Origin of the sequence: Solibacillus sp. FSL R7-0668, from assembly GCF_038006205.1 — a bacterium.
Taxonomy (GTDB): Bacteria; Bacillota; Bacilli; order Bacillales_A; family Planococcaceae; genus Solibacillus.
Genome location: NZ_JBBOUU010000001.1, coordinates 57,672 through 115,342 on the forward strand (window position 1 = coordinate 57,672; position 57,671 = coordinate 115,342).

At 40.3% G+C, this 57,671-nt stretch carries 56 protein-coding genes, 2 tRNA genes, 3 rRNA genes and 2 riboswitches (2 of these 63 cut by a window edge); of the genes, 56 read left to right on the plus strand and 5 right to left on the minus strand.

Annotated elements, in window-relative coordinates:
• The 18 genes from MKX47_RS00250 to MKX47_RS00335 form a co-directional block, all read left to right on the plus strand.
• Positions 1–942, plus strand: a 16S ribosomal RNA gene (locus tag MKX47_RS00250) (it extends 611 nt beyond the left edge of the window).
• A 215-nt stretch (positions 943–1,157) separates the two neighbouring features.
• Positions 1,158–4,085, plus strand: a 23S ribosomal RNA gene (locus tag MKX47_RS00255).
• A 61-nt stretch (positions 4,086–4,146) separates the two neighbouring features.
• A 5S ribosomal RNA gene (rrf, locus tag MKX47_RS00260) occupies positions 4,147–4,262 on the plus strand.
• The 16S, 23S and 5S rRNA genes sit together here, the layout of an rRNA operon.
• A 770-nt stretch (positions 4,263–5,032) precedes the next feature.
• The gene (locus MKX47_RS00265; protein WP_340769920.1) at positions 5,033–5,332 is read left to right on the plus strand and encodes a cupin domain-containing protein; all 300 of its coding nucleotides are present in this window, start codon (positions 5,033–5,035) and stop codon (positions 5,330–5,332) included.
• A 289-nt stretch (positions 5,333–5,621) separates the two neighbouring features.
• Positions 5,622–7,043, plus strand: coding sequence for an aminotransferase class I/II-fold pyridoxal phosphate-dependent enzyme (locus MKX47_RS00270; protein WP_340769922.1), 1,422 nt, complete (start codon positions 5,622–5,624; stop codon positions 7,041–7,043).
• Positions 7,044–7,063: 20 nt separating this feature from the next.
• Positions 7,064–7,690 (plus strand): dTMP kinase, encoded by a 627-nt coding sequence (gene tmk / locus MKX47_RS00275; RefSeq protein ID WP_340769924.1) that lies wholly within the window; start codon positions 7,064–7,066, stop codon positions 7,688–7,690.
• A gap of 69 nt (positions 7,691–7,759) precedes the next feature.
• Positions 7,760–8,089 (plus strand): cyclic-di-AMP receptor, encoded by a 330-nt coding sequence (locus MKX47_RS00280; RefSeq protein ID WP_340769927.1) that lies wholly within the window; start codon positions 7,760–7,762, stop codon positions 8,087–8,089.
• A gap of 95 nt (positions 8,090–8,184) precedes the next feature.
• On the plus strand, positions 8,185–8,622 hold the full coding sequence (locus tag MKX47_RS00285) for a YaaR family protein (protein ID WP_340769929.1): 438 nt from the start codon (positions 8,185–8,187) through the stop codon (positions 8,620–8,622).
• 128 nt (positions 8,623–8,750) lie between these two features.
• Complete coding sequence (gene holB, locus MKX47_RS00290) at positions 8,751–9,755, plus strand: DNA polymerase III subunit delta' (RefSeq protein ID WP_340769931.1); 1,005 nt, start codon at positions 8,751–8,753, stop codon at positions 9,753–9,755.
• A complete protein-coding gene (locus MKX47_RS00295) occupies positions 9,748–10,563 on the plus strand; it encodes a PSP1 domain-containing protein (protein ID WP_340769933.1) in 816 nt (271 codons plus the stop codon). Before holB ends, MKX47_RS00295 begins: the two co-directional genes overlap by 8 nt.
• 24 nt (positions 10,564–10,587) lie before the next feature.
• Positions 10,588–10,947, plus strand: a complete 360-nt coding sequence (yabA, locus tag MKX47_RS00300; protein WP_340769934.1) for a DNA replication initiation control protein YabA — start codon at positions 10,588–10,590, stop codon at positions 10,945–10,947.
• A 74-nt stretch (positions 10,948–11,021) separates the two neighbouring features.
• Positions 11,022–11,771, plus strand: coding sequence for a tRNA1(Val) (adenine(37)-N6)-methyltransferase (locus MKX47_RS00305; protein WP_340769936.1), 750 nt, complete (start codon positions 11,022–11,024; stop codon positions 11,769–11,771).
• Complete coding sequence (locus MKX47_RS00310) at positions 11,755–12,033, plus strand: GIY-YIG nuclease family protein (RefSeq protein ID WP_340769938.1); 279 nt, start codon at positions 11,755–11,757, stop codon at positions 12,031–12,033. The genes MKX47_RS00305 and MKX47_RS00310 overlap by 17 nt, the downstream gene beginning before the upstream one ends.
• Complete coding sequence (gene rsmI, locus MKX47_RS00315) at positions 12,014–12,886, plus strand: 16S rRNA (cytidine(1402)-2'-O)-methyltransferase (RefSeq protein ID WP_340777669.1); 873 nt, start codon at positions 12,014–12,016, stop codon at positions 12,884–12,886. The genes MKX47_RS00310 and rsmI overlap by 20 nt, the downstream gene beginning before the upstream one ends.
• A gap of 86 nt (positions 12,887–12,972) precedes the next feature.
• Positions 12,973–13,061, plus strand: a riboswitch (TPP riboswitch).
• Between the two features lie 70 nt (positions 13,062–13,131).
• Positions 13,132–13,219: riboswitch (TPP riboswitch) on the plus strand.
• A gap of 92 nt (positions 13,220–13,311) precedes the next feature.
• Positions 13,312–13,998, plus strand: a complete 687-nt coding sequence (tenA, locus tag MKX47_RS00320) for a thiaminase II (protein WP_340769940.1) — start codon at positions 13,312–13,314, stop codon at positions 13,996–13,998.
• A gap of 22 nt (positions 13,999–14,020) precedes the next feature.
• Positions 14,021–14,758: an ABC transporter ATP-binding protein gene (locus MKX47_RS00325; RefSeq protein ID WP_340769942.1), complete on the plus strand. Its 738-nt coding sequence runs from the start codon at positions 14,021–14,023 to the stop codon at positions 14,756–14,758.
• An 82-nt stretch (positions 14,759–14,840) separates the two neighbouring features.
• Positions 14,841–15,515, plus strand: a complete 675-nt coding sequence (locus MKX47_RS00330) for an ABC transporter permease (RefSeq protein WP_340769944.1) — start codon at positions 14,841–14,843, stop codon at positions 15,513–15,515.
• A 14-nt stretch (positions 15,516–15,529) separates the two neighbouring features.
• Positions 15,530–16,534: an ABC transporter substrate-binding protein gene (locus MKX47_RS00335; RefSeq protein WP_340769945.1), complete on the plus strand. Its 1,005-nt coding sequence runs from the start codon at positions 15,530–15,532 to the stop codon at positions 16,532–16,534.
• 204 nt (positions 16,535–16,738) lie between these two features.
• On the opposite strand, the gene MKX47_RS00340 is transcribed toward MKX47_RS00335, so the two are convergent.
• Positions 16,739–17,017, minus strand: a complete 279-nt coding sequence (locus MKX47_RS00340; RefSeq protein ID WP_340769946.1) for an AbrB/MazE/SpoVT family DNA-binding domain-containing protein — start codon at positions 17,015–17,017, stop codon at positions 16,739–16,741.
• 344 nt (positions 17,018–17,361) lie between these two features.
• Between MKX47_RS00340 and metG the strand changes: the two genes are divergently transcribed.
• The 18 genes from metG (at position 17,362) to mfd (ending at position 36,530) form a co-directional block, all read left to right on the plus strand.
• Entirely contained in the window at positions 17,362–19,320 is a 1,959-nt protein-coding gene (gene metG, locus MKX47_RS00345; RefSeq protein ID WP_340769947.1) for a methionine--tRNA ligase, read from the plus strand.
• A 250-nt stretch (positions 19,321–19,570) separates the two neighbouring features.
• Positions 19,571–20,347 (plus strand): TatD family hydrolase, encoded by a 777-nt coding sequence (locus MKX47_RS00350; protein ID WP_340769950.1) that lies wholly within the window; start codon positions 19,571–19,573, stop codon positions 20,345–20,347.
• Positions 20,348–20,591: 244 nt separating this feature from the next.
• On the plus strand, positions 20,592–21,791 hold the full coding sequence (locus MKX47_RS00355; protein ID WP_340769953.1) for a ubiquitin-like domain-containing protein: 1,200 nt from the start codon (positions 20,592–20,594) through the stop codon (positions 21,789–21,791).
• Between the two features lie 254 nt (positions 21,792–22,045).
• Entirely contained in the window at positions 22,046–22,609 is a 564-nt protein-coding gene (rnmV, locus tag MKX47_RS00360) for a ribonuclease M5 (RefSeq protein WP_340769955.1), read from the plus strand.
• Positions 22,602–23,489 carry a 16S rRNA (adenine(1518)-N(6)/adenine(1519)-N(6))-dimethyltransferase RsmA gene (rsmA, locus tag MKX47_RS00365; protein WP_340769957.1) on the plus strand — a complete coding sequence of 296 codons (888 nt, stop codon included), beginning with the start codon at positions 22,602–22,604 and terminating at the stop codon, positions 23,487–23,489. Before rnmV ends, rsmA begins: the two co-directional genes overlap by 8 nt.
• A gap of 140 nt (positions 23,490–23,629) precedes the next feature.
• On the plus strand, positions 23,630–23,887 hold the full coding sequence (gene veg / locus MKX47_RS00370; protein ID WP_340769959.1) for a biofilm formation stimulator Veg: 258 nt from the start codon (positions 23,630–23,632) through the stop codon (positions 23,885–23,887).
• Positions 23,888–23,994: 107 nt separating this feature from the next.
• A complete protein-coding gene (locus tag MKX47_RS00375) occupies positions 23,995–24,186 on the plus strand; it encodes a small, acid-soluble spore protein, alpha/beta type (RefSeq protein WP_340769961.1) in 192 nt (63 codons plus the stop codon).
• A gap of 187 nt (positions 24,187–24,373) precedes the next feature.
• Positions 24,374–25,240 (plus strand): 4-(cytidine 5'-diphospho)-2-C-methyl-D-erythritol kinase, encoded by an 867-nt coding sequence (gene ispE, locus MKX47_RS00380; RefSeq protein ID WP_340769962.1) that lies wholly within the window; start codon positions 24,374–24,376, stop codon positions 25,238–25,240.
• 261 nt (positions 25,241–25,501) lie between these two features.
• Positions 25,502–26,329 (plus strand): pur operon repressor, encoded by an 828-nt coding sequence (gene purR, locus MKX47_RS00385; protein ID WP_340769963.1) that lies wholly within the window; start codon positions 25,502–25,504, stop codon positions 26,327–26,329.
• 1 nt (position 26,330) lies between these two features.
• Positions 26,331–26,705: a RidA family protein gene (locus MKX47_RS00390; RefSeq protein ID WP_340769965.1), complete on the plus strand. Its 375-nt coding sequence runs from the start codon at positions 26,331–26,333 to the stop codon at positions 26,703–26,705.
• Positions 26,706–26,979: 274 nt separating this feature from the next.
• Complete coding sequence (gene spoVG / locus MKX47_RS00395; RefSeq protein ID WP_340769967.1) at positions 26,980–27,279, plus strand: septation regulator SpoVG; 300 nt, start codon at positions 26,980–26,982, stop codon at positions 27,277–27,279.
• Between the two features lie 283 nt (positions 27,280–27,562).
• The gene (gene glmU / locus MKX47_RS00400; protein ID WP_340769969.1) at positions 27,563–28,933 is read left to right on the plus strand and encodes a bifunctional UDP-N-acetylglucosamine diphosphorylase/glucosamine-1-phosphate N-acetyltransferase GlmU; all 1,371 of its coding nucleotides are present in this window, start codon (positions 27,563–27,565) and stop codon (positions 28,931–28,933) included.
• 26 nt (positions 28,934–28,959) lie between these two features.
• Positions 28,960–29,919 (plus strand): ribose-phosphate diphosphokinase, encoded by a 960-nt coding sequence (locus tag MKX47_RS00405; protein WP_340769972.1) that lies wholly within the window; start codon positions 28,960–28,962, stop codon positions 29,917–29,919.
• Between the two features lie 120 nt (positions 29,920–30,039).
• The gene (locus tag MKX47_RS00410) at positions 30,040–30,654 is read left to right on the plus strand and encodes a 50S ribosomal protein L25/general stress protein Ctc (protein WP_340769974.1); all 615 of its coding nucleotides are present in this window, start codon (positions 30,040–30,042) and stop codon (positions 30,652–30,654) included.
• A 154-nt stretch (positions 30,655–30,808) separates the two neighbouring features.
• Complete coding sequence (locus MKX47_RS00415; protein WP_340769976.1) at positions 30,809–32,008, plus strand: MFS transporter; 1,200 nt, start codon at positions 30,809–30,811, stop codon at positions 32,006–32,008.
• A gap of 73 nt (positions 32,009–32,081) precedes the next feature.
• Positions 32,082–32,645, plus strand: a complete 564-nt coding sequence (gene pth, locus MKX47_RS00420; protein WP_340769977.1) for an aminoacyl-tRNA hydrolase — start codon at positions 32,082–32,084, stop codon at positions 32,643–32,645.
• Between the two features lie 57 nt (positions 32,646–32,702).
• Positions 32,703–32,930, plus strand: coding sequence for an anti-sigma-F factor Fin (locus MKX47_RS00425; protein WP_340769979.1), 228 nt, complete (start codon positions 32,703–32,705; stop codon positions 32,928–32,930).
• A gap of 87 nt (positions 32,931–33,017) precedes the next feature.
• On the plus strand, positions 33,018–36,530 hold the full coding sequence (mfd, locus tag MKX47_RS00430) for a transcription-repair coupling factor (protein WP_340769981.1): 3,513 nt from the start codon (positions 33,018–33,020) through the stop codon (positions 36,528–36,530).
• 62 nt (positions 36,531–36,592) lie between these two features.
• Here mfd and MKX47_RS00435 read toward each other — a convergent pair whose 3' ends face one another.
• Positions 36,593–36,919, minus strand: a complete 327-nt coding sequence (locus MKX47_RS00435) for a hypothetical protein (RefSeq protein WP_340769983.1) — start codon at positions 36,917–36,919, stop codon at positions 36,593–36,595.
• 225 nt (positions 36,920–37,144) lie between these two features.
• On the opposite strand from MKX47_RS00435, the gene spoVT reads away from it, so the two are divergent.
• The 8 genes from spoVT to MKX47_RS00475 all read left to right on the plus strand — a co-directional run bounded on the left by spoVT (position 37,145) and on the right by MKX47_RS00475 (position 43,213).
• Entirely contained in the window at positions 37,145–37,681 is a 537-nt protein-coding gene (spoVT, locus tag MKX47_RS00440; protein WP_340769984.1) for a stage V sporulation protein T, read from the plus strand.
• 207 nt (positions 37,682–37,888) lie between these two features.
• Positions 37,889–39,493 carry a putative polysaccharide biosynthesis protein gene (locus MKX47_RS00445; protein WP_340769986.1) on the plus strand — a complete coding sequence of 535 codons (1,605 nt, stop codon included), beginning with the start codon at positions 37,889–37,891 and terminating at the stop codon, positions 39,491–39,493.
• Positions 39,494–39,502: 9 nt separating this feature from the next.
• Complete coding sequence (mazG, locus tag MKX47_RS00450; RefSeq protein WP_340769988.1) at positions 39,503–40,969, plus strand: nucleoside triphosphate pyrophosphohydrolase; 1,467 nt, start codon at positions 39,503–39,505, stop codon at positions 40,967–40,969.
• 4 nt (positions 40,970–40,973) lie between these two features.
• Complete coding sequence (locus MKX47_RS00455; protein WP_340769991.1) at positions 40,974–41,264, plus strand: RNA-binding S4 domain-containing protein; 291 nt, start codon at positions 40,974–40,976, stop codon at positions 41,262–41,264.
• An 84-nt stretch (positions 41,265–41,348) separates the two neighbouring features.
• The gene (gene yabP, locus MKX47_RS00460) at positions 41,349–41,648 is read left to right on the plus strand and encodes a sporulation protein YabP (RefSeq protein ID WP_340769993.1); all 300 of its coding nucleotides are present in this window, start codon (positions 41,349–41,351) and stop codon (positions 41,646–41,648) included.
• On the plus strand, positions 41,648–42,103 hold the full coding sequence (gene yabQ / locus MKX47_RS00465) for a spore cortex biosynthesis protein YabQ (RefSeq protein ID WP_340769994.1): 456 nt from the start codon (positions 41,648–41,650) through the stop codon (positions 42,101–42,103). Before yabP ends, yabQ begins: the two co-directional genes overlap by 1 nt.
• A gap of 47 nt (positions 42,104–42,150) precedes the next feature.
• Positions 42,151–42,588 carry an FtsB family cell division protein gene (locus MKX47_RS00470; protein WP_340769996.1) on the plus strand — a complete coding sequence of 146 codons (438 nt, stop codon included), beginning with the start codon at positions 42,151–42,153 and terminating at the stop codon, positions 42,586–42,588.
• 187 nt (positions 42,589–42,775) lie between these two features.
• A complete protein-coding gene (locus MKX47_RS00475; protein ID WP_340769998.1) occupies positions 42,776–43,213 on the plus strand; it encodes a S1 domain-containing RNA-binding protein in 438 nt (145 codons plus the stop codon).
• Positions 43,214–43,321: 108 nt separating this feature from the next.
• On the opposite strand, the gene MKX47_RS00480 is transcribed toward MKX47_RS00475, so the two are convergent.
• The 3 genes from MKX47_RS00480 to MKX47_RS00490 form a co-directional block, all read right to left on the minus strand.
• Positions 43,322–43,540, minus strand: a complete 219-nt coding sequence (locus MKX47_RS00480; protein ID WP_340770000.1) for a sodium:potassium antiporter — start codon at positions 43,538–43,540, stop codon at positions 43,322–43,324.
• Between the two features lie 106 nt (positions 43,541–43,646).
• Positions 43,647–43,718 (minus strand) — tRNA-Glu (locus tag MKX47_RS00485).
• Positions 43,719–43,725: 7 nt separating this feature from the next.
• Positions 43,726–43,802 (minus strand) — tRNA-Met (locus MKX47_RS00490).
• Positions 43,803–44,038: 236 nt separating this feature from the next.
• Here MKX47_RS00490 and MKX47_RS00495 point away from each other — a divergent pair.
• The 12 genes from MKX47_RS00495 to pabA all read left to right on the plus strand — a co-directional run.
• Positions 44,039–46,408, plus strand: a complete 2,370-nt coding sequence (locus MKX47_RS00495; RefSeq protein ID WP_340770002.1) for a SpoIIE family protein phosphatase — start codon at positions 44,039–44,041, stop codon at positions 46,406–46,408.
• 91 nt (positions 46,409–46,499) lie between these two features.
• Positions 46,500–47,906, plus strand: a complete 1,407-nt coding sequence (gene tilS, locus MKX47_RS00500) for a tRNA lysidine(34) synthetase TilS (protein ID WP_340770003.1) — start codon at positions 46,500–46,502, stop codon at positions 47,904–47,906.
• Between the two features lie 32 nt (positions 47,907–47,938).
• A complete protein-coding gene (gene hpt / locus MKX47_RS00505; protein ID WP_340770005.1) occupies positions 47,939–48,481 on the plus strand; it encodes a hypoxanthine phosphoribosyltransferase in 543 nt (180 codons plus the stop codon).
• A 159-nt stretch (positions 48,482–48,640) separates the two neighbouring features.
• Positions 48,641–50,668, plus strand: coding sequence for an ATP-dependent zinc metalloprotease FtsH (gene ftsH / locus MKX47_RS00510; RefSeq protein WP_340770007.1), 2,028 nt, complete (start codon positions 48,641–48,643; stop codon positions 50,666–50,668).
• Positions 50,669–50,821: 153 nt separating this feature from the next.
• The gene (locus MKX47_RS00515) at positions 50,822–51,271 is read left to right on the plus strand and encodes a MarR family winged helix-turn-helix transcriptional regulator (RefSeq protein WP_340770010.1); all 450 of its coding nucleotides are present in this window, start codon (positions 50,822–50,824) and stop codon (positions 51,269–51,271) included.
• 12 nt (positions 51,272–51,283) lie between these two features.
• On the plus strand, positions 51,284–51,910 hold the full coding sequence (locus MKX47_RS00520; protein ID WP_340770012.1) for a nitroreductase family protein: 627 nt from the start codon (positions 51,284–51,286) through the stop codon (positions 51,908–51,910).
• Positions 51,911–51,993: 83 nt separating this feature from the next.
• A complete protein-coding gene (locus MKX47_RS00525; protein ID WP_340770014.1) occupies positions 51,994–52,761 on the plus strand; it encodes a type III pantothenate kinase in 768 nt (255 codons plus the stop codon).
• A gap of 17 nt (positions 52,762–52,778) precedes the next feature.
• Positions 52,779–53,660, plus strand: coding sequence for an Hsp33 family molecular chaperone HslO (hslO, locus tag MKX47_RS00530; protein WP_340770017.1), 882 nt, complete (start codon positions 52,779–52,781; stop codon positions 53,658–53,660).
• Positions 53,644–54,603: a peptidyl-prolyl cis-trans isomerase gene (locus MKX47_RS00535; protein WP_340770018.1), complete on the plus strand. Its 960-nt coding sequence runs from the start codon at positions 53,644–53,646 to the stop codon at positions 54,601–54,603. The genes hslO and MKX47_RS00535 overlap by 17 nt, the downstream gene beginning before the upstream one ends.
• A gap of 164 nt (positions 54,604–54,767) precedes the next feature.
• Positions 54,768–55,703: a cysteine synthase A gene (gene cysK, locus MKX47_RS00540; protein ID WP_340770020.1), complete on the plus strand. Its 936-nt coding sequence runs from the start codon at positions 54,768–54,770 to the stop codon at positions 55,701–55,703.
• Between the two features lie 227 nt (positions 55,704–55,930).
• Positions 55,931–57,340, plus strand: coding sequence for an anthranilate synthase component I family protein (locus MKX47_RS00545; RefSeq protein ID WP_340770021.1), 1,410 nt, complete (start codon positions 55,931–55,933; stop codon positions 57,338–57,340).
• Positions 57,337–57,671: the 5' portion of an aminodeoxychorismate/anthranilate synthase component II gene (gene pabA / locus MKX47_RS00550; protein ID WP_340770023.1), read on the plus strand. It continues 235 nt past the right edge of the window; the window shows 335 of its 570 coding nt (coding positions 1–335); its start codon is at positions 57,337–57,339; its stop codon lies beyond the right edge, outside the window. The genes MKX47_RS00545 and pabA overlap by 4 nt, the downstream gene beginning before the upstream one ends.

Sequence of the window (57,671 nt, forward strand, 5' to 3'; positions counted from 1 at the left end):
TGTGAAAGCCCCCGGCTCAACCGGGGAGGGTCATTGGAAACTGGGGAACTTGAGTGCAGAAGAGGATAGTGGAATTCCAAGTGTAGCGGTGAAATGCGTAGAGATTTGGAGGAACACCAGTGGCGAAGGCGACTGTCTGGTCTGTAACTGACACTGAGGCGCGAAAGCGTGGGGAGCAAACAGGATTAGATACCCTGGTAGTCCACGCCGTAAACGATGAGTGCTAAGTGTTGGGGGGTTTCCGCCCCTCAGTGCTGCAGCTAACGCATTAAGCACTCCGCCTGGGGAGTACGGTCGCAAGACTGAAACTCAAAGGAATTGACGGGGGCCCGCACAAGCGGTGGAGCATGTGGTTTAATTCGAAGCAACGCGAAGAACCTTACCAGGTCTTGACATCCCATTGACCACTGTAGAGATACAGTTTTCCCTTCGGGGACAACGGTGACAGGTGGTGCATGGTTGTCGTCAGCTCGTGTCGTGAGATGTTGGGTTAAGTCCCGCAACGAGCGCAACCCTTGTTCTTAGTTGCCATCATTTAGTTGGGCACTCTAAGGAGACTGCCGGTGATAAACCGGAGGAAGGTGGGGATGACGTCAAATCATCATGCCCCTTATGACCTGGGCTACACACGTGCTACAATGGACGGTACAAACGGTTGCCAACCCGCGAGGGGGAGCTAATCCGATAAAACCGTTCTCAGTTCGGATTGTAGGCTGCAACTCGCCTACATGAAGCCGGAATCGCTAGTAATCGCGGATCAGCATGCCGCGGTGAATACGTTCCCGGGCCTTGTACACACCGCCCGTCACACCACGAGAGTTTGTAACACCCGAAGTCGGTGAGGTAACCTTTTGGAGCCAGCCGCCGAAGGTGGGATAGATGATTGGGGTGAAGTCGTAACAAGGTAGCCGTATCGGAAGGTGCGGCTGGATCACCTCCTTTCTAAGGATATATTCGGAAACCTTCTCTTGGAGAAGGGGCTCATTAACGTTTGCTGTTCAGTTTTGAAGGTTCATTCTTAGTTGAATGAAATACTTCAAAACTTCGTTCTTTGAAAACTGGATAAAACGACATTGATAAGTAATAAACAAACATAGATCAAGAAATTGATCGTGCAATATCCTTAAAATCTTACTTTTTAAGTAAGTTTAACTTTTGGTTAAGTTAATAAGGGCGCACGGTGGATGCCTTGGCACTAGGAGTCGATGAAGGACGGCACTAACACCGATATGCCTCGGGGAGCTGTAAGTAAGCTTTGATCCGGGGATTTCCGAATGGGGGAACCCACTATCTTTAATCGGATAGTATCTACACGTGAATACATAGCGTGATGAGGACAGACGCAGGGAACTGAAACATCTAAGTACCTGCAGGAACAGAAAGAAAATTCGATTCCCTGAGTAGCGGCGAGCGAAACGGGAAGAGCCCAAACCAAAGAGCTTGCTCTTTGGGGTTGTAGGACACTCTATACGGAGTTACAAAAGAATGATTTAGGCGAAGCGACTTGGAAAGGTCCGCAAGAGAAGGTAACAGCCCTGTAGCCAAAAAGTCATTCCCTCCAGAGTGGATCCTGAGTACGGCGGAACACGTGAAATTCCGTCGGAATCCGGGAGGACCATCTCCCAAGGCTAAATACTACCTAGTGACCGATAGTGAACCAGTACCGTGAGGGAAAGGTGAAAAGCACCCCGGAAGGGGAGTGAAATAGAACCTGAAACCGTGTGCCTACAAGTAGTTAGAGCCCGTTAATGGGTGATAGCGTGCCTTTTGTAGAATGAACCGGCGAGTTACGATTACGTGCGAGGTTAAGTTGAGAAGACGGAGCCGCAGCGAAAGCGAGTCTGAATAGGGCGAATTAGTATGTAGTCGTAGACCCGAAACCAGGTGATCTACCCATGTCCAGGATGAAGGTGAGGTAACACTTACTGGAGGTCCGAACCCACGTACGTTGAAAAGTGCGGGGATGAGGTGTGGGTAGCGGAGAAATTCCAATCGAACTTGGAGATAGCTGGTTCTCTCCGAAATAGCTTTAGGGCTAGCCTCGTGATGAAGAATACCGGAGGTAGAGCACTGTTTGGACTAGGGGGGCATCTCGCTTTACCGAATTCAGACAAACTCCGAATGCCGGATATTTATACACGGGAGTCAGACTGCGAGTGATAAGATCCGTAGTCAAGAGGGAAACAGCCCAGACCACCAGCTAAGGTCCCAAAGTAATCGTTAAGTGGAAAAGGATGTGGCGTTGCTTAGACAACCAGGATGTTGGCTTAGAAGCAGCCATCATTTAAAGAGTGCGTAATAGCTCACTGGTCGAGTGACGCTGCGCCGAAAATGTATCGGGGCTAAACGATTCACCGAAGCTGTGGATGCATACCGTTGGTATGCGTGGTAGGAGAGCGTTCTAAGGGCGTTGAAGTCAGACCGGAAGGACTGGTGGAGCGCTTAGAAGTGAGAATGCCGGTATGAGTAGCGAAACATGGGTGAGAATCCCATGCACCGTATGACTAAGGTTTCCTGAGGAAGGCTCGTCCGCTCAGGGTTAGTCGGGACCTAAGCCGAGGCCGATAGGCGTAGGCGATGGACAACAGGTTGATATTCCTGTACTACCTCCCCACCGTTTGAGAAATGGGGGGACGCAGTAGGGTAGGGTAAGCAGAGCGTTGGTTGTCTCTGTTCAAGCAGTAAGGTGTGTGCGTAGGCAAATCCGCGTACTGTAACATTGAGCTGTGATGACGACTCCGTATGGAGGAAGTTCCTGATCTCACACTGCCAAGAAAAGCCTCTATCGAGGTGGGAGGTACCCGTACCGCAAACCGACACAGGTAGTCGAGGAGAGAATCCTAAGGTGTGCGAGAGAACTCTCGTTAAGGAACTCGGCAAAATGACCCCGTAACTTCGGGAGAAGGGGTGCTCTTGAGCGTGCAAGCGCACGAGAGCCGCAGTGAATAGGCCCAGGCGACTGTTTAGCAAAAACACAGGTCTCTGCAAAACCGTAAGGTGACGTATAGGGGCTGACGCCTGCCCGGTGCTGGAAGGTTAAGAGGAGTGGTTAGCGCAAGCGAAGCTGCGAATTGAAGCCCCAGTAAACGGCGGCCGTAACTATAACGGTCCTAAGGTAGCGAAATTCCTTGTCGGGTAAGTTCCGACCCGCACGAAAGGCGTAACGATCTGGGCACTGTCTCAACGAGAGACTCGGTGAAATTATAGTACCTGTGAAGATGCAGGTTACCCGCGACAGGACGGAAAGACCCCGTGGAGCTTTACTGTAGCTTGATATTGAATTTTGGTACAACTTGTACAGGATAGGTAGGAGCCAGAGATCTCGGAGCGCCAGCTTCGAAGGAGGCGTCGGTGGGATACTACCCTGGTTGTATTGAACTTCTAACCCATGCCCCTTAGCGGGGTAGGAGACAGTGTCAGGCGGACAGTTTGACTGGGGCGGTCGCCTCCTAAAAGGTAACGGAGGCGCCCAAAGGTTCCCTCAGAATGGTTGGAAATCATTCGCAGAGTGTAAAGGCATAAGGGAGCTTGACTGCGAGACCTACAAGTCGAGCAGGGTCGAAAGACGGGCTTAGTGATCCGGTGGTTCCGCATGGAAGGGCCATCGCTCAACGGATAAAAGCTACCCCGGGGATAACAGGCTTATCTCCCCCAAGAGTCCACATCGACGGGGAGGTTTGGCACCTCGATGTCGGCTCATCGCATCCTGGGGCTGTAGTCGGTCCCAAGGGTTGGGCTGTTCGCCCATTAAAGCGGTACGCGAGCTGGGTTCAGAACGTCGTGAGACAGTTCGGTCCCTATCCGTCGTGGGCGTAGGAAATTTGAGAGGAGCTGTCCTTAGTACGAGAGGACCGGGATGGACACACCGCTGGTGTACCAGTTGTCTTGCCAAAGGCATCGCTGGGTAGCTATGTGTGGACGGGATAAGTGCTGAAAGCATCTAAGCATGAAGCCCCCCTCAAGATGAGATTTCCCATTACGCAAGTAAGTAAGACCCCTGAAAGACGATCAGGTAGATAGGTTCGAGGTGGAAGTGTGGCGACACATGTAGCTGACGAATACTAATCGGTCGAGGACTTAACCACATGTTTACGAACATCAATGAAACGTTTATCCAGTTTTGAAAGAATGAATCTTTCAACTTAATCTAGTGATGATGGCAAAGAGGTCACACCCGTTCCCATACCGAACACGGAAGTTAAGCTCTTTAGCGCCGATGGTAGTTGGGGGTTTCCCCCTGTGAGAGTAGGACATCGCTAGGTCATTGGAAAGCCACTGAGCAATCAGTGGTTTTTTTGTGCATAAAAAAAGGAAATATGAATTATATGACTTTGCACTGATCGAATGGCGAGATTGATCACGTCTTAGGGATGATAGTTGTAATGCAATCAGAGCTGACTGAAGGCAAAAGCTTTTCTACTCGAAATGATATGCACAAATTCTGATCAGGTGACCTCACTTATGGCTTTGGCTAATTGGAGATTTCTTTATATCTTATGGGTATACTAATTTTTAATTCCGATGATGCCATGATTTTAAATAATTTAAGTAGAGATTTTTGTAAGTAATCTTGACGTTGCAAATCGCTTCGTCAATTTTTTCGATTTTCTTTCATTGTTTTTGATAGCTTATCACTTGCTCTAATGGAAAATTTTGTGTTTGATTGCTCTTTCATTTTAAAGGTTATAATAAGTTGTTCTTCTACTAATTTTGCCTGCAGTTTCTTTAGATTTTGCAAATTTCATGGGACCTAGTTTTAGGAGTTGGATGCGGCTGACGATTCCTTTATTATCTGTTTAAAACTGAAGGCAGTAATAGAAAGTATTAATTTAAATAGCTCGTTCCTAATATAAATCCCCTTCCAGGAGTGTATTTATTATACTTAAGGAAGTCGATTCTCTATATGATTCAATCATAGCAAGGGCGCTTAATAAACCATATTTCTCTACCACTTATATGTGTAAGTCATAGAAAAACAGTTGGAAATCAAGTATGGTAAGCATAATAATATAAGAAAGCGAGGTAATATTGTATGGAGAAAATTAGAATTGAAAATGTCCTTTCTGAACAGGTGAAAAAAGTTGGGAAAGCATATTCACGTGAAAAAATGGATATGTTGACGATTCAGCTACAAACGGGTCAGCAAGTACCTGCACATAATGCAAAAGAAACGGTTGTTGTGATTGTGCGTTCAGGAGAAGTGAAGTTTGATATTGAGGGCAAGGAACAGTTGCTAACAGCAGAGGATGTATTAATTATAGAACCACTTGAAATGCATAGCCTACAAGCTGTGACGAATGTTGATTTAATCGTTATGAAGTTCGCCATATAATTAAAAGGGCGTGTCTAGGGTGAATGTAGACACGGCTCTTGATGCTTTCCGTTTCACAGAATGTATATACCATCATAAATCCCACAAGCTTCTGATGAGGTGAACAGATAAAATTTATTTGTTTACTGCCATCAGAAGCTTTTTAATGGGTAAAAAACAATTTGCTGAGAGCATTGAAATAACTCTCGTAAAGCCCTTTTCAATTTTTCTATTAATTCACCGTTTCAACATAGTCGGATGTCCTATGCCATCTTATAATAGAAGTACAATCACAAATGAGGTGAACAAAATGAAAAACGAGCGACCAATCGTTCAAGCATTAAAAACATTTATCGCAAATGAACCATTATCACTTCATGTGCCAGGTCATAAAAATGGTTTGCTTTCACAATTACCAAACGAGATAAAACGAGCTTTGACATATGATGTAACGGAACTAACAGGATTAGACGATTTTCATCATCCTGAAGAAGCTATTTTACAGGCAGAACAATTACTGGCACAAACATATGGTGCGAATCGTAGCTTCTTTTTAGTAAATGGGTCAACGGTAGGGAATTTGGCGATGATTTATGCAATATGTAAGCAAGGGGACACAGTACTTGTTCAGCGGAATGCGCATAAGTCAATTTTTCATGCGTTACAGCTAGTGGGTGTGAAACCAATTTATCTGGCGCCAAAGTGGGATGAAAACAGTGAGACGGCAGGTTGTGTTGAACGAGTTACGTTAACGGATGCCATCGAGCGTTACCCCTATGCGAAGGCAGCCATCTTTACATATCCAACGTATTATGGTGTGACTGCTCGTGATTTCAAACAGCAAATCGAAGCTTGTCATGCAGCGAGAATTCCGGTGTTAGTTGATGAAGCACATGGTGCACATTTCACCGTTACAGAAAAGCTTCCAACTTCGGCATTAGATTTAGGAGCAGATGTCGTTGTACAATCTGCGCATAAAACATTGCCTGCTATGACGATGGCATCATTTTTGCATGTGAAATCACAGCTTGTGAGTGAAGAAAAGGTGAATCATTATTTGCGTATGCTACAATCAAGTAGTCCGTCGTATTTGTTGCTTGCGTCATTAGATGATGCACGTAGCTATGTGGCACATTATACGGAAAGTGACTTTGATTATTTGATGGATAAGCGTCAGCAATTTATCGAATCATTAACGACATCTACACAATTACAGGTGATAGAGGTAGATGATGCGTTGAAATTATTAGTACGGGCCCCGGGATATACAGGCTTTGAATTGAAAGAGGCACTAGAAAAGGTGCGTGTCTATGTAGAGTTGGCAGATGCTACGCAGGTTTTGCTCATCTTACCGTTATTAAAGCATGGGGATAGTTATCCATTTGCCGATTTACGCATTCGTATGAAAGAGGCGCTTATTTACTTGAAGGACCAGCCATATAAAGAGCAAGTAGTGCAATATGCGAATTTCGACATGGTGGCCATTACGAGCCCAGAATATACATTTGAGGAAATTGAACAGGCTCAAAAAGAGTGGGTACCTTATATGCGCGCTATTGGACGTATTGCAGCAGCAACGATTATCCCCTATCCACCAGGCATTCCGCTATTTGTACCGGGAGAAAAAATAACCGTTGCAAAATTGAGTCAGCTAGAAGAATTATTAGCAATCGGAGCGACATTCCAAGGGGAGCATCGATTACTAGAAAAGCTGATATTTGTCATAAAATAAGTGCTAGGAGAATACTATATATGCAAAGAAGTTTATTTATTACGTTTGAGGGCGGCGAGGGAGCCGGAAAAACGAGTGTATTAAAGGCGATTGGTGAACGTTTAAACAACCGCACAGATATTTTATTTACGCGTGAACCTGGAGGCATTGAAATCGCTGAGAAAATTCGGTCCGTTATTTTAGATCCAGCGCATACAGCAATGCATGAAAGGACAGAGGCGCTACTTTATGCGGCAGCACGTTCGCAGCATTTTTATCAAAAGGTAATTCCCGCGTTAGAAAGCGGTCAGCATGTATTATGTGACCGCTTTATTGATTCGTCTTTAGCATATCAAGGTTATGCACGTGGTATTGGGATTGAGGATGTATTGGCAATCAATGAATTTGCAATAGGTAAGCGCATGCCAGATATGACAATTTTCTTTGATATTGCACCAGAAAAAGGCCTGGCGCGTATTCAAGCGACACGTACAGATGAAATAAACCGGCTAGATGCGGAAGGGTTAGCATTCCATCACAAAGTGTACGAAGGATATGAAATTGTCATGGCACGTTATCCGGAACGTTTCAAAGTGATCAATGCGGATCAGCCACTAGAGCAAGTGATTGAAGAGGTATGGATGATTTTAAATCCAATATTAGGGTAAAAGTAAATGAAGTGTAGCTTTTATTTATGATATAATAGAGGCACCAATTCAATGAAGGGGTGAGTACGGATGAAATTAGTAGTAGCTGTAGTGCAAGACCAAGATAGCAACCGTCTATCAAATGCATTAACAAAAAATAATTATCGTGCGACGAAATTAGCGAGTACAGGTGGTTTTTTACGATCTGGAAATACGACATTTTTAATTGGTACGGATGATACTTTAATCCCGAAATTATTAGAGATTATTCGTGAAAACTGTCGATCACGCGAGCAAATGGTTGCTCCTGTGTCGCCAATGGGAGGAAACGCCGATTCCTACATCCCGTACCCTGTTGAAGTTGAAGTTGGGGGAGCAATTGTCTTTGTTTTACCAATCGAGCAGTTCCATCATTTTTAATTTCTTATTAAAAGAAATTAAGTCTCTGGCAAATGTCAAATGAAATGAGACACAACGATGCCGAGGCCTATTTGATTTTTGGAGGCGTTAGGTAAATGAAAATAAATCAAGATCTCCGGATGAATTTAAACCCGAATCAAAATATACGTCAAAATAATCAAACGAATAATCGCTTCGGTGAAATGGTCGTAAAACAAGGTTCGAAAATGCAAACGGAGCAATTAACGAGACTATTAGGTGATATTTCAGCAGCTGGTGATCGTGTCGCTCGCTCTCGTAATTTACGCGAATTAGCGCGCTTTAAAATGCTCGTGAAGCGCTTTTTACAAGAGGCGGTTGATTATGGTCTAGAAATGAAGCAATCCCATACATGGAATCGTTTCGGTGAAGGACGTCGCCTAAAAATTGTCGAAACAGTCGATGAGCATTTAGTCGAGCTAGCTGAGGATATTTTAAATGAAGAAAAAGAGTCGATTGAATTATTAGCCAAAATTGGCGAGATTAAAGGACTTTTAATTAATCTGTATATGTAAAATGCGCCCGTGTCTTTGTTGTGCACTAGACACGGGCTTTTTTCTAGCAGAACCTATAGATTTGAATGGTACGGTACATACGACCTTATAGGGATAAATTTTAGCAACAAACGAAAAAGGTGAAGGAAATGACACGAACAATAGAACAGCTAACGAAGCTTCAGCCTGTAGTTATGAAGCAGCTACAAACGATTGTCGAAAAAAATCGATTAGCGCATGCTTATATTTTTGAAGGCGAAAAAGGTACGGGCAAACGCGATGTTGTCTCGTTTTTTATGAAACTTCTCCTTTGTGGAAATTTGTCAAATAATGTTCCATGTGAAACATGTCGAAATTGCCGAAGAATTGATTCGGGTAATCACCCAAATATTAAGCAAGTCGAGCCGGACGGGCAGTTTATTAAAATTGATCAAGTGCGGGATCTCCTTGCTGAAATGAAAATGACAGGTGTTGAAGAAGGTAAGAAAATTTATGTGCTACATCATGCCGATAAATTAAATGTTGCCTCAGCGAATATGCTATTAAAGTTTTTAGAGGAGCCAGATGGACAAGTTGTGGCGATTCTATTAACCGAGCAAATTCAAGCGATAATCCCAACAATTCGCTCGCGTTGTCAGCATATAAAATTTGCGAGGGCACCGCGAGAAACATTGGTTGAAAGCCTAGAAAGTCAAGGCGTAACCGCTTCGATGGCAGCGACATTAAGCATGGTAACAAATGATCTAGATACAGCATTTGAGCTCTCTAAAGATGAGCAGTTTTTACTTGCACGAAAAACAGTGTTAAAATTAGTAGAGATCGTTCATCAAAATGTTCATGAAGCTTTACTATTCGTACATGACGAATGGTTGCCTCTTTTCAAAGAGAAAGAGGCAATGGAACAGGCACTCGATTTGTTATTGTTTGCGTATCGTGATATGGTAGCGATTAAAGCAAATCAAAACTCGACGTGCACATATCCTGATATGTATCAACGCTTTAATGACATCACATTGACATTAACGTATGATAAATTATCACGCCAATTGCAGTCTGTATTACAAGCGCGTGCGAATTTAAATCGTAATATGAATCGTACGTTGTTGATGGAACAGCTAATGCTGAATCTTCAGGAGGGGTACACATTTGTATAATGTAGTCGGAGTTCGCTTTAAAAAAGCGGGTAAAATATATTATTTTGATCCAGCAGCTTATATTTTAGAGGTTGGAGAATATGTCATCGTAGAAACTGCACGCGGTATTGAATATGGCAAGGTAGTTGTGCCAATGCGTCAAGTCGGAGAAAATGACGTTGTTTTACCATTAAAGCAAGTTGTTCGCCCTGCCGATGAGCGCGATCGTTTTCAAGTAGAAGAAAACGCAATTGAGTCCAAGCGCGCGTTTGACTTAGCGAGTACGAAAATTATTGAACACTCGCTTGAAATGAAGCTTGTTGACGTAGAATATACATTTGATCGTAATAAAATTATTTTCTATTTTACAGCAGAGGGACGTGTCGATTTTCGCGAGCTTGTCAAAGATTTAGCAAGTGTTTTCCGCACACGTATCGAACTGCGTCAAATTGGTGTACGTGATGAGGCCAAATTACTTGGTGGTATTGGACCTTGTGGAAGAATGCTATGCTGTTCGACATTTTTAGGGGATTTCGATCCGGTGTCGATTAAAATGGCTAAGGACCAAAATTTATCACTAAACCCAACGAAAATTTCCGGGCTTTGCGGTCGCTTAATGTGCTGCTTAAAGTATGAAAATGACGATTACGAAATCGCCAAAGAAGGTATGCCAGATATCGGTGAAATAACAATGACTCCAGAAGGTGAAGGAAAAGTTGTTGGTTTAAATGTATTAGAACGATTAATTCAAGTATATTTAACGAAGCATGAGCGTATGGTTGAATATACACTTGAAGAGTTATTGCAAGGTGAGAAAAATCTTATATAGATAGAAATTAATGGGGTGGCTTGCGTGAAGGACCGTAATTTTTTAGATACTGTTATGGAGTTCGAACAACAGCTTGAATCAATGCAGCAGCAATTTAATGCGTTAAAGCAATTTGTTGCGCATATGATGGAGGAGCATCAGACGCTTCAAACGGAAAACCTTCACCTACGTACGCGTTTAGAGGAGCTATTAGCCAAAGAGGTAAGTGCAAATCCACAAAAAACGGAACTGAAAAAAGAGTCCGTGGATATTGGAGAGGGCTACGACAATTTAGCAAGGCTTTATAACGAAGGCTTCCACGTCTGTCATGTGCATTTCGGGGGCTCACGTAAAGGTGAAGATTGTTTGTTCTGTCTATCATTTTTAAATAAACAAAATGGTTAACGAAGGGGGTGTCCGAGAAATATTTCTGGGACACCTCCTTGTTAATGGAAGATGTATTTATGGAGGATATAATAGTGGAAAAATGGTTAAAAGAGGATGAGCGCTTAGACTATTTACTTGCAGAAAACTTGCGGATTATTCAAAGTCCATCTGTTTTTTCTTTTTCATTAGATGCGGTATTATTGGCGCGTTTCGTGCAAATTCCAAAAAATAAAGGGCATATTGTTGATCTCTGTTCCGGCAATGGGGTAATTCCATTATTTTTAAGTGCCAGAACGAAGGCAAAAATTACCGGGGTTGAATTGCAGCCGCGGCTACATGATATGGCGACGCGCAGTATTGCCTACAATCAACTAGAACACCAAATTGAGATGCAGCTCGGTGATGTGAACGACGCTCCGAAAACATTAGGCATTGAAAAATATGACGTGGTGACTTGTAACCCACCGTACTTTTTAGCACATGAACTAAGTGAAAAAAATACGAGTGAGCATTATGCGATTGCGCGACACGAAATTCATTTAACATTAGAGCAGGCAGTAGAAGCCTCCAGTCGCTTATTAAAGCAAGGCGGGAAGGTGGCATTTGTACATCGACCAGGACGTTTAATAGATATCATAATGGCCATGCGTGCCAATCGATTAGAACCAAAACGTATTCAATTTGTCTATCCGAAGCGTGGTAAGGAAGCGAATACACTGTTGATTGAGGCAATGAAAGATGGTAAGCCCGATTTGAAAGTGTTACCTCCGCTTTATGTATATGAAGACAATAATGAATACACGCCAGAAGTGAGGGCGTTATTATATGGCGACGAAAACTGAGCATTATTTTTATGTGCTGGAATGTAGGGATGCCTCGCTGTATGCGGGGTATACGAATAATTTAGAAAAGCGAATAACCGCGCATAATGCAGGCAAGGGTGCGAAATATACACGTGCACGTGGCCCGGTAAAATGTGTGTACTATGAAACATTTGATACGAAACAGCAAGCAATGTCAGCAGAATATGCCTTTAAACAATTAACACGGGCAAAAAAGCTCGAATATATGAGGAGGGTGCATGATGAAATCGCAGAAAAGTAGCCAGCATGAACAGGGTAGTTGCTTATATTTAGTGGCAACGCCGATTGGCAATTTAGAAGATATGACAATGCGTGCACTACGTATTTTAAAAGAAGTGGATATCATTGCAGCAGAGGATACACGTAATACGAGAAAACTTTGTAACTATTTTGATATTCAAACGCCGCTAATAAGTTATCATGAGCATAACTTAGAAGTAGGTGGCGAAAAATTATTAGCACTTTTGCGTGAAGGGAAATCGGTCGCGCTTGTTAGTGATGCAGGATTGCCTTGTATATCAGATCCAGGAGCAGATATTGCAGCAAAGGCAATTGCAGAAGATTTTGCTGTTGTCCCCATCCCAGGAGCGAATGCTGCATTAACCGCACTGATTGCATCAGGGATTACACCGCAGCCCTTTTATTTCTTTGGTTTTTTAAATCGTAATAAAAAGGACCGTCGTGAACAGCTTGAAAAATTAAGCAAGCGAGAAGAAACACTTTTATTTTATGAAGCACCGCATCGTTTAAAAGAGACATTAAAGGATTTGCATCTTGTTCTTGGCAATCGTCAAATAACATTAGCGCGGGAATTAACGAAGAAATTTGAAGAATTTTTACGTGGTTCGATCGAAGAAGCCATTGAATGGGCAAGCACCAATGAAATTCGCGGTGAGTTTTGTGTCGTTGTTGAAGGGAATACCTCGGGTGAAATTGAAGAAGAAGACAATTATTGGACAGACCTGACATTAGAGCAACATGTAAACTATATAATAGAAGAAACTCAAGTATCTTCTAAAGAGGCAATTAAAGAAGTCGCGAAATTGCGCGGGCTTTCGAAAAGAGATGTCTATAACGACTACCATCGCGAGTAATAACATCATGGAAAAAAGTACTATTTTTTCAAAACAACTTGCATAAAATAAACACCATGATATGATAGAGATAAATTAAATAGCACTGATAACACTAGGGGCGCCATTTGGCTGAGAAGCACCCTTTGAACCGGATCTAGTTAGGACTAGCGTAGGGAAGTGAGGCATGTTGATAGGATACGTATACATTCCCCACTCACGAAAATGAGTGGGTTTTTTATTTGTCTAAGAAATTGAATAGATTGTTAAACTACTGGGGGCGCCATTGGCTGAGAAGCACCCTTTGAACCGGATCTAGTTAGGACTAGCGTAGGGAAGTAGTTTCGCGTGTATGGATAGATCACATATGCAACGAAACCATTTCCGATTTGAGGAAGTGGTTTTTATTTTGATAATTATTGGTTAAGAATAAGGAGGAACACATCATGCAAGTAAAAACAGAAAAATTTACAGATCGACTTTTTAGAAATGTACAGCCTATTTGGGAGGCGAATCATCAACACCCATTTGTACAGGAGCTTGGAAAGGGGACACTTGATAAGGAGCAATTTATCCAATACATGAAGCAAGATTATGTGTATTTAATGGAGTATGCCAAGCTATTCGCTATTGCCTCTGTGAAATCGACAGATCTTGACATGATGGCGAAATTTGCAGCCATCTTAAATGACACCCTCCATTTTGAAATGGATTTGCATCGCCAATTTGCAGCTGAATTTGGGATTACGGCGCAAGATTTAGAGGCGACTGAGCCAACACCTGCCAACCTAGCCTATACAAATTATATGTTAAATGCTGCACAGAGCGGTAGTTTAGCAGAAGTAGTAGCATGTCTTTTACCTTGTGCATGGGATTATTGGGAAATTGGCAAGCTGTTAAGAGCGCAGTACGGTCATGATTTAGCGAATAACCCTTATGCGAAATGGATTAAAACCTATGATTCAGAGGAATTTGGCAATGGTGCAAAATGGTTAATTGATGTCATGGACGAACTAGCGGATGGCAAGCCTGAACGAGAGCTTGCCCAATTAGAAAAGCATTTCCAAATGACATCGAAGTACGAGTATTTATTTTGGGATATGAACTATCACAAACAGGATTGGCCGATTTAGTTTGGTTGAGTAGGTGATAAAAATGGTAATTAGCATACAGCACGTAACCTATGCTTTTGAGCAGGACGCCCCGCCTGTCTTCACGAATCTGAATTTGGATATCAAGCAGGGAGAATTCGTATCAATCATTGGTAGAAGTGGGACAGGGAAAAGCACTATTTTTAAATTGATGACGGGACTACTGACACCAGATGAGGGGCAAATTCTGATGGATAATCGCCAAATAGCCCCGGGTGATGTTGGGTTTATGCCACAAAAGGATTTGCTCTTACCATGGCGCACCATTTTGGAAAATGTCATGATTGCAGCAGAAATTCAAAACAATGCTATGCTCACAAAAGAACAAGCGATTGTCTGGCTGGAGCGGGTGGGCTTAAAGGATTATGTACATGCCTATCCAAAGGAATTATCAGGTGGCATGAGACAGCGTGCAGCATTTTTAAGAGCGCTTTTAACAGGCAAAGAGGTGCTATTACTGGATGAACCCTTTGGCGCGTTGGATACCTTTACGAAAAAGGAAATGCAAACTTGGCTCTTGTCGATGTGGCAGCAACTAAAGAAAACGGTGCTCTTTATTACCCATGATTTAGAGGAAGCGATTTTATTAAGCGATCGCATTATCATATTGCATCAAGATAAAAGCATAGAGGAAATCACTGTTAATTTGCCAAGACCTCGCATGAATGAAATGAGTTATTCGGAAACGGGGATTGCTCTAAGAAGAATGCTAGAAAGGAAGATTTCTAGTGAAATGGATTAGCAGATGGTTTCAACAGTACGCTTTATTCCTCCTGTTTTTGATGAGTATGCTTGTTATCTTTGAAGTTCTCGTGAGGCAAGGGATGGTTCCGAGCTTTATTATCCCAGCTCCAACAGGGGTTTTGCAGACAATCATCGACAATTGGCACGTCTTATTTTTCGTGCACTTAAAGGCCACGACCATCGAATTTTTCATCGGTTTTGTCATAACGGTTCTACTAGGTGTGTCTCTTGCGATGGCGATGTTTTGTTTTAAGTCGGTCGAAAAAGTGATGTATCCGGCTGTCATCATTTCGCAAATGATTCCAATCATTGCCCTTTCACCGATCTTTGTTCTTTGGTTTGGCTATTCAATTTGGAGTAAGGTAGCTGTAACGGTGCTTATTTCATTTTTCCCGATTGTCGTGAGTACCTATGATGGGTTAAGAGCGTGCGATAAAGATTATATTGAGTTATTTCGCTCGATGGGTGCGACCCGTAAGCAAATTTTTCTAAAGCTACATATTCCGATGGCATTGCCGTCCTTTTTCTCAGGCTTTAAAATGGCGATTGTCTTTGCATTAGTCGGGGCAACGATTGGCGAGTGGCTAGGTGCAAGTGAGGGACTTGGCTATTATAGCCGAAGAATGTCAGGAAATTTGAATGCAGAAGGTGTTTTTGCAGCGATTACATTATTAACGATTTTAGGAATTCTACTATTTGCTTTGGCCACATGGATCGAGCGAATGGTTCTTAGAAAATGGAAATATGATAATTAAAGGAGAAACAGAAAATGAAAAGTTGGAAATGGCTTGTTAGTGTGCTGTTGCTTGCTATGATGTTAGTGGGCTGTAGCAATGATAAAGCAGGATCTGAAAATGAACAATCCGAATTAGAGAAACTATCAATCATGCTAGATTGGTATCCAAACGCGGTACACTCGGCACTTTATGTAGCAAAGGAAAAGGGTTATTTTGAGGAGCAAGGCTTGGATGTGGAAATTCAAATGCCCGCAGATACAAATGATCCATTAAAGCTCGCTGCAACAGGGAAGGTTGATTTGGCTATTAGCTATCAAAGCCAAGTTGTTCAATCAAGAGCAGAGGAAATACCGGTTGTATCAGTTGCAGCGTATGTTCGCCATTCGCTTGACTCCATTATGATGAAAAAAGCAGCGGGTATTGATTCACCGAAGGATTTAGAAGGAAAAAGTGTGGGCTATCCATCTACCGTCATAACAGAAGCCGTAATAAAAACGATGGTAGAGCATGATGGTGGGGATTTTAGCAAAGTGAAAATGACTGATGTCGGATGGGATTTAATTCCTGCAGTGGCGACAGATAAAGTCGATGCCATCGGGGGCGGTTATATTAACCATGAATTAGTGCTACTCGATAAAGAAGGCTACGAAATGGAAGCTTTCCGATTAAATGATTTTGGGGTACCAGATAATTACGAGCTTGTTGTTGTAGCGGGTGAAGAAACCTTTAACGAAAAAAAGGCATCTATCGAGAAGTTTTGGCAGGCGGTGACAAAAGGGCAACAGTTTGTAAAGGAAGATCCAGAAGCGGGCTTACAAATTCTATTGGCCAATGAAAATGCAGATTCTACATTAGATCCAGAAGTAGAAGCAGAAAGTTTAAAAATTCTACTACCATTAATGGAGGATGAGGGTGTGCCATTTGGCTATCAAGAAGTAGCAAGTTGGCAGAGCGTGGCGGATTGGCTACATGAAGCCGGCGTTATTGACGCAAAGGTCGATCCACAACAATTTGTAGAAAATATCGTTTCCAAATAGTGGTGGAAAGGTAGCTTTCATACGGGTAGAGCTAGAAAGTTAACGTATATGGCGATTCTTGTAGTTTTTCTAATGGAAAAAATAGCATAAAATGAAAGGCAATCAAAGGTCTACTAGAGACTTTTGATTGCCTTTTATTAATCAAGAGTGTGTATGATGCAAACTCTTGATTTTTTATTTTGAAAGTCTTAAAAAAAGACAAAATTATTTTTGTAGGTTTGCTTGAATTTCTTTCATTAATGTTTCTGCACCTTCATTAGATAAAATTAATTTACCGCCTACTAAGCGCATATTGTTATCAGAAACTTCACCTGTCACTGCACAAGTCATGTTAGGCATATATTTTTTTAAGATGATTTTGTCATCATCTACATATATTTCCAATGCATCCTTTTCTGCAATTCCTAATGTACGGCGTAATTCGATTGGAATAACGACACGACCTAATTCGTCTACTTTACGTACGATACCTGTTGATTTCATATTGATATTTCCTCCTATATTATAAAAGTTGTTTAAATTCGTCAAAATTCGACATTGATTCCTTGTCTATTTAGAATCATACCAACTAATGCCATAAACGTCAATAAATTAGCATTCACATTTCCTTTGTTTTAGAAAGAAATTTGTTATATTTGTACTTTATGGTGATAAATTTAAAGATTTTTACCATTAATAAATATTCTTAGCTAAAAAGGTTCAGATTATTCCCAAAGTTTTGTAATGATTTTTCGACAAATGTGATTTGCAATAAACTTTCGTTGAAACAAATTTCGTACTTCGTTAGAATAAAGAGGATACTTAGCAAGCAAATGGAGGCTACATTCGTGAGTGAACAACAAACATTCTATATCACTACCCCAATTTATTATCCAAGTGGGAAGTTCCACATTGGTACGGCGTATACAACAGTTGCGTCAGATGCAATCGCTCGTTATAAACGTTTAAAAGGCTTTGACGTGCGTTTCTTAACAGGAATGGACGAGCACGGTCAAAAAATTCAAGAAAAAGCACAAGAAGTCGGCATGGCTCCTCAAGATTATGTGAACGAAATTGCAGAAAATGCCAAAAAATTATGGGCTACTATGGATATTTCCTATAATGATTTTATTCAAACTACCCAAAAGCGCCATATTGATGCAGTAGAAAAAATTTTCCAAAAGTTTTTAGATAATGGCGATATCTATAAGGGGGAGTATGAAGGCCTTTACTGTGTACCTTGTGAATCTTACTATACAGAGACGCAATTAGTTGATGGAAAGTGCCCAGATTGTGGTCGAAAAGTTCAAACAGTAAAAGAAGAATCTTACTTCTTTAATATGAAGAAATACGCCGATCGATTACTAAAATATTATGAAAATAATGTAGAATTTATTGAGCCAGAATCTCGTAAAAATGAGATGATTAATAACTTCATTAAACCAGGCTTAGAAGACTTATCTGTTTCGCGTACATCATTTGATTGGGGCATCAGAGTACCAGGCGATGCCAAGCATGTAATTTACGTATGGGTTGATGCATTATCCAACTATATTACCTCATTAGGGTACGGTTCTGATAATGAAGAGCTATTTAACAAATATTGGCCAGCGGATGTGCATGTAGTGGGTAAAGATATCGTACGTTTCCATACAATTTACTGGCCGATTTTCTTAATGGCATTAGATTTACCATTACCGAAGAAAATTTTTGCACACGGTTTCATTATGATGAAAGATGGTAAAATGTCGAAATCTAAAGGAAACGTTGTATATCCTGAGATGTTAATCGAACGTTACGGCTTAGATGCAACACGTTACTTCTTACTACGTGAATTACCATTTGGTCAAGATGGTGTGTTCTCACCAGAATCATTTGTAGAGCGTACGAATTTCGACTTAGCAAATGACTTAGGTAATCTTTTAAACCGCACTATTTCTATGATGAATAAATATTTTGATGGTGTGATTCCGACTGAAAACTTAGAAGCAACTGAATTTGATGCTGCACTAAAGGCACATGCTGAAAATGTTCGTGTTAAATATGAAGAGAGTATGGAAAAAATGCAGTTTAGTGTTGTGCTATCAGAGCTTTGGTCGCTTGTATCACGTACGAATAAATACATCGACGAAACAGCACCATGGGTATTAGCAAAGGACGAGGCAGATAAATCGAAATTAGCTGCAGTGATGAATTGTTTAGCGGAGAGTCTACGCCATATTGCCGTGATGATTCAACCATTTATGACAAATACACCAAAGCAAATTTTCGAACAATTAGGGTTAGATGAAAAATTATTAGCATGGGACACAATTGAAACATTCGGTAATATTATTCCGCAAAACATAAAAGTGGTAGAAAAAGGAACACCTATTTTCCCACGTTTAGATGTTGAGGTAGAAGTCGAATATATTCGCGAGCAAATGAAGGGCTCGGTAAAAACAGTAGAGGAAGAAGCACCTGCTGTAGAAGCGCCACAAACAGAGGAAATTACAATCGATGATTTCATGAAAGTAGATTTACGTGTGGCAACGGTGTTAGCTTGCGAACCTGTAGCAAAGGCAAAAAAATTATTGAAGTTACAAGTGGACCTTGGATATGAACAGCGCCAAGTTGTTTCAGGCATTGCTGAACATTACAAGCCAGAAGAGTTAATCGGTAAAAAAGTAATTGTTGTGGCAAACTTAAAGCCTGTGAATTTACGTGGCGAGCTTTCACAGGGCATGATTTTAGCAGGATCACATGATGGTGTATTAACATTAGCAACAGTCGATCCAAAACTGGCAAACGGCGCACAAGTGAAATAATTCGAAAAAGTCTGTTGAGCAACGACCAGTTCAACAGACTTTTCGTTATGCGGTTATTACCAGTTAAATACAATATTTTGAAATAGTATTTTGGCGGATAAATAAGGAACTTAAATAAGTAAATATACCTAATTTAATATCACCCCTCTATTTAAATGACAACATAATAGAAATCTGTAATATACACGTAATAATTCTGAAAACTAAGAAATATTAGTAATGAGTACAATACACGATAGGAGAATCGACTATGAGCACATATATTGACACACATGTTCACTTAAATGCAGAGCAGTATGAGGAAGATTTACAGGAAGTCATTGACCGAGCACTTGCGGCAAATTTAGAAAAAATGATTGTAATTGGCTTTGATCAGAAGACAATTGAGCGTGCCATCCAGTTAGCGAATGACTATGACTTTATTTATGCGGTGATTGGCTGGCATCCTGTTGATGCAATTGATTGTACAGAGGAATACTTGCTATGGATTGAGGAGTTGGCAAAGCATCCAAAAGTCGTAGGAATTGGTGAAACAGGGCTAGATTATCATTGGGACAAGTCGCCAAAAGATATACAGCAGTATTGGTTCCGCAAACAAATTCACTTAGCCCAAAAATTAAATTTACCGATTATCATCCATAACCGTGATGCAACAGCGGATGTCGTACGCATTCTAAAAGAAGAAAATGCAGCTTCGGTTGGTGGAATTATGCATTGCTTTGGCGGGAGTGTCGAAACAGCACGCGAATGCATTAATATGAATTTTATGATTAGTCTTGGAGGGCCTGTCACTTTTAAAAATGCGCGTCAGCCAAAAGAGGTTGCGACAGAAATTCCGTTAGAACATTTATTAATTGAGACAGATGCACCGTATTTGGCACCACATCCATATCGAGGGAAACGTAATGAGCCAGCTTATGTTACGTTAGTGGCTGAAGAAATTGCACGATTAAAGGAAATCTCGATAGAAGAAGTGGCGCAAAAAACGACAGAGAATGCTAAACGCTTTTTTAAAATTGAACAATAAAAACAGTTACAATAAACCACTATAATTTAACAGTTTATTGCAACTTCTTTTCCAAATTAATTTAATTCAAAACAACTTTTCTAACGCAATTTTCGTTGGATAGGTTTAAAAAATTTATACGCCTCCAATACTAGTTGTAACAAGATTTTGAGTAAAAAATGCATTTTTGGAGAAAATCATTTCGGTTGACAGTTTGAAATCAAGTCCGTATAATCCAACTTTGTATTAAGGAGGCGTTATTTTCATGTCAAAGCAAACCATGAAAAGCCAGTTCTTAGGATCATTGAGGAGTAAGCAAACAGGTGTAAGGATTTTATCGTTTGTCCTGTTTGTTTCAGTAATTGCATTCGTTCTTTATCACGGAACGAAAAATCCCGTTATGCTAGAAGCGAACGGAGAGACTACCAAGATTTATACACACGCAACTACGGTTGAGGAGTTTTTAGAAACTCAAGATTTAGATATATCACAGTATGATAAAGTCACCCCCTCACTGAGTACCAAGATTGATAGTGGAATGTCAATCGATTGGGAACAGGCAAAAGAAATAGTAATTTCAGTTGATGGAAATCAGTCAAAAGTTTGGACAACTGAAAATGTAGTGAAGAACATTTTGGAAGAAGCAAATATCGAAGTAACAAAGCATGATTTAGTATCACAAAGCTTAGATACAGAAGTAGGAGCAGATAACAAAATCGATATTCAAAAGGCGTTTCAGTTAACGCTTGTCGATGGCTTAGAAAAGAGACAAGTATGGTCCACTTCGACTACGGTCGCTAACTTTTTAAAACAACAAGACATTCAATTAGCAGAATCGGATCGTGTCGATAAAAATTTGGAGGATGTTATCACTCCAAATGATAAAATCGCAGTTGTTCGCGTAGAAAAGGTTACCGATGTAGTGGAAGAATCAGTAGATTTCGCAGTTGAAAAGAAAAACGATTCTTCTTTATTGAAGGGCGATGAAAAAGTCGTTACAGAAGGTAAAAAAGGTAAGGTAGAACGCACATACAATATCGTGAAAGAAAACGGTAATGTTGTGTCGAAAGAAATAGTTGCGGAAAAAATCGTAGAACAGCCAAAGACTAAAGTGGTTGCGGTTGGTACGAAAGTCGTTACAGCAAGCGTATCTCGTTCTGGTGAGCCAGCAACAGGTAAGGAATTTTATGTAGAGGCTACCGCATATACACCCTATTGTGCAGGCTGCTCAGGTATTTCGGCAGCCGGTGTTAACTTGCGCGCAAATCCAGATTTAAAATTAGTTGCAGTGGATCCTCGCGTAATTCCGCTTGGTACGAAGGTTTGGGTTGAAGGCTACGGCTATGCTGTTGCTGGAGATACTGGCGGTGCGATTAAGGGTAATAAAATTGATATTTTAGTACAAACAAAGGCTCAAGCAAATAGCTGGGGTCGTAAAAAGGTACGCATTAAAGTATTAAATTAAGATGTTGTTTTTATAGATCTACCACTTCCAAAATGTATAGTAGCTTTCTCGCTTTTTGACTGATAGCGAGAAAGCTTTTTTCGCTGTTAAGGAAATGATAAATTTTCGCATTGAGGATAGCGTTAATAAAAATTTATCGTACGTCTAGGTTAAAGCGCTTTAGCACTTTTGATCTTCACAATCACGTACGCAAGTAACCAAACGAAATCTATGGTAAAATAGCGAAAGACTAAGTTAGAAAAGAGGAGCATTTCTTGGACATACAAGAGATTATCGTTGTTGAAGGAAAAGACGATACAACAGCAGTAAAGCGCGCAACTGGAGCTGATACAATTGAAACAAATGGTTCAGCCATTTCTGATGAAATACTTCGTCGTATAGCACATGCACAAAAAAAGCGTGGTGTTATTGTATTTACCGATCCAGATTATCCAGGTCGTCGTATTCGAGCTATTATCGAAGAACGCGTACCCGGAGTAAAGCATGCGTTTTTAGCCAAAGCCAAAACAATCGCTAAAAATGGTAAAGGATTAGGCATAGAGCATGCGTGCGACGCGGATATTTGTGAAGCATTACGCAATGTCTATACAATCGCCGATTCACAAATAGAGGAAATAATAACATTAGAAGATTTAATGACAGCCAAATTAATCGGTCATCCGCAATCGAAAATGCGACGCGATCGATTAGGTGAAATTTTAAATATAGGTATGACCAACGGCAAGCAGCTGCACAAAAGATTAATGATGTTCCAAATTACAACTGAGCAGTTTGCCCAAGCGATTCAAGCATTAGACCAGGAGGATAAGCATGTATAAAGACATCGCCACACCGATTCGTACGAAAGAAATTTTAGAAAAGTATGGATTTTCATTCAAAAAGAGTTTAGGTCAAAATTTTTTAATCGACCCAAATATTCTCCGCAATATTGTAAGCCATGCACATTTAACAGAAAATAGTGGTGCCATTGAAGTAGGTCCTGGTATTGGTGCATTAACAGAGCATTTAGCGCGTGAAGCACAGAAGGTTGTATCCTTTGAAATCGACCAACGCTTATTACCCGTATTAGAGGACACATTAAGCCCATATGATAATGTCACAATCGTGCATTCAGATATTTTAAAAGCAGATGTTGTGAAAGTAATCGAACAGGAAATGCCGGGAATCGATGATATTATGGTCGTTGCGAACTTACCGTATTATGTAACAACACCAATCCTAATGAAGTTATTAAATGACCGTCTACCAATCCGTGGATTTGTTGTAATGATGCAAAAGGAAGTGGCTGATCGTATTACGGCACAGCCAGGTACAAAAGCCTATGGTTCATTATCAATCGCCATTCAGTATTATTGCACCGCTGAAATTGCAATGATTGTCCCAAAAACTGTGTTTATGCCGCAGCCCAATGTTGACTCAGCGGTTATTCGTTTAATTAAGCATGATACGCCACCAGTACAAGTCATTGATGAGGATTTCTTGTTTGAAGTATCCCGTGCTTCTTTTGCGCAACGACGTAAAACGATTTTTAATAATTTACAAACAGGTCTTGTAAACGGTAAGCAAAACAAAGAGTGGATTGTCAAAGCATTAGAAGAGGCAGGCATAGATCCAACTCGTCGCGGTGAAACATTATCGATTCAAGAATTTGGTAAATTGGCAGACTGCTTACATCCACACTTTTGTGTTCGACAATAATGTGAAAAACGGACTAAAAAAAGTTAATAAAAATTAAATAAAAAAGTTGACGACTATGTAGCGCGGTGATAAAATAATATACTTTGTTGACAATTTTTTTGGGTTGTGATACACTATTTTACAGTGAGGTGTATGCAAAAATGCCAAAAACGTTAGCAGACATTAAAAAGTCATTAGATGCTCATTTGGGCAAACGTTTGCAATTAAAAGCAAACGGTGGTCGCAAGAAAACAGTTGAATGCGAAGGGATTTTGAGTGATACGTATCATGCCGTTTTCGTTATTGAACTGCACGAAAAGGATAATGCGTGCAAGCGCGTGTCTTACAGCTATACAGATATACTTACCGAAGCAGTAGAGATTACTTTTTTAGATGATGCAGTAGCAGCCATCAAATAGTTTTTCTAGTACTTATTTTTATATGTTGAAAAAAGCGCTCCTTTTTGTGAGTGTTTTTTTATTTTTTGCACATGCTAAAAGCGTCAACGAAAAAGGAGGTTTTTTGCATGGCGAAACAAAAAATCATGTCGAGTCGTCTAAAGGAAGAGATTGCCAAAGAACTTGGATTTTATGACGTAGTAGAACGTGAGGGTTGGGGCGGTATTAAAGCCCGTGATGCAGGAAACATGGTCAAACGTGCAGTTGAAATGGCTCAGGAAAGCTTAGCTAATCAGTCTACACAAAACAACCAAAAATAAGTTGACGCAAATCAGCACCTCCGTAAGTAAAATTTACGGGGTGCTGATTTTGTTTTTTTAAACACGATTATTTTAATCATAATAAAATGACCTTTCACGTAATGTTCACGCATTCGTATGTTAAAATAAAAAATAATAAAATTGATCGCGTAACGAATGCGTGCCTTACAAGTAGGAGGAATTTTTAATGTTTTATGTAAAAGCACCCGCTAAAATTAATTTAACACTCGATGTACTATATAAGCGCCCAGATCATTATCATGAGGTCGAAATGATAATGACAACGGTAGATTTAGCAGATCGTATTGGGCTTGAATCACGAGCAGATGGACTCATTAAAATTGCTTCAACAGATAATTTTGTACCGGATGATCAGCGCAACTTTGCTTATCAAGCTGCAGAGTTGTTAAAAAATACATACGGCATCTCTGAAGGCGTAACAATTACAATTGAAAAGGAAATTCCCATCGCGGCCGGCTTAGCAGGCGGCAGTAGTGATGCTGCAGCGACACTTCGTGGTTTAAATGAGCTTTGGCAATTAAATTTAACACTGGATGAGCTAGCGGTACTTGGTGCGAAAATTGGTTCGGATGTTTCGTTCTGTGTCTATGGTGGCACAGCCTTAGCAACAGGTCGTGGAGAAATAATTGAAGAACTCCCAGCACCACCAACGAGCTGGGTTGTATTAGCAAAGCCAAAAATTGGTGTTTCAACCGCTGATGTCTATGGCGGCTTGAAAATTGAGGGTCTAAAGCATCCAAATACAAAGCAAATGATTACAGCTATTGAAAATAATGATTATGACTTAATGTGCAAGTCTGTAGGCAATGTTTTGGAAACCGTAACATTTAAGCTACATCCAGAGGTAGTTATGCTGAAAGAGCAAATGCACCGTTTTGGCGCGGACGCTGTACTAATGAGTGGTAGTGGTCCGACGGTATTTGGTCTAGTAGAAAATGAAGCACGAGTTAGTCGTATTTATAACGGCCTGCGTGGTTTTTGTGAAGAAGTATACGTAGTTCGAATGTTAGGTGAACGAAATCCACTTGCATAAACACGTATAATTATGGTAATTTGACTATTAAATATTCGTTATTTAACTCAATTCAGCAAAATGTTTTATACCTAAAGCAAAGCGACAGGAACGGAAATGCCTTTCTTCTATAGATAGGATATAAACCCTGGCTGAATGAAGTGAATACCCCGGCGGATGTCGCTGATTTTTAGGGGAGTTTTTCGAGAGTGCTCGAAAAACATCTGGACGCAATTACGTAGAGACGTAATTAATAAAAACACATGTTTAGGAGAGGGTCGCATGAAATGGAAGCGTAGTGAACGCCTTGTAGATATGACGTATTATCTGCTTGAGCATCCACATCAGTTGATCCCGCTAACTTATTTTTCTGAGCTTTACAGTTCTGCAAAGTCTTCCATTAGTGAAGATTTAACAATTGTGAAGGAAACATTTGAAGAAAAAGGAATCGGGCTTTTAATTACCGTACCTGGGGCAGCAGGCGGTGTAAAATACATCCCAAAAATGGCTGAACAAGAAGTACATGAAGTAATTGGGGAATTTATGAATGAATTAGGGCAATCAGATCGATTATTACCGGGTGGTTATTTATTTATGACGGATCTTTTAGGAAGTCCGGATTTAATGAACCGCGTTGGGAAAGTTTTTGCGAGCGTTTTTGCCAACCAACAAATTGACGTTATTATGACAGTTGCAACAAAGGGAATTTCGATTGCTCATGCAATTGCAAGACATTTAAATGTACCCGTTGTTGTTGTGCGCCGTGACAGCAAGGTAACAGAGGGCTCAACGGTAAGTATTAATTATGTATCTGGATCTTCTCGTCGTATTCAAACGATGGTGTTATCTAAACGTAGTATGAAGAGTGGTCAACGTGTATTAATTACGGATGATTTCATGAAAGTCGGCGGTACGATGAACGGCATGAAAAATTTACTTGAAGAATTTGATTGTGAGCTAGCAGGTATAGCGGTGTTAGTAGAAGCCGAGCATGCGGATGAAACATTAGTCGATGATTATTATTCTTTAGTGAAATTACATGAAGTAAACGAGAAAGATCGTACTATTGCATTAAGTGAAGGTAATTTTTTTCAAAAGGAGAGAAATTAAAATGAAAACTGTAGCAACAACAAATGCACCAGCAGCAATCGGTCCATATGCACAAGGGATTATCGTCAACAATATGTTTTATTCTTCAGGTCAAATTCCATTAACCGCAACAGGCGAATTAGTGGAGGGCGATATTGAAACACAAACGAATCAAGTATTTGAAAACTTAAAAGCGGTTCTTGCAGCAGCGGGTTCTTCATTAGACCAAGTAGTGAAAACAACCGTCTTTATGAAGGATATGAATGACTTCGTAGCAATGAACGAAGTCTATGCCTCACATTTTGGTGACCACAAACCAGCGCGCTCGGCAGTAGAAGTCGCACGCTTACCAAAGGATGTAAAAGTAGAAATCGAAGTTATTGCGCTAGTAAAATAATACATTTGCACCATTTTCCTTGTAGGGAGAGTGGTGTTTTTCACGTCTATAAAGCTTTTAAATTATGACTAAATCGCCACTTAATCAACTGAATATTTCGTTTATTTTAATAATTATAAAAATTGTGGATAGAAAAATATTACATTTTATTGTATTCTATTGATAAATGATGCATATTTAAGAAATTAGGTGATTCTAAAAGGAAGAAATCTTCGTATTTCTTGAATGATACGTCATTATTATGCGCATCTAAGTATAGGGAGGGTATTTCATTATGGAAGTAACAGACGTAAGGTTACGCCGTGTTCAAACAGACGGACGTATGCGTGCCATTGCATCGATTACATTAGACGATGAGTTTGTAATTCATGATATTCGAGTAATTGATGGCAATACAGGTTTATTTGTAGCGATGCCGAGCAAGCGAACGCCGGATGGAGAGTTCCGTGATATCGCACATCCAATCAATTCGAATACGCGTAATAAAATTCAAGAAATCGTTTTAGAAGCATTTCATGCATCCGCTGACGAAAATACGGAAGACGTGTTGGCGTTAGAAGAAGCGAATGTGTAATAAAACACTTAGGAGTCACTCAAAAAAAATGAGAGGGCTCTTTTTTTATGAAGTTTTAGAGGATTTTATGTTCTATAACAGAAAAAAAGGGAATAATGTCGATAAAGAAGTAATAGAAAAGCCTGAGTATCAAAAGGCATCCATTTTGAAGGGGCATAAAAGAAAGCTAAACGTTTAAAAATATTTTAATTTCAAACCTTTGTCAAGTCTGAATACCTTGAAAAGATAGTGAATTTACTATATAGTCATAAGTGAAAATGAGCTAAAATGGAGGACTTATAAAATGTCGAATATTTTTGCAATTATTTTGGCTGCTGGTCAAGGTACGCGCATGAAGTCCAAATTATATAAAGTGTTACATCCAGTTTGTGGGAAACCTATGGTAGAACATGTAATTGATCATATTGGCTCTCTAGAAGTTGAACGTGTCGTTACAGTTGTAGGCCATGGTGCAGAGCTTGTAAAGGAAACACTTGGAGATAAGAGTGAGTATGTTTTACAAGCGGAGCAACTTGGTACAGCGCATGCCGTTCAACAAGCTGAACCAATTTTAGGCAGCTTAGAAGGTACTACGCTTGTTGTCTGTGGCGATACACCACTAATTCGTCCTGAAACAATGCAAGCATTATTTGCACATCATGAGGCAAATCATGCGAAAGCAACAATTTTGACAGCCGTTGCAGAAAACCCAACTGGCTATGGACGCATTATTCGTGATGCGGCTGGTCAAGTGGCGCAAATTGTTGAGCAAAAGGATGCTTCAGCAGAACAACAGCTTGTAAAAGAAATTAACACAGGCACGTATTGCTTTGATAACAAAGCATTATTCGCAGCATTAAAGCAAGTAAAAAATGACAATGCACAAGGGGAATACTACTTACCAGACGTCATTGAAATTTTACAAAAGCAAGGAGAAGTTGTCGCAGCTTATGTTACGGAAAACTTCGACGAAACGCTTGGTGTAAATGATCGTTTTGCTTTATCACAGGCAGAAGAATTAATGCGTGCACGTATTAATGAGCGCCATATGCGTAATGGTGTCACAATCATCAATCCAGCAACAACTCATATTAGTGCAGATGCTGTGATTGGGAGTGACTCGGTTCTTTTACCGGGTGTCATCATCGAAGGTCAAACAGTCATCGGCGAAGATTGTAAAATCGGTCCAAATAGTCATATCGTGAATAGCCAAATTGGTAATAACACAACGATTCATAGTTCTGTGGTGTTAGATAGCCAAGTTGGTAACGAAACAGCTGTTGGTCCATTTGCTCATCTACGCCCACAATCAACATTAGGCGATCATGTAAAAATCGGTAACTTTGTTGAGGTGAAGAAGAGCAAGCTAGGTGATGATACAAAAGTATCGCACTTAAGCTACATTGGTGACGCAGAAATTGGTAGCAACGTCAATATTGGTTGCGGTTCGATTACTGTAAACTATGACGGGAAAAACAAATTTAAAACAACGATTGAAGACGATGTATTTGTTGGGTGTAATTCAAACTTAGTTGCACCGGTGACACTGAAAAAAGGGTCATTCATCGCAGCTGGATCGACAATTACAAAAGAAGTTCCAGAGGATGCATTAGCAATTGGGCGTGCACGTCAGGAAAACAAATTAGGCTATGTAAGTAAGTTAAATTCAAAATAAAATTATCTAAAATTCAGGAGGCCATCATGCCGTATCAATACGCTGACTCAAAATTAAAAATCTTCTCATTAAACTCAAACAATCCCCTTGCCAAAGAGATTGCAGACGAAATGGGTGTAGAACTAGGGAAATCATCTGTTAAACACTTTAGTGATGGAGAAATCCAAATTAGCATTGAAGAAAGTATTCGTGGGATGGATGTATTTATTGTTCAATCTACTTCTGCTCCTGTAAATGAGCATTTAATGGAACTTTTAATTATGGTTGATGCTGTTAAACGTGCATCTGCTCGTACAGTAAACGTAGTAATGCCTTACTATGGCTATGCACGTCAAGACCGTAAAGCAAAAGCACGTGAGCCAATCACTGCTAAATTAGTTGCAAACTTACTTGAAACTGCTGGTGCTACACGTGTAATCGTATTAGATTTACACGCACCTCAAATTCAAGGTTTCTTCGATATTTTAATCGACCACTTAGTAGCAGTACCTTTACTTGCTGAACATTTCGGTTCAAAAGGTTTCAATGAAGACGAATTAGTAATTGTTTCTCCAGACCACGGTGGTGTAACGCGTGCTCGTAAAATGGCAGAGCGTTTAAAAGCACCGATTGCAATTATTGATAAACGCCGTCCAAAACCAAACGTAGCGGAAGTTATGAACATTGTCGGTAACGTAGATGGAAAAGTATGTATCTTAATCGATGATATTATCGATACAGCAGGTACAATTACGATCGGTGCAGAAGCATTAATTAAGAGCGGTGCAAAAGAAGTTTACGCTTGCTGTTCACACCCAGTATTATCTGGCCCAGCAATCGAGCGTATTGAAAATTCTTCGATTAAAGAATTAGTGGTAACAAACACAATTCAATTAAGCGAAGATAAGCTATCTCCAAAAATCAAGCAATTATCCGTTGCAAAATTAATGGCAGATGCAATCTCTCGTGTTTATGAAAATAAATCAGTAAGTACTTTATTTGATTAATGGATAAGTGAAGTAGCTTAGGAATTAAATTTCCTAGGCTGCTTTTTTATTTTCCATGTTTAAATAATGGGCGAGTAGGGAAAACATATATCTGTATTCTAATTTAAGGGGGATATGAAGATGACAACAGTATTAAAAGCCAATAAGCGAGAAGCTGGGAAGCGTTCAACATTAACCCAATTACGAAAAGGTGGCCAGTTAGCTGCGGTGCTTTATGGTTATCAAACAGAATCAACGCCGATTTCATTGGATTATCAAGAAACGGCAAAGGCAGTACAGTCTCAGGGATATACGAGTGTATTTAAAATTGAGATTGACGGCAAACAGATGAATGCCGTTTTAACAGATATTCAGCGAGATGCGATTAAAGGTCATGTAAAGCATGTTGATTTCCTTGCCATTAACATGAAAGAAGAGCTAGAAGTGGACGTGCCAATTTTATTAGTCGGCACTTCAGTTGGTGTAAAAGAAGGTGGTGTCTTAACACAACCGAATCATACCGTGAAAGTAAAGGTAAAACCGAGTGAAATTCCAGACAATCTTGAAATCGATATTTCTGGACTAGCTATTGGTGATACATTATCGGTAGGACATGTCCGTGACAATTATAGCCAATTTACAATCGTTGAGGAAGATGCGTACACATTGGCAACAGTAACACCACCAGCACCACAAGTTGAAGAAGCAGAGGCTGACAATGTTACAGCAGATGATGGAGAAGCAACGCAAGACTAGCAATTAGCTGACAATCCAGATCATAAAGATAAATATGTGAAAGCCGTCCTATATTTGGGACGGTTTTTATTTTTTTAAAAAAACTTCGACTTCCGAAAGAAAATCAGTATAATGAGATTGATAAGAGCAAATATTAAGAAAAATAGAGGTTTAAATGAAAACATATAATGAAAAAATGAGTATTTATCACGGCATGGCTTCAGCTGTAGCACAAAATACTTCAAATAGCTATGTTCCGATTTTTGCGATGACGATTCTTGGCGCAACGAATTATCAAGTCGGACTCATTAGCTCATTACCACCACTTGTAACGCTTATTATGACGTTACCAGCAGCTATTTTATTAAACCGCGCGATCGAGCAAAAAAAATTAGTTGCCTTTTCAGTTGTTGCGGCACGCTTTATCTTTTTATTAATTGCCTTTGTAAGCTATGTGCCGGGGAGCTTTGGTTCGTGGCTATTATTAGGGCTAATCGCCACGATGAGTATCCCCAATACGATGGCTACTATGGGGTGGCAATCGTTTATTGGTAATTTAATAGAAGACCATCGCCGTGCGCAATTTTTTAGTGACCGCAATCGTTTACTAACAATTGTAGGACTTGTGGTGACATTAACCATTGGTGTCGTTATGAAAGATATGACGACGAATAAATTAGCCTATCAAATCTTATTTATGTTTACGTTTTTAGTTGGGCTCGTGGAATTATATTTCATTATCAAGCATGACGAGCCCGTACGCGATATAAAGGAAGAGAAAAACCGGGCAATGAATTGGTCCATTTTCAAAAATAATCAGTATGTCCTATTTTTAGTCATTGCGCTCGTTTTTAACTTTGGCTGGCAAATGGCATGGGGTCTTTTTAATATTTATAATGTGCGTTATGCGGAAGCAACAATTTTCTGGATTAGTATGTTTAATGTGGCAAATATGTTAGCGCAAATTTTTTCATTTGGCTTATGGAAAAAGTGGTCTGAAAAATACGGCAATATGCGTGTGTTTGTATGGGTGGCATTTGGGATGTCGACCGCGCCACTATCTATGGTGTTATCGACAAACTTGTATTATTTAACGGCAATGTCGATGTTGTCGGGCGTTTTCGTTTCGGGTACGGTGCTCATTTTATTTAATTTATTACTTGAAAATTCACCGCAAGAAGTACGTACATATTGTATTACATCTTACAATGTATTGTTGGCCATTATCGCCTTTACGTCTCCGCAAATCGGCATTTGGCTATTAGAAACATATTCGATGGATGTGGCAATGTATTTATCGACAGCCGTACGCTTTTTAGCAGCAGTAGGTTTCTTTGTTTTGTATTTCGTCCGAAAAAAACGCAGCGCTACCTAAATCAAGCTGTCTCACTTTTCAAATCAATCTATGGTAAAATAGAAGCGATTAGAGAAAAAGGATGCGATATGTAGTGAAATTAATTATTGGTTTAGGGAATCCTGGCAAACCATATGAACATACACGCCATAACATTGGATTTGATGTCATTGATGAATTAGCAAATCGCTGGAATGCCCCATTAAATCAAAGTAAGTTTAATGGCATGTATGCAAGCGTGCATCGTCCTGAAGGCAAAGTCATTTTATTGAAGCCTTTAACATATATGAATTTATCGGGTGAAAGTGTGCGCCCGCTTATGGATTATTTTGATATTGACCTAGAAGATATCATTGTGATTTACGATGATTTAGATTTAGAAACAGGCAAATTACGCTTACGTGCAAAGGGAAGTGCAGGTGGCCATAACGGTATTAAATCACTGATTCAGCACTTAGGCACGCAAGAATTTAATCGGATTCGTGTGGGGGTCAATCGTCCACCAGCAGGTATGAAAGTGGCAGACTATGTGCTATCGAAGTTTTCAAAAGAAGATCAGCCAGTTGTGAAAGAAGCGATTGATAAAAGCTGTGACGCAGTTGAAATGGCATTAAAAAAGCCATTTTTAGAAGTAATGAATCAATTTAACGGCGCATAATTTCAAACCAATACGGCTATACTTTACCATATACGACGTATAAAGGAGGCATATTACATGCCGATTCGTTATCGCTGTCGACATTGTAAGGTAGAGATGGGAAGCTTACCATTTGATGCGGAAAAAACGATTCATAAGCTGCATTTATTTGAAATCGGTGAAATGGATGATTTCGTTGAAAAAAACGAGCAAGGTGAAACGATTGTCCACAGTATTTGTGAGCATTGTGAGCAGTCATTACGCCAGTTCCCAGATTATTATGCACTGAAAAAATGGTTACAGTAAAGGAGGGAGTTGCTTTGGTCGCGAATATTCGCGCCAAGGCTTTTTCCGTTTTACTATTCGTCAATTAAAGCAGAAAGGAGCTTGAATATGAGTACGATTCACCAATTGTTTTTACAAGATAAGCAGATTCATAATTTTTTGCAACAACTACAGTCTGGAACGGCAAATGATAGTCTCATAACAGGGCTAACAGGCAGTGCGAGGCCAGCATTAATTCATTCTATATTTGAAGAAACGAATAAATCGATTTATATTTTGTCATCAAACTTATTGCAAGGTCAAAAGCTCGTCGATGATTTAAGTGCGCTCGTTGGGGAAGATATGGTTCATTACTATCCAGCAGAAGAGTTTATCGCAGCGAATGTGACAACTTCATCACCAGAATTACGTGCACAGCGTATTGCGACACTAGGGCGTTTAATAAATAAGGAACGCGGTATTTATATCATTCCTGTGGCTGGCATGCGCAAAATGCTGAACGCACCAAAGGATTGGTCTGGCCATGAATTACAAACAGCTGTAGGACAAGATATTATCGTAGAAAATTGGTTACATATGTTGGTCGAAATAGGCTACACCCGTAGTGAAATGGTCACATCACCAGGTGAGTTTGCATTGCGTGGAGGCATTTTAGACGTATACCCGCCTTATATGGATAATCCCGTACGTTTAGAGCTATTTGATACAGAGGTTGATTCAATTCGTACGTTTTCAGCAGACGATCAACGTTCCATTGAAAAATTACAACAGCTGACAATTTTACCGGCAACCGAGCTGTTCATCACAAATGCCCAGCGTGTTATTTTAGCAGAGCGTTTAGAGGCGTCCCTTGCGACAAGTTTGAAAAAGGTGCGCAAAAAAGAAACGCAAGAGCTACTACTAGAACATATTGGGCAGGATATAGAGCTATTGCGTCACGGGCAATTACCAGACCATCTTGCAAAATACGGTTCGTTATTATTTGAAAAACCTCACTTTTTAGGCGATTATTTTGCGCAGGATGGGATTGTATTATTTGATGAGCTTGGTCGCATTCAAGAAGTGATGGAGGCGTGGGAGCGCGAAGAACATGAGTGGTTTATTTCTTTGATTGAAGATGGCAAAATGCTACATGATGTCAAGCCGTCGTTTTCATTGAAAGAAGTGCTCTCCATGCTCCAGCAACCAAAGCTCTATTTTGCCTTATTTACACGGACATTTGCTGGTGTGACAGTGAAAAAGACCATCAATTTTTCATGTAAGCCAATGCAACAGTTCCATGGACAAATGGCGTTATTACAAAACGAGATTGCGCGATGGTTACAAGAGAAGTTTGTTGTGCTATTTACAGCGGATTCTGACGAGCGTATGAAGGCAATTCAAAATTTAATGGACGACTACCATATTCAAGCGACCATTGGTTTTGCTAATGCACCAGGAGTTTATATTGTCAATGCGGCATTGTCAGCCGGCTTTGAATTGCCACAGCAACGTCTAGCCGTTGTAACAGATGATGAATTATTCAAGCAGCAGGCGAAGAAAAAATCACGTCCACAGCAAATGACTAATGCAGAGCGTATTAAATCCTATACCGAAATCAAACCAGGTGATTATGTAGTGCATGTGCATCATGGGATAGGGAAATATATCGGGATAGAAACGCTCGTCGTGAGCAATACACATAAAGATTATTTACATGTACGGTACCGTGAAGATGATAAGCTATATGTGCCGGTTGATCAAATTGAGTTAATTCAACGCTATGTACCATCAGGTGAAAAAGAGCCAAAGCTACATAAGCTAGGTGGCACAGAGTGGAAAAAGACGCATACAAAGGTTTCAAAAGCTGTACAGGATATTGCGGATGATTTAATCAAGCTCTATGCCAAGCGCGAGGCAGAAAAGGGCTTTGCATTTTCACCGGATTCAGATGAGCAGCGCAGCTTTGAGGCAGCTTTCCCATATGAAGAAACCGAAGACCAATTACGTACAATCGTTGAAGTGAAAAAAGATATGGAACGCGAACGCCCGATGGATCGCCTTGTTTGTGGTGATGTTGGCTATGGTAAAACAGAAGTAGCGATTCGCGCGGCCTTTAAAGCGATTTTAGATGGCAAGCAAGTCGCCTTTTTGGTACCTACAACGATTTTAGCGCAGCAGCATTACGAAACGATTGCCAAGCGTTTTGAAGACTATGCGATCAATGTGGGGCTACTTAGTCGTTTCCGTTCGAAAAAGCAGCAGACAGAAACGTTAAAAGGTTTACGCGAAGGTACGGTGGATATCGTCATTGGTACGCACCGTATTTTATCAAAGGACGTCGCGTATCATGATTTAGGCTTACTCATTGTCGATGAAGAACAGCGCTTTGGTGTAACACATAAAGAAAAAATTAAGCAGCTACGTACGAATGTTGACGTATTAACGTTAACCGCAACACCAATTCCACGAACGCTGCATATGTCGATGGTCGGTGTGCGCGATTTATCGGTCATTGAAACACCACCACAAAACCGTTTCCCAGTACAAACGTATGTAATGGAGCATAATGGTGCGCTGGTGCGTGAAGCTATCGAGCGTGAAATGGCGCGTGGAGGGCAAGTGTTTTATTTATACAACCGCGTTGAGGATATTACACGTCGCGTCGAGGAAATTCAAATGCTTGTCCCAGATGCGCGTGTAGCGTTTGCACACGGTCGGATGACAGAGGCAAAACTAGAATCCGTTATTTTATCGTTTATCGATGGGGAATATGATGTATTGGTAACGACAACGATTATCGAAACCGGTGTCGATATTCCAAATGTAAATACATTGATTGTGCATGATGCAGATCGCATGGGCTTATCGCAGCTGTATCAATTGCGTGGGCGTGTGGGGCGTTCCAATCGTATTGCCTATGCGTACTTTATGTATGAGCGCGATAAGGTGCTAACAGAGGTCGCCGAGCAGCGTCTACAAGCGGTAAAGGAATTCACAGAGCTTGGTTCAGGCTTCAAAATTGCGATGCGTGATTTATCGATTCGTGGTGCCGGAAATTTACTAGGTGCACAGCAGCATGGATTTATCGATTCAGTCGGCTTCGATCTCTATTCGCAAATGCTTGAAGAGGCAGTTGAAGAGCGTCGCACAGGGGTGAAAAAAGAAGAGAAGCCAGATATCGAAGTAATGATGCATATAGATGCGTATATTCCAGATGCCTATATCCCAGATGGCTATCAAAAAATCCAGATGTATAAGCGCATTAAAGCGATGGAGCGTTTGGAGGATTACGGTGAAATTATCGATGAAATGCAGGACCGATTTGGTGATTTACCTGTTGAAACGGAGCGCTTGATGCGTATAGCCCGTATGAAGGTATGGGCAGCACAAGCAGGAGTTCTATCCATTAAAGAAAAACAGCAAGTGGTATCGATTACATTATCTGAAGAAGGAACGCAAAACGCTGACGGGGCGAAAATTGTTGAGCAGTCAATGAGCTTTGGACGCGCAGTGGGCTTTGGAATGGAAGGTATTCAGCTTGTAATTACCATCGATTATCAGAAATGTGGCAATCAATTACCGTTTGATGTGGTAGAAAAAATGATGGAAGTCATTGCAGGGGCAAAAAAGGAAAGCTAAAAGGGAAAAGAGGGATAGTAGAAGTAATTCACTTCTTACTATCCCTTTTTTATATGAATAAACTATAATTCTACTATCGATTTTATAGAGTGCTGAGCGCTATAGTGAACACCATGCTGATAATTTAGTCGTTGGAATAGCTCTTCGCGATTGCGATGCTCCTGACGTAATGCTAAAAATTGTTTTTCACGTGTTGTGGAGGTCATTGTAAGATCCCGTTGACCGTTTGGTTTTTCTAAATAACGTTTAAAAATACCATTTTCAAATTTTGAAATAGCCTCCACACGTTTAGGTACACTTTTCGGGTAATGCGCTAAATGCGTCCCAGCATAATATTGTTGTTGACGATATGCATCTGGTGTAGAGACAATCGCATCGACTTTTAGCATTTCCAACACCTCCTATATATTCTGTTACCGTTTTTTTTGCAAACCAAACTAATAGGAACTTAAACTAATAAAAATTTGATTGTCGTTAATCGAATTACGTAAAAAGCTTGTAAAAAGCGAATGAATAAAAAATTTCATGAGCAAGGCATGCATAGCTTTAATTCTTTTTAGCCAAACTAGTAGCATCTTGATGTAACTAGATGTGAAAGTGAGGGAACATAAACGATGAAAGCAACAGGAATAGTTCGTCGCATCGATGATTTAGGTCGTGTTGTCATCCCGAAAGAAATTCGTAGAACATTGCGTATTCGTGAAGGTGATCCGTTAGAAATTTATACTGACCGAGAAGGTGAGGTCATTTTAAAAAAATATTCACCCATTAATGATTTAGGTGAATTTGCTCAACAATATGTGGAAAGCCTATTTGAAATTATAGGTACGCCAGCATGTATTAGTGACCGTGATGAGATGATTGCCGTTGCAGGTGTCTCTAAAAAAGATTACTTAGCGAGACGGTTGACGATTTTTTCTGAAGATAGTATTAAAAGTCGTACAACAACCGTTGAAAAGCTAGAGCAATCCATTGAGCTTGTGACAGGGCAGCATGAGCAAGTAAAATCCTTCTGTATTGTGCCCATTATTGCGCAAGGTGATTCGATTGGAGCCGTTTACTTATTTTCAAAGGTGCATTTCATAGGAGATGTGGAACAGAAGGCCGCAGAAGCAGCAGCCAATTTTTTAGCAAAACAAATGGAAAACTAAATGCTCAAAACAACGTCCATGAAAAGTGGGCGTTTTTGTTTGTGAATAGGAAAGTATAATGTCCTTTCAAGGAATTTACATTAGAAAGACCAGTATTTCGCGTTAATTGCCGCGAAATGTGTTTTTCCAATGCTAGAACGTCTAATTTTACAAATGGCGTTTCATGCTATAATTAATACATTGTATGCAGTAGAGAAGGGAAATAGAATGTCTTCGCAAAATTTTGGAATGAAAAATTATATGAAGGGTGCGCTATTACTGACAATGGCAGCACTGATTGTCAAAATATTAAGTGCGGTTTACCGAGTGCCTTTTCAAAATCTAGTAGGCGACCAAGGCTTTTATGTCTATCAACAAGTTTATCCATTTATTTCATTTTTTGTTGTTTGGACATCAAGCGGGTTTGCGGTAGCGATTTCCAAAATGCTAGCAGATATTGAAGCACGAAGCGGTACGGCCATAGAAAAGCGTGCTGTATCACGCGTTATTTTTATTTATTTAACCGTGCTCTCACTACTATTTTTTAGTTTGCTATTTTTTGGAGCGGATACATTGGCTGCTTTGATGGACGATGCCGAGTTAGCGGGATTACTGAAAATAGGCGCGTTCATTACATTGTGTATGCCGCTAGTCGCTTTATTAAAAGGGACCTTTCAAGCGAGTAATGATATGCGACCGGTTGCCTACGCACAAGTATTTGAACAAACGATTCGTGTGGCGATCATATTATTTGGAACGAATGTGCTGCTACAGTTTACTACTTCTGTGTATAATGCGGGGAAAATGGCGGTATTAGGAACGGTCATTGGTGAAGTAGCTGGAATGATTCTGTTATTATTATTTTTAAAACGGGAACAGCAGCCCATTGTGAGAATAAAAGTCGCGGTTTGGCCCATTTTAAAGGAGGTCACGCTCTATAGTATCGCGATTAGCATGAGTGCGTTATTACTATTATGTTTTCAACTGGTGGATTCTTTTACGATTTTTAAAATGCTTGTGGCATCTGGTATGGAAGTCGTTCAAGCAATGGAAGCAAAAGGAATTTATGACCGGGGGCAGCCGCTTGTGCAGCTTGGGATTGTCATTGCGACATCACTTTCCTTAGCGATTGTCCCGCTTGTTGCAATAAAAGCAAAGGCAAGCAATGGACGTGGGGCAAAACCGTTTATTCAATTGACCTATCGTAGCTCGCTATTATTTGGTGTAGCAGCAGCGTTAGGACTTCTACTGGTGATGCCCTATGTAAACATGCTTTTATTTACGACTGATAGCTATTCCAATACATTGCGCTTATATGTCGTGCAAATTATCCCGCTATCAATTATCTTAACGTTTACGGCGGTGTTGCAAGGCTATAGTAAATTAAAAATGCCTGCGCTCTTTTTGCTGATGAGCATTGTGTTAAAATGGGTCGGAAATATGTTACTTATCCCGACTTTAGGTGTGTTAGGTGCAGCAATCGCAAGTACAGGGGGCTTAATTTTCGCAGCAGTGGCATTCGTTCTTTATATGAAAAAAATAGCGGTAAGCCGTTTAGCATCGGCCATGTATTATCGAAAGCTACTTGTCGCAAGTAGTGCAATGATTGTGACCGTCTTGTGCGCGGTATTCCTTTTAGATTTGGTGTTTACAGCGCCTGTGATGCGTCGCTCGGTAGCGCTTATTTATAGTGGAGTTCTCGTAGCGCTCGGGGCATTTAGTTTTATTACAGTGGTAGCGAAAATGCGCGTGTTGACGGAAAAGGACTGGTTTTTAATTCCTTTAGGTCGTCGCATGGCGATGTATCAATTATGGTTAAATCGAAAGAAGTAGGTGTATTGTGTGAATCAATTATCAGTCATCGGCTTAGGTGCAGCCGATTTTGAACAAATGCAAATGGGTGTTTATAAAAAGATAAAAGCCGCAAAAAATTTATATGTGCGTACAGAAGATCATCCTGTACTACAGGATTTAAAAAAGGAAGGGCTCACATTTCAGAGCTTTGACGAAGTGTACATTAAGCACGGTGCATTCGGTCCTGTATACGAGGAAATTGCAGAGCGCTTAATTAAAGCTGTGGAAAAGGAAGACATTATGTATGCTGTACCAGGGCATCCATTAGTGGCGGAGCAAACGGTGCAGCATTTAATCGAGGCAGACCGTCAAGGCAAAATCAAGCTTGTGATCGAGGGTGGCCAAAGCTTCTTAGATCCGATTTTTGGCGCATTAAAAATTGACCCTATCGAAGGCTTCCAGCTCTTAGACGGCACAAGCATGTCCATGCATGACATTAATATGCGTCAACACATATTAATTGCGCAAGTGTATGATTCCTTCAGTGCATCTGAAGTCAAGCTCACATTAATGGAAAAATACCGTGATGACTATCCCGTCACGATTGTCACAGCAGCGGGTTCGTCGCAAGAGCAATTACGCACGGTGCCATTATATGAGCTAGATCAAGCAGCAGAAATTAATAATTTAACGACGGTTTATGTACCACCTGTCAAAGCAGACGAAGAAGCATTACGTGATTGGGTAACATTCCGTCAAATCATTGCGAAATTGCGTGGCCCAGATGGATGTCCTTGGGATCAAAAGCAAACGCATGAATCATTGAAGAAATATTTATTAGAAGAGACACATGAATTTTTAGCTGCGGTCGATGCAGAGGACGACTTCGCAATGGTAGAAGAGCTTGGGGATGTACTTTTACAAGTATTCTTACATGCACAAATCGGTGAGGATAATGGTTACTTCACATTAGAAGAGGTACTCGCATCCATCAGCGAAAAAATGATTCGCCGCCATCCACATGTGTTTGGGGATGTATCCGTAGAAGATGCCGATGCCGTTGTTGCAAACTGGGAAGCGATAAAGAAGGAAGAAAAAGGCGCGATAGGGGACGAGCCGTTACTTAAAAGTGAATATCGCCCTGAATCCGCACTTCAAACCTCATATAACTATCAGAAAAAAGCAGCAACAGTGGGCTTTGATTGGCCAAATGTAGAAGACGCATGGGATAAATTTGCGGAAGAATGGCAAGAATTCCGTGAAGAAATTACAAATGGTGAAGCAACAAGCCGCATGGATGAATTTGGAGATGTATTGTTCACATTAGTCAACTTGGCACGCTTCTACAAGATTTCACCAGAAGAGGCGATGCTACATGCCAATGAAAAATTCGCGCGTCGCTTTAACTTTGTAGAAAGCAGTGTGAAAAATAGCGGCAAAGCATTTAGTGATTTTACGTTAGATGAATTAGATCTTTTTTGGGATGAAGCAAAACGATTAGAAAAAGGAGAGTAATGAGATGCGCTTAGATAAATTTTTAAAAGTTTCACGTTTAATTAAACGCCGTACATTAGCAAAAGAAGTAGCCGTACAAGGCCGTATCACGATTAATGGTAAAGTGGCAAAGGCTAGTAGCACAGTCAAAGTAGGCGATGAGCTAGCGATTCGCTTCGGACAAAAAATTGTCACAGCACGTGTAGAGGAAATACGCGAAAATGTGAAAAAAGAAGATGCATTAAAAATGTTTACCATTCTTAAAGAAGAACGTCTTGAAAAAGTCGAGCCAGAATTTATTGATGATGAAGAATAGAAATGAAGCATGACAGAAAAATCTGTCATGCTTTTTTTTAAACAAGCATATAGTGTACAACTATGAAGGATAAGGGGGATTGGCATGACAATTCATCAAGAAAGTACACGCTATACAATTTCTTCAGGAGATCACTTAGTAACGGTACGTAATCGAAAACGAATGGACATGACATCAGTAAAAAGCATTGAACGCTTCGATCAAGAGGAATTTTTTGTGAACACATCAGAAGGACATTTACTCATCCGCGGGGAAGAATTACGCATTGTGCATTTAGATGTAGATAAGGGATTATTGACATTAGAAGGAGAAGTCAAACAATTGCAATACGATGATAGCGAAAGCGGATTATCGAAAAGCTTCCTCCATAAATTGTTTGGATGATGAGTACACAGCTTGTAAGCATTATTGTCATGTTTATAAGCGGGATTGCCGTGGGTATGGTTATTGATGGGACAAGAATCATCACAAGACAATTGCCGATAAAATTTATTCGTGATATCGCACGTCCTCTAGAAGGACTCGTTTGGCTCGTACTAGCGATAAGCACATTTTACTTACTGTTTTTAATTAAGGGAGGTCAATGGCGACTTGTTGATCCACTCGCACAAATCGTAGGGATTATGAGTTATGAGCTGTTTTTCCAAAGGAGTGCGCGTTTTATCGGAAGGGTTTTTGTGAATCTTGTGGTGAAGCCCATTTATTTAATTGGACATGTCTTCGTGATGCTTATTCGTAAAATTGTGATGCTAATAATCGCTTTTTGTATAGTAATCACCAATCCATTTATTAAAGTTTTTAAGAAATATTTGTTAAAAAGCTTTAAAATAAAGAAGTGAACTCGTATAATGATAACAACTATTTGAACGCAAAGGAGGAGACGGCGGTGGGAAAACGAAATAGTCAAGATGAGCTACATAATAATGTTCAACCACTTGATAATGATTATGTCCGTTCAAATCCAAACGCTAAAAAAGCAAAACAAAGGGCGAAAAAAGCTGTATTACTTCGCCGAAGACTGGCTATCTTTTCAATCATTGCAATTGCTTCAATTGTAGGTTTAATTCAATTTTCAAGTATGCAGAGTGAGCGACTTGCTGAAAAGCAAATCAAAAAAGCAGAAGTAGATGCACAATTAGAAGAAGCATTGTCCAAACAAGAAATGTTAAATTTACAAATATCAAAATTAGAAGATGATGAATATATCGCGAAGCTAGCACGAAAGGAATTTTTCCTTTCTGAGGAAGGCGAGATTATCTTTACCATTCCAAAAACAGTAGATAAAGAAGATGAAAAAACAGATTCAGATAAAAAGGACGAATAATGACACGAAAGTAACAGAGAATCACAAAAAACTTTGTCATTTATTACCTTTTGGAAGAGTGTCTTGTTGACACTCTTTTTATGTTAGCTATAATTAGAAGAGAAGCTATTAAACAAAAGTTTCATTATTAATTGATAAACGACTTTTATTAGAGGTCTCTTAAAATTTAAGGAGGAGCATTTTTTTTATGTCAATTGAAGTAGGCAGCAAAGTACAAGGTAAGGTAACAGGCATCACAAATTTCGGTGCATTCGTTGAGCTTCCAGATGGAAAAACAGGTTTAGTTCACATTAGTGAAGTAGCAGACAACTATGTAAAGGATATTAACGAACACCTTAAAGTCGGCGATGAAGTCGAAGTGAAAGTGATGAATGTTGAAGCGGATGGTAAGATTGGTCTTTCAATTCGTAAAGCAAAGCCTCAAGCTGAGCGACCAGAGCGCCCAGAGCGTTCACAACGTCCTCGTCGTGATAACAATCGTTCAAATGATCGCAACGATCGTCAACCAAAAGAAAACTTTGAGCAAAAAATGGCGCGCTTCTTAAAAGATAGCGATGAACGCTTAACTACATTAAAACGTGCAACTGAATCAAAACGTGGTGGACGAGGAGCTCGCAGAGGATAATTTTGCTGGCTATTTGAAACTTAGAAAAAGTGTCATATAGATGAAAAAGCTGATTTACACAGAGGCAACTCGATGTGAATCAGCTTTTTGTTTATGTTTCTAAATAAATTAACGCTTTTGCTTAGGTGCAGATTTATCCGCATTTTCGGCATTATGTTTAATGAGAACGCGAATTAATGTGATGAAACAAAAAATCCCACCAACTAAGCCAACTGCAATCATAATAATTTGAAAAGGCAGTGGTAAATTCGTTAATACAACACCACCAACGACAAGCAACATACTAATACCACATAAAAAAGCTAAATATGTAAAATTTTGTACCAAAATAAACGCCTCCCTCCTTACTATTATAAGGTGAAATCGCTAATTATTTCTATTAAATGACAAAAAAAGAGCCAACTCTTTTCGAAAAAGAGCTAACTCCTTATGATGACCCGTACGGGATTCGAACCCGTGTTACCGCCGTGAAAGGGCGGTGTCTTAACCGCTTGACCAACGGGCCAAAAAAATGGTGGCGGCAGAGGGAGTCGAACCCACGACCTTTCGGGTATGAACCGAGTGCTCTAGCCAACTGAGCTACACCGCCAATTTAACAACAAAATTAATAATACAAGGCGGCGTTGAAAGTGTCAACACTATTTTTGGAATTTGATTAAGAATCATCAATATCTTCTCTTTTTAAGATGGTTAAGTGTTAAGATATTACATTTTTCACGGTTACGTAGTAAATCGTCGAACGTTTTTTTGATGAGGCTACTATAAAAAGACAAAATTTTAATCGTATCTTTTCTATAATAGCGACAAAAAGAAAAGGTGAGTAGCATGGTTACAATTAATCGTCAGCAAGAAGAAAAGATATTTCCTAGCCTAAAACTCGATGAATTGAACAATAAAAAGCAGCTCTTTGCAGTCAGTCTTCTATTTATTGCCTTTTGTTTTGCACAAGCTGTATTTTTTGGCACAATTGCACCACTATTTTTACCTCTTTGGCTCGTACTGCGAGAAAAGCTCCCGACTAATCAAAAATATGTATTAATCGGTGGACTATTAGGAACATTTTTATTAGGGTTTGGTCAAGGGATGCTAGTGCTCCTACAATTGCTATGGCTAGAGGCATTACACCGTTTCCCTTATTTAAAAATATCCATTTATGCACAGCTATTATCAGCTGTATTGATTGTGCAGATGCTTTGGCAAATCGCCCTCAATGGTGGATTACCAACCGTTTTAGTTACGGTTTCGATTGTTTATGAAAGCATGTTTGCCCTGATGATATTATTTTTTTTAAATCAGCTTGTCCCGCTAGCTGGTGCGCGTAGTGAGGAATGGACAAAGCATAAAATGGTTGCAGCGGTATTTATTTTAGCGAGCTTGATTGTTGGGATGAAGGAGCTTGTCGTATTATATTTTTCACTCCCACAAATTATGCTCCAATTATTGATTTGCGTTGTGGCGTTTACATCGACAATGGGCGCGACGGTTATTTTGACGTTAGCCCTTGGTTTTTTAATAGGTTTAGCGGATCTATCCTTTACTGGGATGATGATTTTGTATGCCTGTAGTGGGCTAGTAGCGAGCTTTGTTCAACTTTATGGGCGCGTCCTAGTCGCGATTTTCAGCATGCTTCCAAGTGTATTTTTCTTTTTTTATGATGCGACAATGCCACTAGATAGCGTGTATTTTATATCAAGTTTAACAGGCGCCATTTTATTTTTGCTTGTGCCGAAAAGCTTTTTGCAGGAATGCAAAGATTACTACACACAACAATCAGCACCCGTTGTTCGAATTCATCGTAATGAAATGGTGGAGCAGCAATTACAGCAGTTTCAACATTTTGCGTTCTTTATGAAAGAACTTGTATTTGAACGATTTACAAAAGATGTAGCAGCGACAACAAATCAGCCTACGCAGAGTGATCCGTTTTTAATTTGCTCGAGCTGTTTTCGCCGAGCGCAATGCTTCGGTGGCGAGCAAGAGATGGTTCCGATTATTGAAAATTGGCGTTTAGCAAGACGTAGCTCGAAGCCTGTGACATGGCTGCGGGCAGAAGAGCAACTGAAAAGTAAATGCATCAAATCCGGAAAATTACTAGAGGAGCTTCAAGCAGCGCTACAAAAGGAGCAAATGGAGCGTCAATTTTATCACGGTAAAAAGATGATTGCCCTTCAATTACGCGATTTAACGGAGCACTTACAGCAATTACTACAGCATCAGCAAAAAGAGCTGGATGCGCCGGAAACCTCGAATCAGCTACAGCAGTTTTTAATAGAGCAAGGTTTAAAATGCCTCCACATCGAGTGGCAAAACAATGAAGTCGGTGAGCGTGAAGTCAATTTTTATTTGGGGGATGAAGGGGATGTGCAAGGTATAATACAGGTGCTTGAACAGCATTTGTTTGAATGGCTTCATGAACCAATGCAAGGCGAGCTCATCAGTGAACAGCGACATCCAATTTTTTATCGTCAGCTCAAGTTTCGTTCAGCAATTCGCTATCAATTGGAGTATGATGTATATACGTATTCCTATCAAGATCATGCCATTTCGGGGGACTCCTACCGTGTTTTCCCATTGCATAAAGGGTTAACAGCAATGATGCTTTCAGATGGGATGGGTAGAAATCAGGCAGCACAAGAAGAAAGTGAGCGATTAATTCAAACGCTACAGCAGTGCTTGGCCTATAATCTAGACCCAGAAACAGCGATGCATACAATGCACTATGTGTTATCGCTTAAAAATGATTCGGATATGTATGCTACGATGGATTTTGCGCTCGTTGATTTACAATTCGGGAACTTATGGTGCTGGAAAGCGGGCGGCATGACGACATATGTGCTGCGTGGTGACGAATTATTTAAAGTAGAAAGTACCTGTGCGCCAATTGGATTTTTACCGGACTTTGCAGTGGATACAGAAATGGTGAAATTGCGTGCGGAAGATATTATATTAATGGTATCAGATGGCTTATTTACGGCGTCTGAACAATGGGATGTACAGGAAAAGCGATTTATAGCGGCAATTCGTGAAAGCCTAGCACAGGGAGCCTCGATTCAAGTAGCGTTATTTGATTGTATGACACATTATAAGCAAAAGTACGAAATAACCGATGATTGCACAGTCATGCTGTTTCGTTTACAGCATGTAGCGAAGCCGTGGCATGTTTTTCGACCGACCGATGATTTCCGTTTAAATTGATTCGGCGGATGTGCCCTGTTTTTAGGCGGATTTTTGGAGTGAGATTAAGAGTTCCTGGGGCAACGGCGTAATTGAAAGTGAGGTAAATTTGATGCATAGTTTAGAGCATCGAGTATTAGCATATATGAAAGAGCATCAGCTCGTACAGCCAGGTGATAAATTATTGATAGCTTGTTCGGGAGGCGTTGATTCAATGGCGCTTCTCTCTTTTTTTCAACGTTTTCGCCATTATTTTCAGGTGGAAATCGCGGCTGCGCATGTGGATCATATGCTGCGCGGAGACGTTTCGGCACAAGACCGTTTATTTGTCGAGCAGTATTGTCGGGATTTTGAAATACCCGTCTATAGCTGTGCCATTCCCATTGCCGATATTTATGAACAAGAGGGGGGCAACACACAAGCAATTTGTCGTCGAGAACGCTACCGATTTTTTGAGCAGCTTATGCAAGAGTTAGGCTTTACGAAACTTGTCACAGCACATCATGCAGATGACCAATTAGAGTCGATGCTCATGGCGTTGACAAAGGCAAGCTCATTAAATGGCTTAAAGGGAATTTTACCCATTCGTTCATTTGCACAACAATTTGTTATTCGTCCATTTTTAGCGGTTACAAAAGCACAAATAGGGGAATATTTACATAACGAGGGACTTACGTATCGAGAAGATGCGAGCAATGCAAAAGATGTGTATACTCGAAATCGTTTTCGCCATCATATTGTCCCTTTATTCAAGCAGGAAAATGCATCAGTGTCAGAGCATGCTGTTCAGATTTCGCAGCAATTAGTTGAGGATGATTTCTTATTAATGGAACTTGCGCAGGAGCGTTTTTTCCGTCTTTTTGAAAGAATTGATACAAATTGTTATAAAGTGTTGGTTTCTAAGCTACAAAGCGAACCACTTGCTTTACAAAGAAGGTTCATTTTAATACTATTAAATTATCTTTATAACGATTCAAATACGATTCAAAGTTATACCCTTTGTACGACGATTTTAGCGTTATTTGATACATCTGACGGCAGTCGTTCTGTCGATTTACCTGAGAATTTTATTGCACGTCGTCATTACGATGAAGTTGTATTCGAACAAAAGCGAGAAAATACTTCACTTGCACCACAACAACTGACATTTAACAGATGGTATACATTTGGACATATTCGAGTGTTTGTTGGGGAGCTTGCACAATGCGATGAGGCATTTTTACAACAGCATCAGCCAAAATACTTCACGGCTTCTTCAATGGCACTGCCACTCGTTGTAAGAGCTCCTAAAAAAGGAGATCGTCTTGCACTACAAGGCATGCAACAAAAGAAAAAAGTATCACGCCTATTTATTGATGACAAGATTCCTTTTGTAAAAAGAGCTAATTGGCCGTTAGTAGTGGATTCAAATGACGAGCCGGTAGCATTATTAGCTGTACGCGTAAACAATAAATTTTCCAACGTAAAGTCGGCCAAGCATGATTGTGTGCTTGTTGTGGAAAGCGATGAACGTTGTTAGAAAGTTGAAACAATCTAAGGAGGAATCTACCCATGATTCAAAATGATATTGAAAAAATAATGATTTCAGAAGAACAGATCCAAGAGCGTATTAAAGAACTAGGCGCACAATTAACAGAAGAGTACAAAGATAGCTTTCCGTTAGCAGTAGGTGTATTAAAAGGGGCCATGCCTTTCATGACCGATTTAATGAAGCGCTTTGATTCTTATATTGAGTTAGACTTTATGGATGTCACTTCATATGGGAATGCAACCGTTTCTTCTGGTGAAGTAAAGATTTTAAAAGACTTAAATACAAGTGTTGAAGGCCGCGATGTAATGATTATCGAGGATATTATTGATAGTGGTTTAACATTAAGCTATTTAGTTGATCTATTTAAGTACCGTAAAGCAAAATCAATTAAAATCGTAACATTATTAGATAAGCCATCTGGTCGTAAAGTAAATTTAGAAGCAGATGTTGTTGGTTTCCAAGTACCAGACGGATTTGTAGTAGGCTACGGTCTAGATTACGCAGAAAAATATCGTAACTTACCATACATCGGGATTTTAAAACGCGAAGTATATTCATTTTAATCAATTGGGCAAATTGGGAGGCAAAATTGATAATTGAGCGGATTTTGTCATAATTCGCATGAACATTTAAAATGTTAGGTGCTTTTCGTTGTATGAATTTTTCAACGTATGTTAAGATTTTACTTATAGTTTTTCTGTAATGTTGTGAGGAGGCTGGGGATGAATCGAATATTTCGATACACCATATTTTATTTACTAATATTTCTCGTGATTATCGGGATTTTTGGAACATTTAATAGTGGTAAAAAGACAACTGAAAACCTAGATTATCATGCATTTTTCGAGGCATTAGAGGATGAGAAGGTAGAAAAAATCTCTATACAGCCTGAACGAGGCGTGTATAAAATCGTAGGTGAAATGAAGGGCGCAAAAGATGGTGAAACATTTACAGTAAACATTCTGCAAAATGACCAAACTTCTGTAGATCGCATCAACCAAATTCAAGAGGGTAAATACCCGGATGTTAAGGTACAAGAAGCGGCCCAAACAAGTGGATTCGTAACTTTCCTTACGAGCATCATTCCATTTGTCATTATTATTATTCTGTTCTTCTTCTTATTAAGCCAATCGCAAGGCGGCGGTAATAAGGTGATGAACTTCGGTAAATCAAAAGCTAAGCTATTTGATGACTCGAAGAAAAAGGTGCGCTTCAACGATGTAGCGGGTGCTGATGAAGAAAAGCAAGAGCTTGTTGAAGTAGTCGATTTCTTAAAAGATCACCGCAAATTTACAGATATCGGTGCACGTATTCCTAAAGGGATTCTACTTGTAGGTCCTCCAGGTACGGGTAAAACATTACTTGCACGTGCGGTAGCTGGTGAAGCGGGCGTACCATTCTTCTCGATTTCAGGTTCTGACTTCGTAGAAATGTTCGTCGGTGTCGGTGCGTCGCGTGTTCGTGATTTATTCGAAAACGCGAAGAAAAATGCGCCATGTATCATTTTCATCGATGAAATTGATGCAGTAGGTCGTCAACGTGGTGCTGGTCTTGGTGGTGGTCACGATGAGCGTGAACAAACATTAAACCAATTACTAGTTGAAATGGATGGTTTCGGTGCAAACGAAGGGATTATTATTATCGCTGCAACAAACCGCCCAGATATTCTAGATAAGGCGTTATTACGTCCTGGTCGTTTTGACCGTCAAATTACGGTTGGACACCCTGATGTAAAAGGCCGTGAAGCAATCCTTAAAGTACATGCGCGTAACAAGCCTTTATCAGAAGGTGTTGATTTAGGTGCAGTTGCACAACGTACACCGGGATTCTCAGGTGCCGATTTAGAAAACTTATTAAACGAAGCAGCTCTAGTCGCAGCTCGTAAAAACAAAAAATCAATTAACATGGCAGATATCGACGAAGCGTCTGACCGCGTCATCGCAGGTCCAGCAAAGGCGAGTCGTGTTTATTCTCCAAAAGAGAAAAAGCTTGTGGCCTTCCACGAAGCAGGTCACGTTGTTGTTGGTTTAGAATTAGACGAAGCCGATACAGTTCACAAAGTAACAATCGTACCACGTGGTCAAGCGGGTGGTTACGCGATTATGTTACCGAAAGAAGAGCGCTTCTTTACGACAAAGCAAGAGTTACTTGACCGTATCGCTGGTTTATTAGGCGGACGTGTTGCGGAAGAAATCGTACTTGGCGAAGTTTCGACAGGTGCCCATAATGACTTCCAAAAAGTAACGAGCATTGCACGTGCAATGGTAACAGAGTATGGAATGAGCAGTAATTTAGGAGCGGTTCAATACGGCTCAAACCAAGGCGGTAACCCGTTCTTAGGTCGTGATTTTGGCTCAGATCAAAACTACTCAGATACAATTGCTTACGAAATCGATAAAGAAGTACAACGTATCGTTGACGAGCAATATGCACGTACAAAACGCATCCTAACTGAAAATCGCGATTTACTCGATTTAATTGCGAACACGTTAATGACAAAAGAAACATTAAATGCGCAAGAAATCGAACATTTACGTGATCACGGGACACTTCCAGCTGTGGAAGTTGATGCAGAGCCGGTATCTCTTGAAAAAGAAAAAGAAGCAACACCGACAGTTGAAACTGCTGGCAACGCTTCAATCAATACAGAGGTTACAGGTGAAGCAAAGTCACCAACAGTAGAGGATTTACCAAAAGACACTTCATTAGAGCGCCCACAAGGCATTGATGAAGATCGACCAAAACAATAATGCATGAACGCGCGAGCTCCTTGAATTAATCAAGGGGCTCGTTTTTAATTCTTGCAAAAGCAAATGTGTTGCATTCTAATCATTTTCTTTTATAATTGACTAGTCAACAGTTGATTGGTCTTATATAGAAATCGTACAGAGCTGTTATAAAAGGTGAAGAAGGGAGTTCCTGAAGCGAAAATGGAGCAACTGAAACAAATTATTTTGTTAATGAAGACGATTGATCGGCAAGTTACGAAGCAATTTGAACAACAAACAGACATTAGTATGACGCGCTATGAGCTTTTGTTTACGCTCATCAACAAAGGAACCGTCTCTCAGCAAATTTTAAAGCAAGCCCTGCAAATCGACCAAGCAGCGATTACTCGGCATTTAAAACTGTTAGAAGATGAGCAACTTGTTGAACGCAAGCGTAACGAAAAAAATAATCGTGAAGTACTTGTCAGCATAACGGAGGCAGGACGCAGCCAATTGATGTGCTGTCAAAAAGAGAAAAATCATTATTTGGAACAACTAGCCTCTAATTTTTCACAACAAGAATTAGAGCTATTTAATAATTTTCTTATGCGCCTACAGCATAATAGTGATCAATACGAAAGATAAGAGGAAATATTCATGACATCAACATTCCAAACAGCTAAACAACTTATGTACGCAAGAAAATCTGTCCGTAAATATAAAGAGGGCGTAATGATTCCACAAGAAGTGCTGCACCAACTAATTGAAGATGCGATTTCAGCACCCTCATCGAGCAATATGCAACCTTGGCGCTTTCTCGTGATTCAAGATCAAGATGTAAAAAACGAACTATTGCCCATTGCAAATAACCAGCAACAAGTCGCAACATGTTCGGCATTGATTGCGGTGCTAGGAGATTTAGAAATGTATGAGCGCTCGGAGGAAATTTATCAAGCAAATGTAGATTTAGGTGTGATGCCACAGGAAGTTGCGGATATGATGATTGCCAATTCTCGCAAGCTCTATAGCTCATTACCACAGGATGTATTAAAAAGCATTGTTTCGTTTGATGCAGGGCTTGTCTCGATGCAATTCATGCTGTTAGCTAAAGAAATGGGCTATGATACAGTAACGATGGGTGGCTTTAATAAAGTACAGTTTGCACAATACTTTAATTTACCAGCCAACGAAATTCCACTTGTATTAATCGCTTTAGGTGAAGCAGCAATCCCTGCACACGACACATCACGCATTACAGCAGAAAAAATTACGCGCTTTATTTAACGGAAGTGCATTGGTGACTATAAGAGAAGCGTTCAACTATGATATCATTTTTGCATAGAATACTTTAAAAGTAGGTGACGAATATGATATTAGTAATGGATGCAGGGAATTCCAACATTATTTTAGGGGTTTATGAACAAGATCAGCTTCGTTACCATTGGCGTATGGAGACCGACCCGCGCAAAACAGAAGATGAATATGCCATGCAAATAAAGGCATTTTTTACACATGAGGGTTTAGCATTTGAACAAATGACGGGGATTATTATATCATCAGTAGTGCCCCCAATTATGTTTGCACTAGAAGCGATGTGTCGTAAGTATTTTCATATTGCACCACTTGTCGTAGGACCGGGTGTAAAAACAGGGTTAAACATTAAGTATGAAAACCCACGTGAAGTCGGCGCAGATCGTATCGTCAACGCAGTGTCGGCACTTGCTCAATATGGAGGGAAGCCACTAATTGTCGTAGATTTTGGCACGGCAATTACGTATTGTTATTTAAATGAGCAAGGTACGTATATGGGGGGAGCCATTGCACCGGGGATTGCGATTTCTACGGAAGCATTATATGCACGTGCATCGAAGTTACCCCGCATCGAAATTACAAAAACCGAGCAAGTCGTTGGCAAAAATACGGTAGCGGCGATGCAGGCGGGTATTTTTTATGGATTTATTGGGCAAGTAGAAGGTATCGTGAATCGCATGAAAGCCCAAAGTAAAGGGGAACCACTTGTTGTTGCAACAGGTGGGCTGGCAAAATTGATTGCACAAGAAACGCAAGCGATTGATATTGTAGATCCGTTTTTAACGTTAAAGGGCTTGCATATTATATATAAAAGAAATCAGTAGAAAAGAGGAATATCAACATGAAAGACTACTTAGTAAGAGCGATTGCATTTGAAGGACAAGTTCGTGCATTCGCAACGAACACAACGGAAACGGTAGGCGAAGCACAGCGCCGTCATAATACATGGCCAGTCGTTTCGGCAGCATTAGGTCGTTCCATGACGGCAGCTGTCATGATGGGGGCAATGTTAAAAGGTGATGATAAAATCACGGTTAAAATCGAAGGGAACGGTCCAATCGGTCCAATGGTAATCGATGCAGATGCAAAGGGAGATGTGCGTGGTTTCGTCACAAACCCACAGGTACACTTTGATTTAAATGAACACGGTAAATTAGATGTACGTGCGGGAGTAGGTACTGAAGGCGCATTAACCGTTGTAAAAGATTTAGGAATGCGTGATATGTTCTCTGGTCAAACACCGATTGTTTCTGGAGAGATTGCAGAAGACTTCACTTATTACTTCGCATCATCTGAACAAGTGCCGTCATCTGTAGGTCTAGGTGTTTTAGTAAATCCAGACAATACCATTTTAGCAGCAGGTGGCTTCATCGTGCAATTGATGCCAGGATGTGAGGAAGAAACAATTGCTGAAATTGAAAAATGTTTAACTTCCGTTGAACCCGTTTCAAAAATGATCGAAAAAGGCTATTCACCAGAGCAAATTTTAACTGCCGTATTAGGTGAAGGCAATGTGCAAATTCTTTCAACATTACCTGTTCAATTTCAATGCCAATGTTCAAAAGAGCGTTTCGGTGCAGCGATTATCGGTTTAGGTGTTCAAGAAATTCAAGAAATGATTGATGAAGATGGTGGAGCAGAGGCGCAATGTCACTTCTGTTTAGAGAAATATCACTTCGATCAACAAGAGCTTGAAGGCTTTATCGATGAAATCCAATCGTAATTTACATCAAACACCAGAAAATATACCGTATACGCAACGACGCTTAAAAACGAAACCAACATTATTACTGTTACTTGTATTATTTATCGGAAATATATTATGGTTTGTGCTTTGGTTACTCCCAAATGATGACTCGTCATCAGAAAACGACGGTAGCGAGCCGATCGCTACTGTCGACGGAGAAGCCATTACGAACCAACAATGGCTTGCTGCGATGGAAAGTCGCTATGGGAAAGAAACCCTTCGTCATTTAGTCAATGAGGCAGTGATGGAAAAAGCGGCAGAAAAATATAAAATTAAAGTGAGCGATGAAGAAATCGATTTAGAGATTGCTTTGTTACGTTCGGCACAAGATGCAAACGATACGACTTTACATAGTTTATCAACGGAACAATTGCGCCAAAAAGTGCGGGCACAGTTAATTTTAGATAAAGTCCTAACAAATGATGTTGTGGTAGAAGACGATGAAGCAGAGAGCTATTATGAAGAAAATCAATCGTTCTATAATGTACCGACAACCTATCGAACGAGCCTTATTGTTGTAAATTCCAAGGAAGATGCTGAGCGCGTTGAAAAGGAATTAAAAAATGGCTCGGAGTTTGATGTTTTAGCACGTGAACATTCGGTGGATGCTGCATCGGCGAGCTTGGGTGGCGATATTGGCTTTGTATCGTCTGAGCAAGCCTCAATCGACACGGCCATTTTTACTGTAGTTCAAAAATTAAAAGAACAAGAAGCATCCAAACCATTTGTGCTCCGTGATGGTCGCTATGCGATTGCAATGGTTTCGGAAGTTATGGAGGGGCATTCATTCTCTTACGGTGAAGTGGCGGAACAAGTGAAACGTCAATTAGCGCTAGAACAACTGCCACCTTCCATTACACCAGAGGCTTTCTGGGCGGAATTTGATGCACAATGGATATATGGAGAAAAGAAAAAATAATGATTCAATACGGCATGCCTAATACAAGGGTGTGTCGTTTTTTTTATAGGATATAAAAAATTTTCAAATAATTTGTGCAAATAATTGACAACTTTTCACGAGACTGATAAGATAAAAAATAAGTAAAACCTATTAACTTAGTAGGGATTGAGAGGGGAAAAATAATGAGTAAATTAGCAAACTCTGTGGCTGAATTAGTTGGTCGCACACCAATCGTAAAGTTAAACAATGCAACAGGTGAAAATGATGGGAACGTATACGTAAAATTAGAATACTTCAACCCGGGTTCATCAGTAAAAGACCGTCTAGCTTTAGCCATGATTGAAGCGGCTGAAAAAGACGGCTCATTAAAAGCAGGTGGTACAATTATCGAGCCGACTTCAGGTAACACAGGTATCGGTCTGGCGATGATTGCTGCAGCAAAAGGCTACAAAGCCATTTTAGTAATGCCAGAGACAATGTCAATCGAGCGTCGTAACTTATTGCGCGCATATGGTGCAGATTTAGTATTGACACCTGGTCCAGAGGGTATGAAAGGTGCGATTGCAAAAGCGGAAGAATTATCAGCTTCTGAAGGCTATTTCTTACCACAACAATTTAAAAACGAAGCAAACGCAGAAATTCACCGTTTAACAACAGGTCCAGAAATTGCAGAAGCCTTTGAAGCAGAAGGTTTACAGGTTGATGCATTTATCGCTGGTGTTGGTACGGGTGGTACAATTACAGGTGCTGGGGAAGTATTAAAAGAAAAATTCCCAGAAATCGAAATTATCGCGGTAGAGCCAAAAGATTCTCCAGTCCTTTCTGGTGGTAATCCGGGTCCACATAAAATTCAAGGGATCGGTGCAGGTTTCGTACCAGATGTATTAAATACAGAAGTATACACATCCGTATTCCCAGTAGAAAATGAAGTAGCATTCGAACACGCACGTAAAGTAGCGCGTGAAGAAGGTATTTTAGCGGGTATTTCTTCAGGTGCAGCAATTTACGCAGCAATCGAAACAGCTAAGCGTTTAGGCAAAGGCAAAAACGTAGTAGCAATTATCCCATCAAATGGTGAGCGTTACTTATCAACACCTTTATACCAATTCGAAGACTAATCATTCGTTCACGCAAAGCCATTCTAGTAAGGAAGCACTTACTAGGGTGGCTTTTTTAGTGGATAATAAAGTTAAAGTTATTCAAGGTAATTGATATAAGGAACGTCCATAAAGCGAGCTATTTTGTGTTTTTTTGTTTTTCTACTGACGAAAGCCGTATTTCCCTAGCAATTCTCTGTATTTTCAAGTTTAATTAAAGCAAATAGATAAAAGAAGGTGGACATAATATGCAGCAACTTGCAACGCACGTCTTTCCAATGACGAAAGATGATTTTTTTTATAGCTTTAAACAACAGACCAAGGATGTAAAACAACGCATATTTTTAGAAAGCGGGCGCGGTGGTCATTATACAATTGCTGCATGGGGCCCATTTGCAACGGCGCAATCAATCGAAAACAGCTTACAAATTACGTGGGAAAATGGCGAAACCGAAGTAAGGCAAGGAGAGGCATTGGCGCAGCTTGAACAATTTATAAAGCAATATGAAATCAAAGCGAATGAACAACTTCCAGATTTTCAAGGTGGGGCGATTGGCTTTATTTCGTATGATTATGCGCGTACGATTGAAGTGTTTGAATCGGCAACCATCGATGATTTACAGGTGCCTGACATTTATTTTTACTTATTTGACCATTGGGCAGTACATAATGTCGCAACAGATGAAGTGACACTGATGAAATTTACAACGAGCGAATTGGATTTACAGCAATGGCAACAGCAGTGGGAACAAGGGGCTACTACAGGGATTGCCCTGCGTCATTTCAATCAAGAAGCAGCAACCAATGTCGTACAAGATGAAAGCGAACTACAAGTATCGTTTGCTGGCGCGGATTTTGAAAAAGCGATAAGAAAAATCCAAAAATATATCGGGCAAGGGGATGTATTTCAGGTGAACTTGTCGGTACGTCAGGCAAAGAAATTATCGGCAGCACCTATTACGATGTATGAGGCGGTGCGTTCGTTTAATCCATCACCGTATATGGCCTATATCGAAAGTACGCATTTTGCGGTAGTTAGTGGTTCACCAGAATTACTCGTAAAGAAAAAGGGGACTGAATTATCCACACGTCCGATTGCGGGGACACGTCCGCGTGGGGCCTCTGCAGCGGAAGATTTGGCATTAGCCAATGAGTTAATTGAGCATGAAAAGGAAAGAGCAGAACATGTCATGCTTGTCGACTTAGAGCGCAATGACCTAGGTCGAGTGAGCGCATACGGCACAGTGGAAGTAAATGAATTCATGGTGATTGAGTATTATTCACATGTGATGCATATCGTATCCAACGTACGCGGACAAGTAGCGCCAGATAAATCAAATGCCGATGTGATTCGTGCTATGTTCCCAGGTGGCACAATTACTGGAGCACCGAAAATTCGAACGATGGAAATTATCGAGGAGCTGGAGCCTGTGCGCCGTGGTCTTTATACAGGTTCGATTGGGTGGATTGGCTATACGGGGGATCTAGAATTAAATATCGTGATTCGTACAGCCTATATTCAAGAGGGCATAGCGTATATTCAAGCGGGCGCGGGCATTGTCATTGATTCGATTCCGGCAAATGAATACGTGGAATCCATGAATAAGGCAAAGGCAATGTGGCAAGCAAAGGCGATGGCAGAAGAGGTGAGCAAATGATTTTAATGATTGATAACTACGACTCGTTTACGTACAATTTAGTGCAATATTTTGGGGAGTTCGGCTATGAATTAGTCGTAAAGCGAAATGATGCCATTACGATTGAAGAGATTGAGCGATTACAGCCAAAAATGATCGTTATTTCACCGGGGCCATGCACACCAAATGAAGCGGGCCAAAGCCTAAAGATTATCGAATACTTTGCTGGTAAAATTCCAATTTTAGGTGTGTGCTTGGGGCATCAAGCGATTGCGCAAGTATTTGGTGGTGATGTTGTCCGTGCCAAGCGATTAATGCATGGTAAAACGTCACCGGTGCATCATAAAGAAGT

Excerpts from the sequence above, each read along its gene's own strand:
- MKX47_RS00265 (WP_340769920.1), top strand. The coding sequence starts at position 5,033 with ATGGAGAAAATTAGAATTGAAAATGTCCTTTCTGAACAGGTGAAAAAA.
- MKX47_RS00270 (WP_340769922.1), top strand. The coding sequence starts at position 5,622 with ATGAAAAACGAGCGACCAATCGTTCAAGCATTAAAAACATTTATCGCA.
- tmk (WP_340769924.1), top strand. The coding sequence starts at position 7,064 with ATGCAAAGAAGTTTATTTATTACGTTTGAGGGCGGCGAGGGAGCCGGA.
- MKX47_RS00280 (WP_340769927.1), top strand. The coding sequence starts at position 7,760 with ATGAAATTAGTAGTAGCTGTAGTGCAAGACCAAGATAGCAACCGTCTA.
- MKX47_RS00285 (WP_340769929.1), top strand. The coding sequence starts at position 8,185 with ATGAAAATAAATCAAGATCTCCGGATGAATTTAAACCCGAATCAAAAT.
- holB (WP_340769931.1), top strand. The coding sequence starts at position 8,751 with ATGACACGAACAATAGAACAGCTAACGAAGCTTCAGCCTGTAGTTATG.
- MKX47_RS00310 (WP_340769938.1), top strand. The coding sequence starts at position 11,755 with ATGGCGACGAAAACTGAGCATTATTTTTATGTGCTGGAATGTAGGGAT.
- rsmI (WP_340777669.1), top strand. The coding sequence starts at position 12,014 with ATGAAATCGCAGAAAAGTAGCCAGCATGAACAGGGTAGTTGCTTATAT.
- tenA (WP_340769940.1), top strand. The coding sequence starts at position 13,312 with ATGCAAGTAAAAACAGAAAAATTTACAGATCGACTTTTTAGAAATGTA.
- MKX47_RS00325 (WP_340769942.1), top strand. The coding sequence starts at position 14,021 with ATGGTAATTAGCATACAGCACGTAACCTATGCTTTTGAGCAGGACGCC.
- MKX47_RS00330 (WP_340769944.1), top strand. The coding sequence starts at position 14,841 with ATGGTTCCGAGCTTTATTATCCCAGCTCCAACAGGGGTTTTGCAGACA.
- MKX47_RS00335 (WP_340769945.1), top strand. The coding sequence starts at position 15,530 with ATGAAAAGTTGGAAATGGCTTGTTAGTGTGCTGTTGCTTGCTATGATG.
- MKX47_RS00340 (WP_340769946.1), bottom strand. The coding sequence starts at position 17,017 with ATGAAATCAACAGGTATCGTACGTAAAGTAGACGAATTAGGTCGTGTC.
- MKX47_RS00350 (WP_340769950.1), top strand. The coding sequence starts at position 19,571 with ATGAGCACATATATTGACACACATGTTCACTTAAATGCAGAGCAGTAT.
- MKX47_RS00355 (WP_340769953.1), top strand. The coding sequence starts at position 20,592 with ATGTCAAAGCAAACCATGAAAAGCCAGTTCTTAGGATCATTGAGGAGT.
- rsmA (WP_340769957.1), top strand. The coding sequence starts at position 22,602 with ATGTATAAAGACATCGCCACACCGATTCGTACGAAAGAAATTTTAGAA.
- veg (WP_340769959.1), top strand. The coding sequence starts at position 23,630 with ATGCCAAAAACGTTAGCAGACATTAAAAAGTCATTAGATGCTCATTTG.
- MKX47_RS00375 (WP_340769961.1), top strand. The coding sequence starts at position 23,995 with ATGGCGAAACAAAAAATCATGTCGAGTCGTCTAAAGGAAGAGATTGCC.
- ispE (WP_340769962.1), top strand. The coding sequence starts at position 24,374 with ATGTTTTATGTAAAAGCACCCGCTAAAATTAATTTAACACTCGATGTA.
- purR (WP_340769963.1), top strand. The coding sequence starts at position 25,502 with ATGAAATGGAAGCGTAGTGAACGCCTTGTAGATATGACGTATTATCTG.
- MKX47_RS00390 (WP_340769965.1), top strand. The coding sequence starts at position 26,331 with ATGAAAACTGTAGCAACAACAAATGCACCAGCAGCAATCGGTCCATAT.
- spoVG (WP_340769967.1), top strand. The coding sequence starts at position 26,980 with ATGGAAGTAACAGACGTAAGGTTACGCCGTGTTCAAACAGACGGACGT.
- glmU (WP_340769969.1), top strand. The coding sequence starts at position 27,563 with ATGTCGAATATTTTTGCAATTATTTTGGCTGCTGGTCAAGGTACGCGC.
- MKX47_RS00405 (WP_340769972.1), top strand. The coding sequence starts at position 28,960 with ATGCCGTATCAATACGCTGACTCAAAATTAAAAATCTTCTCATTAAAC.
- MKX47_RS00410 (WP_340769974.1), top strand. The coding sequence starts at position 30,040 with ATGACAACAGTATTAAAAGCCAATAAGCGAGAAGCTGGGAAGCGTTCA.
- MKX47_RS00415 (WP_340769976.1), top strand. The coding sequence starts at position 30,809 with ATGAAAACATATAATGAAAAAATGAGTATTTATCACGGCATGGCTTCA.
- MKX47_RS00425 (WP_340769979.1), top strand. The coding sequence starts at position 32,703 with ATGCCGATTCGTTATCGCTGTCGACATTGTAAGGTAGAGATGGGAAGC.
- mfd (WP_340769981.1), top strand. The coding sequence starts at position 33,018 with ATGAGTACGATTCACCAATTGTTTTTACAAGATAAGCAGATTCATAAT.
- MKX47_RS00435 (WP_340769983.1), bottom strand. The coding sequence starts at position 36,919 with ATGCTAAAAGTCGATGCGATTGTCTCTACACCAGATGCATATCGTCAA.
- spoVT (WP_340769984.1), top strand. The coding sequence starts at position 37,145 with ATGAAAGCAACAGGAATAGTTCGTCGCATCGATGATTTAGGTCGTGTT.
- MKX47_RS00445 (WP_340769986.1), top strand. The coding sequence starts at position 37,889 with ATGTCTTCGCAAAATTTTGGAATGAAAAATTATATGAAGGGTGCGCTA.
- MKX47_RS00455 (WP_340769991.1), top strand. The coding sequence starts at position 40,974 with ATGCGCTTAGATAAATTTTTAAAAGTTTCACGTTTAATTAAACGCCGT.
- yabP (WP_340769993.1), top strand. The coding sequence starts at position 41,349 with ATGACAATTCATCAAGAAAGTACACGCTATACAATTTCTTCAGGAGAT.
- yabQ (WP_340769994.1), top strand. The coding sequence starts at position 41,648 with ATGAGTACACAGCTTGTAAGCATTATTGTCATGTTTATAAGCGGGATT.
- MKX47_RS00475 (WP_340769998.1), top strand. The coding sequence starts at position 42,776 with ATGTCAATTGAAGTAGGCAGCAAAGTACAAGGTAAGGTAACAGGCATC.
- MKX47_RS00495 (WP_340770002.1), top strand. The coding sequence starts at position 44,039 with ATGGTTACAATTAATCGTCAGCAAGAAGAAAAGATATTTCCTAGCCTA.
- tilS (WP_340770003.1), top strand. The coding sequence starts at position 46,500 with ATGCATAGTTTAGAGCATCGAGTATTAGCATATATGAAAGAGCATCAG.
- hpt (WP_340770005.1), top strand. The coding sequence starts at position 47,939 with ATGATTCAAAATGATATTGAAAAAATAATGATTTCAGAAGAACAGATC.
- ftsH (WP_340770007.1), top strand. The coding sequence starts at position 48,641 with ATGAATCGAATATTTCGATACACCATATTTTATTTACTAATATTTCTC.
- MKX47_RS00520 (WP_340770012.1), top strand. The coding sequence starts at position 51,284 with ATGACATCAACATTCCAAACAGCTAAACAACTTATGTACGCAAGAAAA.
- MKX47_RS00525 (WP_340770014.1), top strand. The coding sequence starts at position 51,994 with ATGATATTAGTAATGGATGCAGGGAATTCCAACATTATTTTAGGGGTT.
- hslO (WP_340770017.1), top strand. The coding sequence starts at position 52,779 with ATGAAAGACTACTTAGTAAGAGCGATTGCATTTGAAGGACAAGTTCGT.
- MKX47_RS00535 (WP_340770018.1), top strand. The coding sequence starts at position 53,644 with ATGAAATCCAATCGTAATTTACATCAAACACCAGAAAATATACCGTAT.
- cysK (WP_340770020.1), top strand. The coding sequence starts at position 54,768 with ATGAGTAAATTAGCAAACTCTGTGGCTGAATTAGTTGGTCGCACACCA.
- MKX47_RS00545 (WP_340770021.1), top strand. The coding sequence starts at position 55,931 with ATGCAGCAACTTGCAACGCACGTCTTTCCAATGACGAAAGATGATTTT.